45 protein-coding genes (2 of these 45 cut by a window edge) are annotated in these 57,671 nt (G+C 67.7%); 17 read left to right on the top strand and 28 right to left on the bottom strand.

What is annotated here, in order from left to right:
* Positions 1–1,945: the 5' portion of a bifunctional lysylphosphatidylglycerol synthetase/lysine--tRNA ligase LysX gene (gene lysX / locus ACWDUA_RS14385; protein ID WP_449751679.1), read on the bottom strand. The gene continues 1,412 nt to the left of window position 1, outside the view; 1,945 of the gene's 3,357 nt are visible here — the first part of the coding sequence; it begins with the start codon at positions 1,943–1,945; the stop codon falls past the left edge of the window.
* Between the two features lie 63 nt (positions 1,946–2,008).
* Here lysX and ACWDUA_RS14380 point away from each other — a divergent pair, with 63 nt between their 5' ends.
* Positions 2,009–2,221, top strand: a complete 213-nt coding sequence (locus tag ACWDUA_RS14380; RefSeq protein WP_449751678.1) for an RNA-binding S4 domain-containing protein — start codon at positions 2,009–2,011, stop codon at positions 2,219–2,221.
* Positions 2,222–2,314: 93 nt separating this feature from the next.
* On the opposite strand, the gene ACWDUA_RS14375 is transcribed toward ACWDUA_RS14380, so the two are convergent.
* The 4 genes from ACWDUA_RS14375 to gltB form a co-directional block, all read right to left on the bottom strand.
* The gene (locus tag ACWDUA_RS14375) at positions 2,315–2,479 is read right to left on the bottom strand and encodes a hypothetical protein (RefSeq protein ID WP_449751677.1); all 165 of its coding nucleotides are present in this window, start codon (positions 2,477–2,479) and stop codon (positions 2,315–2,317) included.
* 196 nt (positions 2,480–2,675) lie between these two features.
* Positions 2,676–3,527, bottom strand: coding sequence for a cutinase family protein (locus tag ACWDUA_RS14370; RefSeq protein ID WP_449751736.1), 852 nt, complete (start codon positions 3,525–3,527; stop codon positions 2,676–2,678).
* A gap of 242 nt (positions 3,528–3,769) precedes the next feature.
* Positions 3,770–5,221 (bottom strand): glutamate synthase subunit beta, encoded by a 1,452-nt coding sequence (locus ACWDUA_RS14365; protein ID WP_449751676.1) that lies wholly within the window; start codon positions 5,219–5,221, stop codon positions 3,770–3,772.
* Complete coding sequence (gltB, locus tag ACWDUA_RS14360; protein WP_449751675.1) at positions 5,214–9,815, bottom strand: glutamate synthase large subunit; 4,602 nt, start codon at positions 9,813–9,815, stop codon at positions 5,214–5,216. The genes ACWDUA_RS14365 and gltB overlap by 8 nt, the downstream gene beginning before the upstream one ends.
* Before the next feature lie 419 nt (positions 9,816–10,234).
* Between gltB and ACWDUA_RS14355 the strand changes: the two genes are divergently transcribed.
* Positions 10,235–11,317, top strand: coding sequence for an alpha/beta hydrolase (locus tag ACWDUA_RS14355; protein ID WP_449751674.1), 1,083 nt, complete (start codon positions 10,235–10,237; stop codon positions 11,315–11,317).
* A 30-nt stretch (positions 11,318–11,347) separates the two neighbouring features.
* Here ACWDUA_RS14355 and ACWDUA_RS14350 read toward each other — a convergent pair whose 3' ends face one another.
* Positions 11,348–11,905: a MarR family winged helix-turn-helix transcriptional regulator gene (locus tag ACWDUA_RS14350; RefSeq protein WP_449751673.1), complete on the bottom strand. Its 558-nt coding sequence runs from the start codon at positions 11,903–11,905 to the stop codon at positions 11,348–11,350.
* 145 nt (positions 11,906–12,050) lie between these two features.
* Between ACWDUA_RS14350 and ACWDUA_RS14345 the strand changes: the two genes are divergently transcribed.
* Both ACWDUA_RS14345 and ACWDUA_RS14340 read left to right on the top strand, forming a co-directional pair.
* Complete coding sequence (locus ACWDUA_RS14345) at positions 12,051–12,425, top strand: DoxX family protein (protein WP_449751672.1); 375 nt, start codon at positions 12,051–12,053, stop codon at positions 12,423–12,425.
* 14 nt (positions 12,426–12,439) lie between these two features.
* Positions 12,440–13,306, top strand: coding sequence for a DODA-type extradiol aromatic ring-opening family dioxygenase (locus ACWDUA_RS14340; protein ID WP_449751671.1), 867 nt, complete (start codon positions 12,440–12,442; stop codon positions 13,304–13,306).
* Between the two features lie 293 nt (positions 13,307–13,599).
* Here ACWDUA_RS14340 and ACWDUA_RS14335 read toward each other — a convergent pair whose 3' ends face one another.
* The 3 genes from ACWDUA_RS14335 to ACWDUA_RS14325 all read right to left on the bottom strand — a co-directional run bounded on the left by ACWDUA_RS14335 (position 13,600) and on the right by ACWDUA_RS14325 (position 19,830).
* A complete protein-coding gene (locus tag ACWDUA_RS14335; RefSeq protein ID WP_449751670.1) occupies positions 13,600–16,017 on the bottom strand; it encodes a VWA domain-containing protein in 2,418 nt (805 codons plus the stop codon).
* Between the two features lie 54 nt (positions 16,018–16,071).
* Positions 16,072–17,229, bottom strand: coding sequence for a PASTA domain-containing protein (locus tag ACWDUA_RS14330; RefSeq protein WP_449751669.1), 1,158 nt, complete (start codon positions 17,227–17,229; stop codon positions 16,072–16,074).
* A gap of 447 nt (positions 17,230–17,676) precedes the next feature.
* The gene (locus ACWDUA_RS14325) at positions 17,677–19,830 is read right to left on the bottom strand and encodes a DUF2254 family protein (RefSeq protein WP_449751668.1); all 2,154 of its coding nucleotides are present in this window, start codon (positions 19,828–19,830) and stop codon (positions 17,677–17,679) included.
* Between the two features lie 952 nt (positions 19,831–20,782).
* Between ACWDUA_RS14325 and ACWDUA_RS14320 the strand changes: the two genes are divergently transcribed.
* Positions 20,783–22,507, top strand: coding sequence for a DUF222 domain-containing protein (locus ACWDUA_RS14320; RefSeq protein ID WP_449751667.1), 1,725 nt, complete (start codon positions 20,783–20,785; stop codon positions 22,505–22,507).
* Between the two features lie 132 nt (positions 22,508–22,639).
* Here ACWDUA_RS14320 and ACWDUA_RS14315 read toward each other — a convergent pair whose 3' ends face one another.
* The 6 genes from ACWDUA_RS14315 to ACWDUA_RS14290 all read right to left on the bottom strand — a co-directional run bounded on the left by ACWDUA_RS14315 (position 22,640) and on the right by ACWDUA_RS14290 (position 29,333).
* Positions 22,640–23,062, bottom strand: a complete 423-nt coding sequence (locus tag ACWDUA_RS14315) for a DUF779 domain-containing protein (protein ID WP_020792178.1) — start codon at positions 23,060–23,062, stop codon at positions 22,640–22,642.
* 52 nt (positions 23,063–23,114) lie between these two features.
* Positions 23,115–24,638, bottom strand: a complete 1,524-nt coding sequence (gene adh, locus ACWDUA_RS14310; RefSeq protein WP_053776971.1) for an aldehyde dehydrogenase — start codon at positions 24,636–24,638, stop codon at positions 23,115–23,117.
* Between the two features lie 148 nt (positions 24,639–24,786).
* Positions 24,787–25,641: a hypothetical protein gene (locus ACWDUA_RS14305; protein ID WP_449751666.1), complete on the bottom strand. Its 855-nt coding sequence runs from the start codon at positions 25,639–25,641 to the stop codon at positions 24,787–24,789.
* 169 nt (positions 25,642–25,810) lie between these two features.
* Entirely contained in the window at positions 25,811–27,091 is a 1,281-nt protein-coding gene (locus ACWDUA_RS14300; RefSeq protein ID WP_449751665.1) for an alpha/beta hydrolase family protein, read from the bottom strand.
* A 33-nt stretch (positions 27,092–27,124) separates the two neighbouring features.
* Positions 27,125–27,751 carry a hypothetical protein gene (locus ACWDUA_RS14295; RefSeq protein WP_449751664.1) on the bottom strand — a complete coding sequence of 209 codons (627 nt, stop codon included), beginning with the start codon at positions 27,749–27,751 and terminating at the stop codon, positions 27,125–27,127.
* Positions 27,752–28,049: 298 nt separating this feature from the next.
* Positions 28,050–29,333 (bottom strand): transcriptional regulator, encoded by a 1,284-nt coding sequence (locus tag ACWDUA_RS14290; protein ID WP_449751663.1) that lies wholly within the window; start codon positions 29,331–29,333, stop codon positions 28,050–28,052.
* Positions 29,334–29,526: 193 nt separating this feature from the next.
* On the opposite strand from ACWDUA_RS14290, the gene ACWDUA_RS14285 reads away from it, so the two are divergent.
* Together ACWDUA_RS14285 and ACWDUA_RS14280 are read left to right on the top strand one after the other, a co-directional pair.
* The gene (locus tag ACWDUA_RS14285; protein ID WP_449751662.1) at positions 29,527–31,317 is read left to right on the top strand and encodes a DUF2207 domain-containing protein; all 1,791 of its coding nucleotides are present in this window, start codon (positions 29,527–29,529) and stop codon (positions 31,315–31,317) included.
* A 65-nt stretch (positions 31,318–31,382) separates the two neighbouring features.
* Positions 31,383–31,946, top strand: a complete 564-nt coding sequence (locus ACWDUA_RS14280) for a LemA family protein (protein WP_449751661.1) — start codon at positions 31,383–31,385, stop codon at positions 31,944–31,946.
* 3 nt (positions 31,947–31,949) lie between these two features.
* Here ACWDUA_RS14280 and ACWDUA_RS14275 read toward each other — a convergent pair whose 3' ends face one another.
* A complete protein-coding gene (locus ACWDUA_RS14275) occupies positions 31,950–32,204 on the bottom strand; it encodes a hypothetical protein (protein WP_449751660.1) in 255 nt (84 codons plus the stop codon).
* Between the two features lie 68 nt (positions 32,205–32,272).
* On the opposite strand from ACWDUA_RS14275, the gene ACWDUA_RS14270 reads away from it, so the two are divergent.
* From ACWDUA_RS14270 to ACWDUA_RS14240, 7 genes are all read left to right on the top strand, one after another.
* A complete protein-coding gene (locus ACWDUA_RS14270; RefSeq protein ID WP_449751659.1) occupies positions 32,273–32,680 on the top strand; it encodes a YccF domain-containing protein in 408 nt (135 codons plus the stop codon).
* A gap of 87 nt (positions 32,681–32,767) precedes the next feature.
* Positions 32,768–34,159, top strand: a complete 1,392-nt coding sequence (locus tag ACWDUA_RS14265; RefSeq protein ID WP_449751658.1) for an NAD(P)/FAD-dependent oxidoreductase — start codon at positions 32,768–32,770, stop codon at positions 34,157–34,159.
* Positions 34,156–34,998, top strand: coding sequence for a DUF1365 domain-containing protein (locus ACWDUA_RS14260; protein WP_449751657.1), 843 nt, complete (start codon positions 34,156–34,158; stop codon positions 34,996–34,998). The genes ACWDUA_RS14265 and ACWDUA_RS14260 overlap by 4 nt, the downstream gene beginning before the upstream one ends.
* Positions 34,995–36,365, top strand: coding sequence for a class I SAM-dependent methyltransferase (locus ACWDUA_RS14255; protein WP_449751656.1), 1,371 nt, complete (start codon positions 34,995–34,997; stop codon positions 36,363–36,365). The genes ACWDUA_RS14260 and ACWDUA_RS14255 overlap by 4 nt, the downstream gene beginning before the upstream one ends.
* Positions 36,362–37,216, top strand: coding sequence for a DUF1295 domain-containing protein (locus ACWDUA_RS14250; RefSeq protein ID WP_449751655.1), 855 nt, complete (start codon positions 36,362–36,364; stop codon positions 37,214–37,216). Before ACWDUA_RS14255 ends, ACWDUA_RS14250 begins: the two co-directional genes overlap by 4 nt.
* A 78-nt stretch (positions 37,217–37,294) precedes the next feature.
* A complete protein-coding gene (locus ACWDUA_RS14245; protein WP_059036674.1) occupies positions 37,295–37,879 on the top strand; it encodes a sigma-70 family RNA polymerase sigma factor in 585 nt (194 codons plus the stop codon).
* Positions 37,872–38,645 (top strand): anti-sigma factor, encoded by a 774-nt coding sequence (locus tag ACWDUA_RS14240; RefSeq protein ID WP_449751654.1) that lies wholly within the window; start codon positions 37,872–37,874, stop codon positions 38,643–38,645. The genes ACWDUA_RS14245 and ACWDUA_RS14240 overlap by 8 nt, the downstream gene beginning before the upstream one ends.
* A 14-nt stretch (positions 38,646–38,659) precedes the next feature.
* On the opposite strand, the gene ACWDUA_RS14235 is transcribed toward ACWDUA_RS14240, so the two are convergent.
* The 10 genes from ACWDUA_RS14235 to ACWDUA_RS14190 all read right to left on the bottom strand — a co-directional run bounded on the left by ACWDUA_RS14235 (position 38,660) and on the right by ACWDUA_RS14190 (position 51,627).
* Positions 38,660–40,186 carry an ATP-dependent DNA ligase gene (locus tag ACWDUA_RS14235; RefSeq protein WP_449751653.1) on the bottom strand — a complete coding sequence of 509 codons (1,527 nt, stop codon included), beginning with the start codon at positions 40,184–40,186 and terminating at the stop codon, positions 38,660–38,662.
* Positions 40,183–41,898, bottom strand: a complete 1,716-nt coding sequence (locus ACWDUA_RS14230) for a SulP family inorganic anion transporter (RefSeq protein WP_449751735.1) — start codon at positions 41,896–41,898, stop codon at positions 40,183–40,185. Before ACWDUA_RS14230 ends, ACWDUA_RS14235 begins: the two co-directional genes overlap by 4 nt.
* Before the next feature lie 110 nt (positions 41,899–42,008).
* Positions 42,009–43,298, bottom strand: a complete 1,290-nt coding sequence (locus ACWDUA_RS14225) for an MFS transporter (RefSeq protein ID WP_449751734.1) — start codon at positions 43,296–43,298, stop codon at positions 42,009–42,011.
* 129 nt (positions 43,299–43,427) lie between these two features.
* On the bottom strand, positions 43,428–43,898 hold the full coding sequence (locus ACWDUA_RS14220; RefSeq protein WP_449751652.1) for a DoxX family protein: 471 nt from the start codon (positions 43,896–43,898) through the stop codon (positions 43,428–43,430).
* A 178-nt stretch (positions 43,899–44,076) separates the two neighbouring features.
* On the bottom strand, positions 44,077–44,706 hold the full coding sequence (locus tag ACWDUA_RS14215) for an MBL fold metallo-hydrolase (RefSeq protein WP_449751651.1): 630 nt from the start codon (positions 44,704–44,706) through the stop codon (positions 44,077–44,079).
* A complete protein-coding gene (locus ACWDUA_RS14210; protein ID WP_449751650.1) occupies positions 44,703–45,800 on the bottom strand; it encodes an S-(hydroxymethyl)mycothiol dehydrogenase in 1,098 nt (365 codons plus the stop codon). Before ACWDUA_RS14210 ends, ACWDUA_RS14215 begins: the two co-directional genes overlap by 4 nt.
* Positions 45,801–45,952: 152 nt before the next feature.
* The gene (locus ACWDUA_RS14205) at positions 45,953–47,200 is read right to left on the bottom strand and encodes a LuxR C-terminal-related transcriptional regulator (RefSeq protein WP_449751649.1); all 1,248 of its coding nucleotides are present in this window, start codon (positions 47,198–47,200) and stop codon (positions 45,953–45,955) included.
* 456 nt (positions 47,201–47,656) lie between these two features.
* Complete coding sequence (locus ACWDUA_RS14200; protein WP_020792973.1) at positions 47,657–48,721, bottom strand: NAD(P)-dependent alcohol dehydrogenase; 1,065 nt, start codon at positions 48,719–48,721, stop codon at positions 47,657–47,659.
* Between the two features lie 56 nt (positions 48,722–48,777).
* Positions 48,778–49,983: a serine hydrolase domain-containing protein gene (locus tag ACWDUA_RS14195; RefSeq protein WP_449751648.1), complete on the bottom strand. Its 1,206-nt coding sequence runs from the start codon at positions 49,981–49,983 to the stop codon at positions 48,778–48,780.
* A 42-nt stretch (positions 49,984–50,025) separates the two neighbouring features.
* The gene (locus ACWDUA_RS14190; protein ID WP_449751647.1) at positions 50,026–51,627 is read right to left on the bottom strand and encodes a flavin-containing monooxygenase; all 1,602 of its coding nucleotides are present in this window, start codon (positions 51,625–51,627) and stop codon (positions 50,026–50,028) included.
* Between the two features lie 243 nt (positions 51,628–51,870).
* On the opposite strand from ACWDUA_RS14190, the gene ACWDUA_RS14185 reads away from it, so the two are divergent.
* Complete coding sequence (locus tag ACWDUA_RS14185) at positions 51,871–53,697, top strand: sigma-54-dependent Fis family transcriptional regulator (RefSeq protein ID WP_449751646.1); 1,827 nt, start codon at positions 51,871–51,873, stop codon at positions 53,695–53,697.
* Positions 53,698–53,732: 35 nt separating this feature from the next.
* On the opposite strand, the gene ACWDUA_RS14180 is transcribed toward ACWDUA_RS14185, so the two are convergent.
* Together ACWDUA_RS14180 and ACWDUA_RS14175 are read right to left on the bottom strand one after the other, a co-directional pair.
* Entirely contained in the window at positions 53,733–54,758 is a 1,026-nt protein-coding gene (locus tag ACWDUA_RS14180; protein ID WP_449751645.1) for a hypothetical protein, read from the bottom strand.
* A gap of 442 nt (positions 54,759–55,200) precedes the next feature.
* Entirely contained in the window at positions 55,201–55,827 is a 627-nt protein-coding gene (locus ACWDUA_RS14175) for a TetR family transcriptional regulator (protein WP_449751644.1), read from the bottom strand.
* A 231-nt stretch (positions 55,828–56,058) separates the two neighbouring features.
* On the opposite strand from ACWDUA_RS14175, the gene ACWDUA_RS14170 reads away from it, so the two are divergent.
* Both ACWDUA_RS14170 and ACWDUA_RS14165 read left to right on the top strand, forming a co-directional pair.
* On the top strand, positions 56,059–57,105 hold the full coding sequence (locus ACWDUA_RS14170; RefSeq protein ID WP_449751643.1) for a 2,3-butanediol dehydrogenase: 1,047 nt from the start codon (positions 56,059–56,061) through the stop codon (positions 57,103–57,105).
* Positions 57,106–57,154: 49 nt separating this feature from the next.
* Positions 57,155–57,671, top strand: the 5' portion of a protein-coding gene (locus ACWDUA_RS14165; protein ID WP_449751642.1) for a 2,4'-dihydroxyacetophenone dioxygenase family protein. The gene runs 20 nt beyond the window's last position; 517 of the gene's 537 nt are visible here — the first part of the coding sequence; the start codon lies at positions 57,155–57,157; the stop codon falls past the right edge of the window.

The raw sequence follows: 57,671 nt of genomic DNA, 5'->3' as shown, positions 1-57,671 counted from the left end.
TCAGCCGCTCCAGCTTGGCCATACGGACCCGGACCTGCTCGGGGCGACGCACCCCGACCACCTCGGCGTCGGCCTCGTCCTGCAGTGTGGCGACCAGGGCGTCGACGTCGACACCGGCCGGGATCGACGCCGTCCCGTCGCTGCGCTGCCGGTGACGGCCGAACGAGGGCAGCCGGATGAACCCCTCGGTGACCACCGAGGCGATCCCGGCGCGGGGCAGTATCCGGGCGTCCTCGAAGCACAGGAACCGGGGCTGCCAGTCCGGCAGGTACTTGGCGTTGGACTTGTAGAGCGACTCCATCTGGAAGAAGCGGGACCCGAACATGAGCGCCGAGTAGGTCGCACGCATCACCGGTCCGGCACCGATCTGCCCGCCCTGCTCGAAGAACGCGCGGAAGGTGGCGAAGTTCAGCGAGACGTCGGCGATGCCGAATCGGTCCGCGTCCCGGCACAGTTCGCTGACCATCGTCTCGACCACACCGTTGGGGCCGGTGCGATCGCGCCGCATCAGATCCAGTGAGACGCCGCGACGACCCCACGGCACGAACGACAGCATGCCGATCACCCGCTCGTCGCCGTCGGGTCCCGGTTCGATCGCCTCGACCAGCAGGCAGTCGCCGTCGGCGGGATCACCGAGCCGGGAGAGCGCCATGGCGAAGCCGCGTTCCTCGTCGGTGTCGCGCCAGGCCTCGGCCCGCTCGACGGCCTGCGCCATCTCCTCCGCCGACAACTCGCCGTGCCTGCGGATGCGCACGGTGACCCCGGCGCGTCGGGTGCGGGTGACGGCCTGGCGGACACCCTTCATCGCGGCGCCGCGCAGGCTGTACTCGGCGGTGTGCAGGATCGCCTCGTCACCGATGGTCAGGGTGCCGAACCCGGCCGCGTCATAGGCCTCGGCGCCCCGTTCGCTCGCGCCCATCGCCGCCGGGTGCCAGCCGTAGCGTTCGCAGAGGGTGAGGAACTCCGCGATCGCGCCCGGCCACGACTCCCGGTCGCCGATCGGGTCGCCACCGGCCAGGCACACGCCGAGCTCGACGCGGTAGGTGATGGCCGCCCGGCCGTCGGGCGCGAACACCACGGCCTTGTCGCGGCGGGTGGAGAAGTAGGCCAGCGAATCGAGTTCGCCGAAGCGGGTGATCAGCGCCCGGATCAGCCGCTCGTCGGCGTCGGTCATCAGGGATTGGAGCCGCTGCGATCGGAACAGCACCATCGCCGCGGCGATCAGGGCGACCGCACCGAACAAGCCCAGCAGCCCGTTGATCGGGGGCGGCGCGTGGTGGCCGTCGAAGGTGCGCTGGTCGATGGTCGCAAAGGCCACCACCCGGTTGAACGCGTAGGTGAGTTTCTCACCGGGGACCAGTGAGCCGGGGACGGCCCAGACCAGCGCCCAGCCGACCAGGGTGGCCACGCCCAGCCCGGCGATCAGCACCACCACGGCGCGCAGCAGCGCCCCGCGTCGTACCCGGGTGTAGAACTGCCGGTAGGTGGCGATCAGGAACACCAGGACCACCACGTCGACGCCGAGGCCGATCCAGATGTTAACGCGCTCGCTGTCGGAGATCGCGAAGTCCTGGCTCACCGGCGGGAGCAGCAGCAGCGCGTTGCCGATCATGAACAGCGCCAGGTAGATCACGCAGATCCACCACGCGATGCGTTTCCGGGAGGCGAGCGCGATCGCGACCAGGGCCAGCACGTACGCCCACGCGAAGCTGGTGTCGGGCATGGAGATCAGGTAGCTGTCGACGTAATCGCGGGGGTGGTGGATCCAGTGTCGGAAGAACGGGAAGATGCTCGACAGCAGCGCGATGGTCGCGAGTACACCGAGAACGGTGCCGGCGACGCGGGGCGCGCGGTGCCCGAAACCCCGTGGATGCCGGATGCTCTCGAGGAGATCCGCGGACCGACGATCTGCCGGGGTACGCGTGGGTGGGGTGATGACCGCCATGACCGACAACCGTAGTCGGCGCCCGGGCTCGCGGCAGCCATCTGCGTTCGGCAGGATGGCGGTGTGTTCGACGTGGAGATCAGAGATCAGGGCATCCGGCTGGGCCAGTTCTTGAAGCTGTCCAACCTCATCGAGTCCGGCGCGGAGGCCAAGGAGGTCATCGCCGACGGCCTGGTGTCGGTGAACGGTGAGGTGGAGACGCGCCGTGGGCGGCAACTCGAGGTCGGCGACGTGGTGGAGCTCGGCGGCGAGTCGGCCCGGGTCACCGGCGGCTGATCGCCGACCACCCGGTGCCGATCAGCGCAGGCCGGTGGTCACCGGTCCGGTCGTCCCGGCCGCCTCGTCATCGCTCCGGGGTCAGGCCGGGGTTCAGCGCGGAAGGCGTTCGATCTCGGCAGCGGTCACCAGTCGTTCGGCCTCGGCCGGGAACATCCGCGACAGGGTGCGGCGCCGACCCATGATCGAGGTCAGCATGGATGGCCGCCGTAGGCCGTATGTGGTCTTCGGATGGGGGAAAGTCGTGGTCAACTTCATGACTGAACATCCCTGAATTCGAGATAACGGATCTATTGTTTCAATTACTGTAGCGGACCTTCTCGGCTCCGCCCACTTACCCGTTCCATCGATCATCGCACCACGTTCGTTACCCTTCCGGTAGCGACGCGCGTCACACTTCATCCCCTCGGAGGACGCCCCGATTCCGAATCCGCAGCGTCCGAGACCTCCGACGTCAGGCCAGACCGGCCAGATAAGTGTGCGCCCACTGCACCGCGGTCACCCCCGGCGTCACCTCGAAGCGGGTGTAGTCACCGTGCGAACCGGACTGGATGAAGCGGTTGAACGCGATGATCTGCTGACGGGCCCGCGCGTTGGAGAGCTCCCCGACGATCCGCCCCGGACCGCCACCGGTGAGCATCTCGGCCAGGATCGCGCCCGCTTCGGCCTGATACTGGCCCACCTGGCTCGGCGTCGGATCACTGGTCTCGGCGAGGTAGCCGACGATGCGCGTCAGGTAGTAGTCGCGCGGGGTGTTGCAGTACAGATCCGTCGGGATGCAGATCGTGCGGGTCGTGGCGGTCAGCCAGCCCATACCGTTCACCCGGGGACCACCGCTGCCCTGCCCGGTCAGCGGCGGACCGACCAGCGGGTCCTTCGACGACCGGCGCGGATCGGCGAGCAGCACCACACCGGCGACCTGTCCGGGCCTGATCCGTTCCCGGCCGGTGCCGATCTCACTGGCCACGTCACCGGCGGCGTCGGCGCCCTGGCTGTACCCGGTCAGCGCGATCTTGGTGCCCGGGCATCGTCGGAGCATGGTGACGGCCAGCCCCTTGATGTTGTCGACCGCCTGCGCCTTGGACTTGCCGTAGATCGCCGACTCCCACGGGAAGGCGGTGGCGTCGTAGCCGACGTAGGTGACCTTGGTCTCCGGACCGAGACCGGACGTGACCGGACCGAGCAATCCGGGCCCGTCGTGCGACCACGTGCCCGGCACGGCCAGCACATACAGCTTCGGGCAGTCTGCCGCGGCAGCGTGACCTGCGGAGATCACCGCCCCGACGAACCCGATGACGAGGGCCATCGAGGCCACGAAAATCCTGCGCACAGCTTCCTCCATCACAATCCCCCGGCGTGATACCCAGCAGAGTCTAAGGCGGCGGCGGCCGTTCGCAACCGAGCGGGAGATGAACGTTCTGCGGATGCCCGGATCGCCGGAATTCCCGCTGCGCGAACGCAAATCGGAGAATTCGGACCCACCGGGAGCAGGGAGCCACCCACCCGCGAACGGGTGGGTGGCTCCCTGCTCGGATATCTCCGGTGAGATCAGCGCTGGGCGACCTGCGTGGGCCCGATCGGGGCGGGCAGATCGGTCGCGCCCGCCAGGAACGCATCGGCGGCCGCGGCGGCCGAGCGGCCCTCGGCGATGGCCCACACGATCAGCGACTGGCCGCGGCCGGCGTCACCGGCGACGAACACACCCGGCACCGATGACGCGAAGTCGTCGCCGCGCTTGATGTTGCCGCGGGCGTCGTACTCCACGCCCAGCTTGTCGAGGAGGTCGCCGCGCTCCGGGCCGACGAATCCCATCGCGAGCAACACCAGATCGGCCTCGAGCTCGAAGTCGGTGCCCTCCACCTTCTCGAAGCGGCCGTCACGCATGACCACCTCGTGGGCCTTCAGCCCGGTGACCCTGCCGTCGGTGCCGACGAACTCGTCGGTGTTGACCGAGAAGACGCGGTCGCCGCCCTCCTCGTGGGCCGAGGACACCCGGTACATCAGCGGGTAGGTCGGCCACGGGGTGGAGTCCGCGCGATGGTTCGGCGGCTTCGGCATGATCTCGAACTGGTGGACGATCTCGGCGCCCTGACGCAGCGAGGTGCCCAGGCAGTCGGCGCCGGTGTCGCCGCCACCGATGATCACGACCTTCTTGCCCGTGGCGGTGATCTGGCCCTCGACGGCATCGCCGAGCTGCACCTTGTTGGCCTGCGGCAGGAACTCCATGGCCTGGTGGATGCCGTCGAGCTCGCGGCCCTGGATCGGCAGGTCACGACCGATGGTCGACCCCACCGCCAGGACGACGGCATCGAAGTCGCTCCGCAGCTGCTCGACGGTGACGTCGACACCCACGTTCACACCGGCGCGGAAGACGGTGCCCTCGGCCTCCATCTGTTCCAGACGGCGGTCGATGTGGCGCTTCTCCATCTTGAACTCGGGGATGCCGTAGCGGAGCAGTCCACCGATGCGGTCGGCCCGCTCGAAGACGGTCACCGCGTGTCCGGCGCGGGTGAGCTGCTGGGCGGCGGCCAGACCGGCCGGGCCGGAACCGACCACGGCGACGCTCTTGCCGGTGCTGCGGCTCGGCAGCACGGGCTGCACCAGGCCGGTGTCCCACGCGTTGTCGATGAGTTCCACCTCGACCTGCTTGATGGTCACCGCGGGCTGGTTGATGCCCAGCACGCACGACGCCTCACACGGGGCCGGGCAGAGCCGGCCGGTGAACTCGGGGAAGTTGTTGGTCGCATGCAGACGGTCGATGCCGTCGTCCCACCGCCCCTTGTACACCAGGTCGTTCCACTCGGGGATCAGATTACCCAGCGGGCATCCGTTGTGGCAGAACGGGATACCGCAGTCCATGCAACGGCTGGCCTGGGTTGCCAACTCGCCCTTGTCGAAGTCGGTGTAGACCTCTTTCCAGTCGAGCAGACGGAGGTCCACCGGACGGCGGTCGGGCAGCTCCCGCTCCGGGTGCTTCAGGAATCCTCTGGGGTCAGCCACGTGCGGCCTCCATGATCGCTTCGTTCACGTCTCGTCCCTCACGCTCGGCCGCTGCGGCCGCCGCGAGAACCCGCTTGTAGTCGCGGGGCATCACCTTGGCGAACTGATTCTGCGCAGTGGCCCAATCGGCAAGCAGCGCAACGGCGACCGGGGACTTGGTCTCCGCGTGATGCGTGCTGATGGCACTGTGCAGGAACTCGATGTCGTCGGCGTCGAGTTCCTCGAGATCCACCAGTTCGGTGTTCAGGTTGTCGGCGAAGTTCTGTGCCGGGTCGTGGATGAAGGCGATACCGCCCGACATCCCGGCCGCGAAGTTGCGTCCGGTGGCACCGAGCACCACCACGCGACCACCGGTCATGTACTCGCACGCATGATCACCCACGCCCTCGACGACGGCGGTGGCACCCGAGTTACGGACGCAGAAGCGCTCGCCGACCACACCGCGCAGGTAGATCTCGCCGGCGGTGGCACCGAACCCGATCACGTTGCCCGCGATGATGTTGTCCTCGGCCACAAAGTCTTCCGGTGCGTTGTCGGCGGGCCGGACCACGATCCGGCCACCCGACAGCCCCTTGCCGACGAAGTCGTTGGCGTCACCGGCCAGACGCAGGGTGATGCCCGTGGGGACGAACGCACCGAAGCTGTTTCCGGCCGAGCCGGTGAAGTCGATGTTGATCGTTCCCGCGGGAAGCCCGTGTGCGCCATAGGCCTTCGTCACCTCGTGGCCGAGCATGGTGCCCACCGTGCGGTTGACGTTGGTGATCTTCGACGTGAACGACACCGCGGTGCCGTGGTCGATCGCCTCGCGGCTCTGCGCGATGAGCTGCTGGTCGAGCGCCTTCTCCAGGGCATGGTCCTGGGTGCCGGAGCAGTACAGGTCCTGGTTCATGAACGGCGACTCGGCGACGGCGAGCACCGACGACAGGTCGAGCTTGCCGGCCTTGGCCGAACCCCAGTGTGCGAGCGCCTTGGCGGTGTCGAGTGCCTCGACGTGGCCGACGGCCTCCTGCAGGGTGCGGAATCCGAGGCGGGCCAGCAGTTCCCGGACTTCTTCGGCGATGAACAGGAAGAAGTTCTCGACGAATTCCGGCTTGCCGGTGAACCGCTCACGCAGCAGCGGGTTCTGGGTGGCCACACCCACCGGGCAGGTGTCGAGGTGGCAGACACGCATCATGATGCAGCCCGACACCACGAGCGGCGCGGTGGCGAAGCCGAATTCCTCGGCGCCGAGCAGTGCGGCGACGACGACGTCGCGGCCGGTCTTCAGCTGACCGTCGACCTGCACCGAGATCCGGTCGCGAAGACCGTTGAGCAGCAACGTCTGCTGGGTTTCGGCCAGACCGATCTCCCACGGCGCACCCGCATGCTTGAGCGAGGTGAGCGGGGAGGCGCCGGTGCCACCGTCGTGCCCGGAGATCAGGACCACGTCGGCGTGTGCCTTGGAGACACCCGCGGCGACGGTCCCGACGCCGACCTCGCTGACCAGCTTCACGTGGATCCGCGCCTGCGGGTTCGCGTTCTTCAGGTCGTGGATCAGCTGGGCGAGATCCTCGATCGAGTAGATGTCGTGGTGCGGCGGCGGCGAGATCAGTCCGACGCCCGGCGTCGATCCGCGGACCTCGGCGACCCACGGGTACACCTTGTGCGGCGGCAGCTGGCCACCCTCGCCGGGCTTGGCACCCTGCGCCATCTTGATCTGGATGTCGGTGCAGTTGGTCAGGTAGTGCGAGGTCACGCCGAAGCGGCCGGACGCGACCTGCTTGACCGCACTGCGGCGCCAGTCACCGTTCTCGTCGTGGTGGAAACGACGCGGATCCTCGCCGCCCTCACCGGAGTTCGACCGGCCACCGAGACGGTTCATGGCGATCGCCAGGGTCTCGTGGGCCTCGGCCGAGATGGAGCCGTAGCTCATCGCACCGGTGGAGAAGCGCTTGACGATCTCCCGCGCGGACTCCACCTTGTCGATCGGGATCGGGTCGCGGTCACCGAAGTTGAAGTCGAACAGACCACGCAGCGTCGCGAGCGTGCGCGACTGGTCGTCGACCATCTTGGTGTATTCCTTGAACACCTTGTACTGGCCGGTGCGGGTCGAGTGCTGCAGCTTGAACACCGTGTCCGGGTTGAACAGGTGGTACTCGCCCTCACGGCGCCACTGGTACTCGCCGCCGACCGGCAGTTCGCGGTGGGCCCGCTCGCTGGGTCGGTCGGTGAACGCCAGGGAGTGGCGGGCGGCGACGTCCGCGGCGATCTCGTCGAGCCCGATACCGCCGAGCTGGCTGCGCAGACCGGTGAAGAACTCGTCGACGGTGTCCTGGCCGATACCGATCACCTGGAACAGCTGGGCGCCGGTGTAGGAGGCGAGGGTGGAGATGCCCATCTTGCTCATCACCTTGAGCACACCCTTGCCCGCGGCCTTGATGTAGTTCTTGCGCGCGGTCTCGAAGTCGATGTCGCCGAGTACACCGCGCTCCACCATGTCCTCGATGGACTCGAAGGCCATGTACGGATTCACCGCTGCCGCACCGAAGCCGACCAGCGTGGCGACGTGGTGCACCTCGCGACAGTCACCGGACTCGACGATCAGGCCGACGCGGGTGCGCTGACGCTCGCGCACCAGGTGATGGTGCACGGCCGCGGTCAGCAGCAGCGACGGGATCGGGGCCAGGGTCTCGTCGGACTCACGGTCGCTGAGCACGATCAGGTTGACGCCGTCGGCGATCGCCGCGGACACCTTGGCGCGCACCGCATCCAGCGCGGCGCGCAGGCCCGCGCCGCCCTCGGCCACCGGGTAGAGACCGTGGATGTGGACGCTGCGGAAGTCCGGCAGGTTCGCGTCTTCCTCGATCCGCACCAGCTTGGCGAGCATGTCGTTGTCGAGAACCGGTGAGGGCAGCGCGATCTGGCGGCAGGAGCCGGCAGTCGGGTGCAGCAGGTCGGCCTCGGCGCCGATGGTGCCGCCGATACTGGTGACCACCTCTTCCCGGATGGCGTCCAGCGGCGGGTTGGTGACCTGGGCGAACAGCTGCTGGAAGTAGTCGAACAGCATCCGCGGGCGCGCCGAGAGCACGGCGATCGGGGTGTCGGTGCCCATCGAACCGATGGCCTCCGCACCGGTCTTCGCCATCGGCGCGACCAGCAGGTTCAGCTCCTCGTTGGTGTAACCGAACACCAACTGGCGCAAGGTGACCCGATCATGGGCCATATGCATGTGGGGCAGCGCCTTGACCTCGTCGATGTGCACCAGCCCGGCCTCGAGCCACTCCTGGTAGGGGTGTGCGGCGGCCAGCTCGTCCTTGATCTCCTCGTCGTCGACGATGCGACCGGCGGCGGTGTCGACCAGGAACATGCGGCCCGGCTGCAGGCGCATCTTCTGCACCACGTCGGCGTGGTCGATGTCGAGGACGCCGACCTCCGAGGCCATCACGACCAGTCCGTCCTTGGTGACCCAGACGCGGCTGGGACGCAGGCCGTTGCGGTCGAGCACGGCACCGACGACGGTGCCGTCGGTGAAGCACACCGACGCCGGGCCGTCCCACGGCTCCATCAGCGTCGAGTGGTACTCGTAGAACGCCTTGTGAGACGGCTTCATCGCCTCGTGCCGCTCCCAGGCTTCCGGGATCATCATCAGCACCGCGTGCGGCAGGCTGCGACCACCGAGGTGCAGCATCTCGAGCACCTCGTCGAACCGCGCGGTGTCGGAGGCACCCGGGGTGCAGGTCGGGAAGATCTTCTCCGCGGCGTCGGTGCCGAACACCGAGGTGTCGATCAGCGCCTCGCGGGCCCGCATCCAGTTCTCGTTGCCGGTCACGGTGTTGATCTCACCGTTGTGGGCCACCCGGCGGAACGGGTGTGCCAGCGGCCACGACGGGAAGGTGTTGGTGGAGAAACGCGAGTGCACCAGGCCCAGCGAGCTCTCGACCCGCGAATCCTGCAGGTCGAGGTAGAACTCGCGCAGCTGCGGGGTGGTCAGCATGCCCTTGTAGACGAAGGTCTTGCCGGACAGGCTCGGGAAGTACACGGTCTCGCGACCCGGGCCGTCGGCGCCGGCGCCCTTGAGGCCGAGCTCGTGCTGGACGCGCTTGCGGACCACGAATGCCTTGCGTTCGAGCTCCATGCCGTCCGGGTCGACGACGTCGTCGCCGATCGCCAGGAACAGCTGGCGGAAGGTCGGCATGGCGTCGCGGGCGAGCGCACCGAGTCCGTTCTCGTTGACCGGCACCTCACGCCAGCCGAGCATCGTCAGGCCCTCGGACTCGACGATCTTCTCGACGCCGGCGGCCGCATCGGCGGCGTCGGCGGAGCCCTGCGGGAGGAAGGCGATGCCGGTGGCGTAGCGGCCCTCGGCGGGCAGCTCGAAGTCGACGACCTCACGCAGGAAGCGGTCGGGGACCTGGATCATGATCCCGGCACCGTCACCCGTGTTCGGCTCGGCTCCGGCAGCACCGCGGTGCTCCAGGTTCACCAGTGCGGTGATGGCCTTGTCGACGATGTCGCGGCTGCGTCGACCATGCATGTCGACGACGAATGCCACACCACACGAGTCGTGCTCGTTGATGGGGTCGTAGAGACCCACTGGCCCGGGGGCATACTTCATGTTCGCCTCACTTCGTGCGCGACACTGCGCACTGATTCACCCGATATGCGTCTTCTCGGTACGCGGCACCGGCGACCGGCGGTTCGGAGTCCCCGATATGGGCTGACCTGGTCCTCCGACGGTCACACGATGGCGTCCGGATGGTCAGCGCCGTTGCTGACTGGTGGGCCCGACGTCATCGGCCGGGCATGACACCACCCTGCTTGCTAAGCATTGTCGGCTATTTTCTCACGGGGGGTACCCACTATCGAAATCCGGCTACCACATCGGCCCCGATCCCGCAGATCAGGCGATCGCGGGAGCCGGTCATCGCGCCCGTTCGCACCCGCCGCGACGAGACCGGGTGAGTCACGACGCCGCACGCGCCGGCGTCGGGCGAAACGCCTCCGGTGTGACCTTGCACGACCTAGGGTCGGGGGGTGAGCACGCCGGCGTGGGGCATCTCCGACCTGTCGGACAGGGCGGCGACGGCCCCGGCCCGGGGTCCGCATCCGGCCGGGGCCCGCGGGTCCCGTCGGGCGCGCGCCCTGAACGGATATCTCGTCCGGGTCAGCCGCCCGATGATGGTGGTGACTCGGTTCAATCCGCCACCGGTCGCCGAACGCATGCTGCGGGCCACCCGCCCCGGCGTCAACCGCACGCTGGCTGCGCTCAGCCCGGTGCCGGCCGGGACCACCGTGCGCCCCGTGGTGGCCCGCCATCGGCGGGGACCGGTCCGCGGTGAGTGGGTCGGTGCCACCGGTCACCACGGCCACCGTCTGTCCTTGCGAGAGGCCGGCACCGTCCTCTACTACCTACACGGCAGTGGCTACGTGATCTGCTCACCGCGGACCCACCGCGGACTGGTTGCACGGCTGGCGCACCGTTCGGGCGCGCTCGCGTTCAGTCTGGAGTACCGACTGGGCCCGCAACACCGATGGCCGGCCGCCGGTGACGATGCGATCCGCGGCTACCACTGGCTGCTGTCGCAGGGCATCGACGCCGAGCGGATCGTCGTCGCCGGCGATTCGGCCGGCGGCCACCTCGCACTCGACCTGCTCGCCGACAACCAGCGGACCGGCACCCCGCAGCCCGGCGGGATGGTGCTGTTCTCCCCGCTCTACGACCCGACCTTCGCGCTCGCCGTGACACACCAGCGCTCAGGCATTCGCGACCCGCTGATCGATGCGGTTGCCGCACAACGCATTCTGCGGTTCTACACCGGCGACGCCGAGCCGGACGAGCCGCGCATGCGGATCGCCCTCGAATCGTCGGGCGACCTGCCCCGCACCCTGATCCAGTACGGCGGCCTCGAGGTCATGGGTCTCGACGCGATCACCTACCATCGCGCGCTGCTCGACGCGGGCGCCGACGCCACCCTGCAGCGGTGGCCCGATCAAGGCCACGTGTTCCAGATGTTCCCGCGGCTGACCCCCGAGTCGGGCCACGCCGTCACCGCCGCAGCGCATTTCATCGCCGACCTACCCGGCACCCGGACCTCGTCGGCCGTGGCCGGCGGGTGACCTGGGTCCGACCGGACCGCGCCGGCCGCGTCACACACCCGCGGCCCCGGCATCGTCACCGCAGGCCCCGGCCGGGGGTCGGGCGGGTCGCCGGCCCCGCGGCGGTCCGGCCGGATCACGCTCCGGGGGCGCGACGGCGGTGACGATCCGGTCGCAGATGGTCCGGAGTAGCGTCGCCTCGGTCGGCGACAACCGGTCGATGACGAACTCTCGGGCCGCGGCGACGTGCCCGGGGGCGGAGTCCACCACCTTGGCCCATCCCGCGTCGGTCAGGGTGGCCAGGGTGAACCGACCGTCGACGGGGTCCGGCGCCCGGGTGACCCACCCCTTCTTCTCCAACCGGGTGAAGGTGTGCGACAGCCTCGACAACGACGCATCGGTCATCCCGGCGAGGTCACTCATCCGCATCGCATGCCCCGGGGACATCGACAGTGCCGACATGGCGACGTAGTCGAAGTGCCCGATACCCGCATCCCTGCGCAACTGCGCATCGAGCGCGGCCGGTAGGTACATCACCACACTGGTCAGTGCCAACCACGTGCACTGTTCGTCGTCGGACAGCCACCGAGGCCCATCGCTGGTCGCCATACCCCTCCCGTCACAGCACGGTTGACGATTCAAGTCGACGATACTAGCCTCATCGATGAGTTGAACGTTCAAGTCAATGGCGGTCGAGCCCGGTCGCGAGTCGACGTTCGAACCACGGAGTTCCCGTGCAGGTCTAGGAGTCGCCATGAACATCGCCCTGTGGATCATCGCCATCGTGTTGGCCGTCGCCTTCGGCCTGGCCGGGCTGATGAAGCTGGCCCAACCCCGCGAGAAGCTCGCCGAGTCGGGGATGGGTTGGGTCGACGACTTCAGCCCCACCGCGGTCAAGACGATCGGCGGTCTCGAGGTACTCGGCGCGATCGGGCTGTTCCTGCCCGCAGCGGTGAACATCGCCCCGATCCTCGTACCCATCGCGGCCACCGGTCTGGCGTTGGTCATGGTCGGCGCGATCGTCGTGCACGCCCGACGCGGTGAGGCCCAGGTGATCCCGGTCAACGTGGTGCTGCTGGTGCTCGCCGCGATCGTGATGTGGGGCCGATTCGGCCCCTACGCATTCTGAGTCGGGTTGCGGCCATGCGTGATCCGTTTGATCCCGAAACACCTGCCGGCGCCTATGACGACCTGGTCGCGCGGGTCCTGCCCCGGGCGCGGGCGCAACGGACATGGGAGCCGGCCGACGGTCCGCTACCCGCACTGTTCGTGAGCCACGGCGCCCCGCCGACCCTCGACGATCCGGACTGGCTCGACGATCTGTTCACCTGGGCACAGACCATGCCCAAACCCCGGGCGATCGTGGTGGTGTCCGCACACTGGGAGAACGCTCCCCTGGCGGTCTCCGCCACGGGGGCGGGCACACCCCTCTACTACGACTTCGGCGGCTTCGCCCCTCGCTACTACACACTGCAGTACCGCACGCCGGACGCCACATCACTGGCCCAACGCGTGGCCGGCGCGCTGCTCCCGACCACGCCCCTGCACCGGCATCAGACGCGCGGCCTCGATCACGGTGCGTTCATCCCGTTGATGGCGATGTACCCGACCGCCGACATCCCGGTCATCCAGTTGAGCATGCCGAGCCTCGACCCCGAGGCGCTCCTCGATCTCGGTCGGCGGCTGCGCCCGCTGCGTGCCGAGGGCGTCCTGGTGATCGGCTCGGGTTTCATGACCCACAGCTTCGAGGTGTTCCGGCGACCGGGCCTCCTTCCCCACATCCAGGACTTCGACGACTGGGCGGCCGACGCGCTCGCCCGCGGCGACGTCGACGCACTCGTCGACTACCGCAGGAAGGCGCCCGCCGCACGGATCAGCCACCCGACGGCCGACCACTTCGTGCCCCTGTTGCTGACGCTCGGCGCGTCGACCGATCCGGGTGCCCGCACCCACACGGCGTTCAGCCGGATCGTGTTCGGAAACTCGATCCGGTCGATCCAGGTCGACTGAGGCGACGACCGCCCCGGTAGCACACGCCGACAACCACTCCCGACGATGGAGCCGGGACCGAGCCGCCCAAAGTGCACCGCGACAACCACTCCCGACGGTAGAGCCGGGACCGAGCCGCCAGGCGAGGACCCGAGTCGAAACCCAGTGAGCCGACACTGTCAGCAACCACCACCGACAACCACCTACGAAGATCTCGACACGGCGCCTCGCTACGCTCGATACCGGCTCAATCACCAACCACAACAACCACTCCCGACGGTTGAGCCGAGACCGAACCGCACCGATCGACGTCATCAGCTGGTTCGTCGCGCTCGCCAGAGCGCAACCACGGCGACGATCAACGACACCACCGCTACGCCCGCAACACCCCAGAACCACCAGGGCAGCGGGATCGTCACCCGAAGTTCCATCGCCACATCATGGGCGCGCCCATCGGCGTCGATCGATTTCAGGATCAGCTGGTGCCGTCCCTGCGGGACGTCGTCCGGTATCGCGACCAACAGGTCCACCGGCTTACCGGACTCGATCAGTATCCTGCCGAGCACCCTGGGTTCGGAGTGCATCCACAGTGCAGCCGCGCAGGTCGCCAACGGACAGAAGGACTGAACCGAACCACTGATCACCGGTTCGGCCACCGGCACGACGACCCGCGCGATTCCGCCGGCGACACCGCTGTATGGCCGAGTCGCATCGGTGAAGTCGACAGTGGTCGACGGTTCAAATGACGTGAACCGGGACAGCTGGAAGGTCGCGGGTAGGTCCCCAACCGACTTTCGATCCTTCACCGCCGACGACCAGGCGACCAGACCGGCGGCAATCGCCCCGTGCCCGGCGATATTCGGATGCAGGAGCTCGGCTTTCGTCGCACTGGCCGCGCCATCGTCCCCGGCAGCGACACCACCGAGGGTCGATGACGCCCAGTCCAGGACCAAGGCCCCGGCCCCGCTGTTCTTGCTCGCCGGGACGATGTAGGGCTCGCTGTCACAGGCGGTGTGGTTGGGCTGCGCCGCGCGGATCACCTCCGAGGCGTAGTAGATCTCGGCACCCGCACCCGAAGCCACCGCGACGTTCCTCGCGATCGCGTCGTTCAGCGCCCGCTGGACGTCGTCTACGAACCGGATCTCGTTGCGGCTCAGCGATTCACATATGGTTCCGCGATCTGCGGGGGGCAATGCCTGCAGGTACGGCAGGACGATCACCGGGGCGGCGGCCCCGCCCCGGGCCGCCCGCTTGTCCGCTGTGTTGATCACCCGCGAGATCTCGGTGTAGTAGCGCGGCAACTGATCGAGACTCGCCAAACCCCGCTCCACTTCTTGGCGCACAGAGTCGATCGTCGAACAGTCCTCGGCGGTGAGGCATGCGGTCGCGATATCGCCGAATCCGATGTCGTTGCCGCCAATGGTGAGGAACACCGCCGAGGGAGCATCTGCGCCCGCGAGCATCTGCAGCTGTCCGGTCGAGGTCTTGAACCCCTTGTCGTCACCGATCTGCGGTGAGATCAGGTCCACCATCACCGCCCCACTGCACGCGATGTTGCGGACGTCGCGATTCTTCGCGGTGGCGAGTAGTTGGCTTGCGTACTGGGTGTCGCTCCGGTGGCACAGCGCGCCGTGCGAACTGTCCGACGGCAGGTAGTTCCCCGTCCCCTCACCCGACGAATAGGAGTCGCCCATGACGATCGCCGACGCCGGCGAGGCCAGGATGTCTTTGAGGACTTGACCTCCTCTGGATGGGTCGATGTCCTTGCTGACCACTATCGAGCCGCGTTCGACCTCGGGGAAGGTCGTTTCCCCCCACGCACTCACCGACCAGTTCAACGCACCGGAATTGCCGGCCGGACCGGTGGAGACCAACCAGGATCTCTTTTGGTGTTCCCCGGATCCCAGGGCCCCCAAGGCGAATCGGGGCGGGATCACCGCGGGGAGGATTCCGCTGCCGTCCTCGCCGCGGTTGAACTGCAGCCCGACCCACGCGTTCGGGATGCGGGTGGACCCACTGTTGCGGACCTCCACGCTGATCTCGGTCTGCCCACCCGACGGCGCGACACTGCCGGCGGTTACGTCGACGCCGAGCGATGGGACGGTCAGCGCCGAGAGCCGCTCCCCCAGTGCCGCACTGTCATCGGCGGTGTAGTACTGCCCCTGGGTGGCAGCGGCGATGCACTGCAGCTCTTCGGCGCCGCCGTCGGAGATCTGGAAGCCGACACCACTGATGGTGATGTCGAATCCGCTGCCGGCGAGTTCCTTTGCGGTGTCACACGGATCATCACCGCAGTTGCTCTCGCCGTCGGACACGAGCACCATCGTCGCCCCGGTCCGACCGCGATCCCGCATGTCCTTCGCGACGTTCTTCAGCGCGTCTGCTGTCGGAGTTCCGCCATCGGCCGACAGATCACGGATGGTGGCCGACAGGGCGGCCGGGTCGTCGACGCGTCTGACGTCGGCGCCCGGGACGAATCCACCTGCGTCGCAGGATCCGTCACCAGGGTAGGTCCACAGCCCGATCTCGGCGCCGCGGGGCTGGCCGTTCACGAGGTCGATCATCGCGTCCTTGGCGCCGTCGAGTTTGACCACCCCGGCGCCGTCCGTCTCGTTCATCGATCCGGACAGGTCGAAGACGATCACCAACGGTTTGACGGCGTTGCTCGAGGGTGCGGCTGCCGCGGGTGGCGCCGGGACGCCTGCGAGCAAACCCGTGAGAAGTGCGGCCAAGACGACGCACACAGATCTCGGAGCCCACCAGGACCCGGTTCGGGGAGCACTCACTCACGACCCCAGTCGTTTGATCGCGTCGGCGCTGCCGATCAGACGTGCGTCGCCGAGAACCGCTGAGAGCGAGTCGGTTCCGGGGCTGACCCTGGTCACCACGATCGACAGTCGGAGAGCTCCGGTGATGGTGGCGTCGAGTTCGACCGTCGTGCCGTATCCGGCGGTCACCGATGCCACCCTTCGGCCGTCCGCGAAGACGTCCACCCGCGCCGCGGCGGCACGGTCGTCGTCGGTGTCGGAGATCCCGACCGTGGCGGTCAGCTGATCTGCCGCGCGTTTGGTCACCCACTCGTAGTTCGACGACTGCCGGGACCCCGCCGAACAGGCCAACGAGTTCTGGTAGTCCTTGCCATTCAGTGAGTACGTGCCCGACGAACAGCCGCTGCCGGCGGAGCTGATCTTGCGCAGGTACACCGACGTCCCGGCCTCGGCGACGACGAGTTCGACGTTCGTCGGCAGGGATTGTCCCTGTACCGGTGTGGACGCGACCACCGATCCGGGTGCCGCGCCGGGCTGATATCGCTTGACGATCGCGACCTCGGCACCGAGTTTCTGCAGTGCCACCGAGAGTTCCTGCCCGCTCTGGCCGGTGAGCTGGGGCATGGTGGCCTCGGTGGACAGCACCAGCGACGCCTCCGAGACGCCCTCGGTACCCGACGCCGGTTTCTGGCCGATCACCGTTCCCACCGCACCGGCCGCCGGTTCTGTGGTCGTTGTGATCCTGGCCGGGTCGACGCCGATATCGGCGAGCACCTGCCGTGCAACATCCTGGTCGAGGCCGCGGAGATCCGGCATGGCCGATCCGGTTCCGCCCACGGCCGGGAGCGCAGCTGCCGTGACCACGGACGGCACCGGCGAGGTTCCTCGGTTCGCCCATTCATTCTGCGCGAGGTAGCCGCCGACGGCGCCGCCCGCGATCAGGGCGATCACCGAGGCGATCACCCCGACGATCAACGGCTTCCGCCGGCGGCCGGGCGCCGGTGCATTCAGTCCGTGTCCCGCGGGCGCACGTCGGTCTGGCAAGCCGTCGCCGGCGGCGCGTTTCGCCGCCTTCTCGGCCCTACGACGTTCTCGCCGTGATTGTTCGGGTCGGCCTGCCACCGGTCGGGCGATGAACTCGGTCGCCATCTCTGCGGGGCCGGCGGCCGAGGACACCGGCGGTGGAGGTGCGGCCCCCGCAACCGGGATCGGCGCCGGCGGAGGAGTTCCCGGCACGTGGTGCGGCGTCGTCTGCTGAGTGGGCTTCGGGTGGGTCGGCAGCGGTTGCGACCGAGGTGCCTGCTGCACCGGTCCCTGTTGCGCGGGTCCCCGTTGTGCCGGTCCCTGTTGCGTGGGTCGCGGCTGCGTGCCACGTCCACCCGTGTTGTTCGGATCCACTCCCGGGGCCGAGGGCGGGATCTGCGAGTGAGGTGGTCGTCGCGGGGGCTGGAATCCGGAGCCGCCGGGCCCGCTTGGTCCGTTCGTCATACGCCGCAATTCTCAACCGTGGCAGTTCCCTTGCGGCACCGCGCAGAGTTGCGAGGTTAACACCAAGGCAACCTGGCCACTGTCCTCTGTACGGGTGAACACTGCATCGCGCGTGGGGATTCGGCGGTTTCATCGTCAGGCAAGAGTCGACCCCCGCTCCGATCCGTATCCCTGCCGGTCAGGCGCCGACGCGAGCCGACGGTCCAGGGGCACAGCCCATTCGAGCACGATCTGCTCATCGAGTGCCTGGAGGCGTTCGACGATCGGCGGCCGCTGATCCTCCGAGCACTGCTCGAGCAGCGTCCCGTAGAGCGCACGCAGGCGCCGTTGCACCTGCGCCTGATTCCGGCTGTGACGACGGATCTCGTCGGTACCGATTGCCACATAATCGCCCCAGCTGCGCCGATATCCGTCGACCAGGGTTGCCTGCCGGGCCACCACGTCCACACGTACCCGCGGGGCAAGCATCAGCAACAGGTCCTCGGTGTGGTCGAGGGCCACGACCACGCTGCTCGGATCGTTGCCCGCGCTCGAGATCGCCTTGAGCGCGATGTCGGAGATCGACTGCAATGCCGCCGATGGGCTCACCGACGGCTGGTGGGTGTCACCGAAGAACAGGCAGCGCAACACCTTGGGGGTGGCCACGCGATCCTGTCCGGGCCCGGTCACCGCGATCACCCCGACATCGTGCGGGACGTAGTCGCCGACGGCGACAAGCAGATCGAAACGCACCTCCCACCGAACGGCCAGCGCCTGCAGTCGCGGGATGTTCACCGCGAGCAACACACGGCCCCGACTCGCGGTCTCCCGCAGAGGGATCACGGTGCGCGGCTGTTCGTCGTGCTCGTCGCGCGATCCCGCGGCAGGCTCCGCTCCTGGCGATTCGGCACCGCCGTCGTGGACGTCCGGGTACTGACGACGCACCGCTCCACGACCGTCGGCGGCGATCCACCGCAACAGTTGCGCCGAGTTGAGGACCGTCCCCACCTTGGTGACGAGTGCGACGAACAAGAAGGCGGAGACGACGGTCAGCACGGCAGCGATCGCGGTCGAGATACCAGGTGTGGTGTCATCCGGCTCCGACAACGCGAGATCCATCGCGACCATGACGCTGAACACGAAGGTGGCCAGGAAGAATCCGATCGACCAGCGCATCGTCGGTTCCCGTTGCAGGCGGGGGATCACCCGCACCGAGATCTGCGACGCACCGAACTGCATGGCAAGGGTGACCGCGGTGAACACCAGACCGGTGAGGGTGGCCATCGCGCCGGCGATCACACCGAGAACCGTGGCGAGCGTTCCGGAATCGACGTCCAAACCGACGGATTCGTCGAGGGTGATGCACAGGATCGCGGTGACGATCGCGAGGACGATCAGGACCGCGGGCAGCCGCCAGGTGGGCGCCACACGTAGCGCCCGCCGGGTACGGTGCCACCGGATCGCGGTGGCGATCGCGTTGGGTGCCACGGCCTTCGGCACCGCGTTGTCGGCGACCGGCAGCTGTGGAGTGAGGGCGGGCGGCTTGTCGGGGACACCGAACCGTCCGGCAAGGGCCTCCTGCACGACGATCTTCCAGCGGATCAGGGGTTCGCGATACCGGACCTCACGGGCGACGGCCTTCTCGTACTTGGCCTCTCGCGATCCGTAGAACCACCGCGACCATGGTGATGCCGGACGGGCCACCCGAATCGCGCCGAACAGCAGCAGGAACGGCAGGAACATCCCTACCAGCCCGGTCCAGAGCTTGCCCTTCGCGAGGGTGATCACCGCGAGCAGCACGTTGATCGCCACCCCGATCACCACGCCGATTCGCTCGGACGGATCCGCAGTGTGTTGCCAGTCCCCCACCGCAGCCGAGATGTCCAGCGGCCGCAGCCCCACCAGGAAGAGCCCGCCGATCGCAACGGCGACGAACACCGCGTCCACCGACGAGCGGCCCTCCTCCTCCCAGTACACGTCGCGCAGGTGCAGGATGAGGGCGAACTCGTCGAGCACCAGGGCACAGCCGATCCCGAAGATCGACGCGAGGACCGCATCGGCGATCGGGGCGTCGTAGCGGGCGACGGCGATCAGCCCGAACCCCGACAACGCCATCATGATCACGCCGAAGAACTCGTGATGCAGGTGCAGTCCGCCAGGCGCCACGTTTCCCGGCCACCAGCTGACCTCGGCGCGGATCATCCGCACGCTGAACCGGATGAACAGGAAGGTCAGGATGAACGCGATCAGGAACAGGAACAACGGCAGCCGTCCGGGATCGATGACGGTGCGGTGGAACCAATCGGTCATCTCTGAAGTCCTCGATCCCTGCACGGTCCGGTCCGTATTGCACTGCCGATGAGCCTAGGGGATCAGGGGCCCGTCTACGAGTGATGTGGATGCCGCTGCATGGCTCGCCCGAGGCCGAACCATGCCATCCACGGCTTCGATCCCGGGGTCGACGCATGCCACGCACGCCATCGATGATCGTTCCGGGACACCGATTGATGATTGTGCGAGAATTCCCGGCGATGATCGAGCCGGGACGCCCATTGCTGATTGAGCCGGGACGCACATTGATGATTGAGCCGGGACCGAGCGTAGCGAGGACCCGAGTCGAAATCCCCGCAGCACACGCTGGGAGGCGACCACCTCCGAAGTGGTCAAGTCGACGACGTCGGCCGTCTGAGGTTTCGACACGCCTCGTCGCTACGCTCCTCATCGGCTCAACCATGTACGGCCAAAAGGTGATTGAGCCGGGACCGAGCGTAGCGAGGACCCGTGTCGAAATCTCCGCAACATACGCTGGGAGGCGACCACTTCCAAAGTGGGGACGCCGACGACTCGGCCGTCTGAGTTTTCGACACGCCTCGTCGCTTCGCTCCTCATCGGCTCGACCACCAACCGCTGCTTGCTGATTGAGCCGGGACCCCGTTTGTTGATTGAGCCGGGACCCCGTTTGTTGATTGAGCCGGGACCACCGTTGCTGATTGAGCCGGGACCGAGCGTAGCGAGGACCCGTGTCGAAATCCCCGCAACATACGCTGGGAGGTGACCACCTCCGAGGTGGTCACGTCGACGACGTCGGCCGTCTGAGGTTTCGACACGCCTCGTCGCTCCGCTCCCCTTCAGCTCAACCACCAACCGCCACTTGTCGATCACGCCGAACCAGAGCCGAAAACCAACCACCCCAAACCCCTTGCACACACCATCGAACACCTGTACCATAAAAGAATCTTCACGCGACAGGGGGTGAGCGTCGATGGCCAACGAGACCGATACCGGTACAACCGAACCCAGGACCGACGCGGCCCGTGCACTCGCCCTGATCACGCAAGGGTTGGACCTACTCGCCGCCGCCGACCTCACCGCCAGGAACGCCGACACCCTGATCACCATCGCGAAAACCGCCGAAAAATCGTTGAACCGGTTGACCTTCCAAAGCGACCGGGTGATCACCGAAATCAACCACCGAGACATCCACCGCGACCGCGGCTACCGCACCATCTTCGCGTTCATGGACACCGAACTCCACGCCTCCACCTGCAAAGCCCGACTCGAACGGATGGACCGCGTCCAACCCGAACGCTCCCTGACCGGCGAACCCACCCAGGCCGAATACCCCGAACTCGCGAAAGTGTTCGCCTCCGGCGACGCCGGCCCCACCCACATCGACATCGCCCTGTCCTGGCTCAAGAAAATCCCCCTCGCCGCCGCCTACGACGAAAAAATCGCCGCCGAACGCACCCTCGCCGGACACGCCACCGAATTCGGGGCCTCTGCACTCGGCACCTGCGGCTCCCGCATCATCGCCCACATCGACCCCGACGGCGAGCTGATCGAGAAGAAAGACCGCGACCGTCGACGCGGAATCACCCTCGGCAAACAAGGCGCCGACGGCATGTCCAAACTGTCCGGCTACGTCGACCCCATCCTGCGAGCCCGACTCGAAACACTCTTCGCCGCCTGGGCCAAATACGGGGTCAACAACCCCGACCAGCAGAACAGCATCATCGGCGACAGCCGCACCGCCGAGATGGTCGACCCCGACGCCCTGGAGGCCGCCGCCGTCAAAGACATGCGCACCCAAGCCCAACGCAACCACGATGCAGTGAACGCCCTACTGACCGCCGTGTTCGCCGACGGAATGCTCGGCACAACCAACATGGGTGTCCCGATCCAACTGATCGTCAAAACCGATGTCAACGACCTGATCCGCGAAGCCGGCTACGCCATCACCGCGACCGGAACCCTGATCCCCATCCCGGACCTGATCGACCTCGCCGCCGACGCCCAAATGTATCTATCAGTGTTCAAAGACCACACCGCCATCCCCCTGTACTTCGGGCAAGCCAAACGGATAGCCACGAAACATCAACGATTGATGTTGTTCTCCGCACCCGACGGACATCACTGCTCGGCACCCGGATGCGACCGAGCAGCAGCACACGTCGAAATCCATCACGCAGTCAAAGACTTCGCCGACGGCGGCCGGACCGACATCATCGAGTTGGCACCGGCCTGCCCCACCCACCACCGCATGGTCGGTGACCAACCCGGCCAATACACCACCGGGAAAGTCAGGTCGGGTCCGGACGAGGGCCGCACCTGGTGGCAACGCAACACCAAACCCGGCCAACCCCACAACGAGAAACACGTCAACCGGCTCCCCGACGTCGGACAACAGTATGTGGCACACCTGGCACAAGTACGCGCCGAAATCCACGGCACCGAAACCAACACCAGCAGCACCGAGACCGGTCAACCCGCCAAGGTCACTCTCGACAGCACCACCGACGACGGATTCGTCATGATCGACGACGATGCTCTGGTGATCACGGTGTTCGACCCACCCCTCGACCTCGACACCGGTCTGGACCAGAACCCCGACGACACCGGGATGAGACTCCCCATCCGGGAAGTCATCACCCCCGTCGGACCGATCGAGACCCGCCTGGTCGAGATCCTCGAAATCCTCGGACTCTGACCGCCCACTGGTGCCCGGGACCATGGTCTCGGGCACCACGAACCCGGGGACCCCCACTGACGAACGCAACGAGACCACCTGCATGACAGGTGGTCTCGTCGTGACTGTCTTCAGTTGTCTGCGACAGGTCCCTCAGACGCCGGCGGTCGCCCCGGTCAGGGGCGGGTGAGCGGCGAGTACTGCGTTCTCGTCGTCGCTGAAAGCCCGTGAGCGGGAGAGGAACCGCACCCCCTCGGGCGCCTCGAGGCTGAATCCGGCACCCCGGCCCTTGACGACGTCGAGGACCAGCTGGGTGTGTTTCCACAGTTCGAACTGGTCACCGTTGATCCAGACCCGCACGGCGGGAAGCGGTTCCGGGAGGACGATCTCGCCCACCAGCACATCGCGCTGGCCCACCCGGTACTCGCCGACGGGATAACACATCGGGGCGGAACCGTCACAGCATCCACCGCTCTGGTGGATCATGAGGCCGCCGTGCAACTCCGACAACTTGGTCAGGAGCTGCACGGCGGTGTCTGTGGCGACCACCCGATCAGGAACGTTCTGTTCTGACACGGGGTTCACCTGCTTTCGGTCGAGCTGGCTCAGAAGCGGCGGGATCTCCCGATCAGAAGAAGCCCTTCGCGTTCTGAGCGTAACCGACCAGCAGGTTCTTGGTCTGCTGGTAGTGCTCGAGCATCATCAGGTGGGTCTCGCGACCGATGCCCGACTGCTTGTAACCACCGAAGGCGGCGTGGGCCGGGTAGTCGTGGTAGGTGTTGGTCCACACACGACCGGCCTGGATCTCGCGGCCGGCGCGGTAGGCGGTGGCACCGTCGCGGCTCCAGACGCCGGCACCGAGACCGTAGAGGGTGTCGTTGGCGATGTGGATGGCGTCCGCGTAGTCCTTGAAGGTGGTCACGGCCAGCACCGGGCCGAAGATCTCCTCCTGGAAGATGCGCATCTTGTTGTGGCCGTCGAAGACGGTCGGCTTGATGTAGTAGCCGTCGGACAGGTCGCCTCCGAGGTCGGCGGCCTCGCCACCGATGAGGACCTTGGCGCCCTCTTCCTTACCGATCGCCAGGTACGACTGGATCTTCTCGTACTGGTCGTTGGACGCCTGGGCACCCATCATGGTGTCGGTGTCGAGTGGGTTGCCCTGCTTGATCTTCGAGACACGGTCGACGGCCTTCTCGAGGAAGCTGTCGTAGATGCTCTCCTGGACCAGAGCGCGGCTCGGGCACGTGCAGACCTCACCCTGATTGAGGGCGAACATGCTGAAGCCCTCCAGCGCACGGTCGAGGAATCCGTCGTCGGCCGACATGACGTCGGAGAAGAAGATGTTGGGGCTCTTGCCGCCCAGCTCGAGGGTGACCGGTATCAGGTTCTCCGAGGCGTACTGCATGATCAGGCGGCCGGTGGTGGTCTCACCGGTGAACGCGATCTTGCGGATGCGGTTGCTCGAGGCGAGCGGCTTGCCGGCCTCGACGCCGAAGCCGTTGACCACGTTGATCACACCGGCCGGGAGCAGGTCGGCGATCAGGCTCATGACGTACAGGATCGACGCCGGGGTCTGCTCGGCCGGCTTGAGGACCACTGCGTTGCCTGCGGCGAGCGCGGGGGCGAGCTTCCACACGGCCATCAGGATCGGGAAGTTCCACGGGATGATCTGTCCGACGACGCCCAGCGGCTCATGGAAGTGGTAGGCGACGGTGTCCTCGTCGATCTCGGAGATCGACCCTTCCTGGGCGCGCAGGGCACCGGCGAAGTAACGGAAGTGATCGATCGCGAGCGGGATGTCGGCGGCCAGGGTCTCGCGGACGGCCTTGCCGTTGTCCCAGGTCTCGGCGACGGCGATCTTCTCGAGGTTCTCCTCGAGGCGGTCGGCGATGCGCAGCAGCACCAGCGAACGCTCGGCGACCGAGGTCTTGCCCCACACCGGGGCGGCCTTGTGGGCGGCGTCGAGCGCGAGGTCGATGTCCTCGGCGGTCGAGCGGGCGACCTCACAGAAGGTCTTGCCGTCCACCGGGGACGGGTTCTCGAAGTACTGGCCCTTCACCGGAGGGGTCCACTGGCCGCCGATCCAGTTGTCGTAACGCGACTCGAAGCTCATCACCGAGCCCGCAGTGCCCGGCTTTGCGTAGACAGTCATCTCTTCTCCAGCTCCTCAGTGCATTCATCTGGGTGTCACCGGCGGTTCAACGCCCCACCAATGTGATCTGTTGCACAGCCTAGGAGTGGTGTGGTTGCAGCCACGTTGCAGATGCGTTTGCAACGTTGGGTGCCCTCAAAACCGCAGGTCAGCCCCGCGCCTGAACCCGAGCTCCCGGGCAGCGGAGCGGAAGTTGCCGATCGATCAGACCGAGGATCTCGGCGCGCACGTCCCCGGCGACGATCCCGGTGGCCGGCGGTGCCGCCGGCGTACTGAACACGGTGAAGACCTGTGCCGACGACGAGGGCGGCTGGATCGAGCCGGTCGGCCCCGGCGGTGGTGGCGTCGTGGCCGCAATCCGGAACTCGAGGACGAACAGCGGCGGCCGGTCGGCGGCACCGAATGCCAGTCGGGCCAGCCCCGGCCGGTTCTCCAACAGGTATCCGGTCGGGCGCGGCCCGGGTGCCGACGGCGCGAGGATCGCCAGCAGCGCATCATGCAGTGCACTCGGCGGAACCGGAGCGGTGACGGTCTGATCCGGACGCGATCCCTGCATACCCCGCTGCGCAGCGGTGATCGCCGACTGCGTGGAGCGCGCCAGACCCGCACCGGCCTGCCGCGCCGCGCTCCCCACCCCAGCCAGAGCGGGTCCGAGGTCACTCGGCCACCGCACACGCCGTTTGCTCAGGACCGATCCGACGATCACCAGGATCACCCCGATCACGGCGATGGCGATCGCGCCGCCGTTCACCTGGAAGTCCGACGAGCTCGAACTGCTCCCGGTGCCGAAGTCGTACTCGTAGGTGTTTTCCACCGCGACCGCATACGACATACCGGTCACGAATGCGGTCAGGCCGAGTACGCCCACCAGGCGGCCCGGGGTACGCCCCGCGAGGACGAGGATGCCGATGACTGTGATGACCATTCCGGTGATGACCACACCGATTCCGGTCGTCACGATCCCGAGGGCCACCAGCACCAGCCCCGCCACGACGACGCCCATCGCGACCTTGCGGATCGGGACCGACCGGTGTCGAGGCCCGGGCCCCGGTGGCACGCCGCCAGGGGTCGGACCAGGCGGGATCGGGGGAAAGTCGGATCGAGTCATGCCGGGAACGGTAGGCGCCGACGGCGTCGTCGGGTATCGCCCGAAGATACGAAATCCAGGCAATTCAGGCGTGCATCCGGCCCGCCCCGGCATCGGCCCCGGAGCCCGACGCGAGGGCCAGCATCTCGTCGAGCCGATCGAACATCCGTTGCTCGGTCAGCGCCCGCGCCATCGGCTCGCAGTGCCCGCTCGCCCCCTCTGCCGCGGTGAAGGCGATCAGCGTCGCCCGGTCACCGAGCATGGCGGCCAGTCTCTCGGACTGTCCGGGCCAGAACTGTTCGTCCTCGGGGGCGGTGATGAGCACGGGGGTGCCGATGCGTGCGGCGACGTCGTCGGTGAGGGTGTATTCGGCGACGGCCCGCATGGTGTCGGAGTAGCTGCCGGGGCCGTACGGGCGGGCACGCCAGTCCCACATCCGCTTGGTGGCCTTGCTCGCCTTCATCCCGATCGACATCATCGAGTCGAAGTCGGCGTACTTGCCCTGGGCGAGCTTCTTGCCCACCGTGCCGCCGATGTTGTCCAGCCACGACGTCTGCACCTCGACGACGCCCGGGTCGACGACGGCCGCGGCGTACCGGTGCTCGAACGCCAACGCCCGCGGCACCCAGTAGCCGGCCTGGCTGATGCCGTAGACCGCGAGTCGTCGCGGGTCGACGCCGGTCAGCCCGAGCACCGTGTCGGTGACCGGGGTCAGCACCGCCTCCCAGTCGGGCCGGAAGGTCATGCCGTGGTCGAAGAGCATCGACTGCTGACCGGGTCCGTCGAACATCACCACCCGGTAGCCGCGACGCAACGCCCCGTGTGCGGCCGACGACCACTGACCCGAGACCGACCCGTCGCTGCCGTTGACCACCACCAGGGTGGGCCGCGGCTCGTCGCCGGCGTCGCCGGGTGAGAGGAACCAGCCCGGCAGCGTGGTGTCCTCGTACGGGATCGTCAGCCGTCGGCCCACGAAGGGCCCGTCGTCGACGAACTTCTCCCAGGCGGCCCGGTGCTCGGCGAAGATCGGCATCCGCTCGGCGTCGTCGGCGATCCCGTCGAGCGCGTCGAAGGCCTCGGACAGATAGGTGGCCGCCCGCAGGTGGGCGAATGCCGCGCTGATGCGATGTCCGCGTGCCGCGCTGGCATCGGCCTCGGCGACCAGTCGCCGCCCGACGCGATGCCATGCCTCGTACCAGTCGCGCTGGTGACCGGCGCCGACGGTGTCGATGGTGCGCAGGACCTCGCCGGCGTCGGCCGCCCCGGAACCGCAGTAGCCGAGCAGCAGTCGTACCGAATAGTCGCGACCGGAGTCCGAGTAGAAACCCGTGGAGTAGGCGGTGTGGGTCGGATGCAGGATGTTCATGATCGATCGCTTTCGGTTTCGGTGGTGGCCAGGTCAGAGACGCGGTCCGGCGTGACCGGCGGGCACCGGTGCGGGTGGGGTGTCGGCGTCGGCGATGCGCCGGGTCCGCTTGACCGCGAAGACGATCAGGACGATCGGGATGACCCAGTTCAGCAGGACGTTGCCCGGATGTCCCCCCGACACCACATCGGCATCGGCGAGTACGCCCGCGATCAGGTGGCTGAGCGCCATCGCGAAGATCGTCCCGGCCCACAGCAGGCTGATCGCCTTGTTCTTCGCCCGGAAGATCGGGCTGGACCAGTACCGGCGGTCGACGGTCTCCCGCGCGTACTGCTCGGTGAACGGCACGGTGTAGGCCGAGATCAGCATGACCAGACCGAGGACCACCGTGGTGGCGCCACGACCGTAGTCGGTGAGCCAGACACCCACCTCGTGCCCACCGACGAAGCCGATCCCGGAGATGATCCCGAAGGTGACGGCACCGGCCGCGTCCAGGATCTTGATCGAACGCCGCTCGATCACGGTGACGAGGATCAGTGCCATCGATGCGGCGAAGGCGGCCAGCCCCGCCCAGCCGGCCGCGTCGGGCCCGAGGTGGGAGGCGACCAGCGAGAAGAGGATCCACGGCGCGAGGCCGATGATCATGTCCTTGGCGTTCATGGTGGGGTCCTTCGGTTCTGCAGAGATCCTCTGCGTGAGTGGTTCCGATCCGGCGTCCTGCTCGAATCGCGCCATCTCACTGTGCTCCGCACCCCACCCGCGGAACATCCGCCGCACGGCGGTGATTTCGGTGCCACTCGGCACTCGGCACCCGGCACCCGGCACCCGGCAGCAACCGACACCCCATCACGGGCAGTCGATGGCTGCGCAGACGAGGCGGCCCCGATTCGGCCCAGACCCGCTTCGATCCGCCACAGGCGACGGGCGTCGGCGTCTCGGCACCGTCCGCGAGAAGCGGTCAGACGCCGTAGCGGCGGTCCAGCAACCGGATCCGACCGCCCACCACGGCGCGGTCGGGGTGCCCGACGGGAAGTCGGTGCTCCAATCGACGCCACGCCTGCAGGTCGTCACGGCCGTGGATCGACGACGTCCAGGTGCGCAACGCACCGACGTCGCCCTCGGCGATCACGCGGGAGCGGATGTCCTCGCGCACCACCTCGAAGATCTCGACGATGCCCGGCGCGCTGGATTCGACGAGCAGCCCGCCACGGCCGAGGTCGTCGATGATCGCGCGGGTGTCGGCACCGTCGGCCACGCGGCGCCGCAGGTCACCGAGGTCCGAGACCAGATCGGCGGTGAGCCGGTACGGCCGCGACCGCACCACATCGGGACCGAGATCGCGACGCAGCCGGGAGATCTCGGCGCGCACCGTCACCGGGTCGATCTCATCGCCGGCGAGTTGCATCGCCAGTTGCTCGGTGTTGAGTCCCTCGGGATACTCCTGCAGCAACACCAGGATCTCCGCATGCCGCCGGGACAGCTGTCGGGCGGTCCCGCTCCCGGTCTCCCAGCGATAGCCGTTGTCGCCCAACACGACCAGTCGTGCACCTGCCGGTTCCGGCGACTCCGCGGCGAAGGTCGCGGGATCGGCGAGATCGACCGCCTGCGAACGCAGTTCACGCTCGACGGCGGCGACCACCGAGCGGACCGCAGCGAGGGCGAACGGTGCCGCCACCTCACGACCACCGGTCACGTCGATGACACCGATGACATGTCCGGTGATCGGATCGTGCACTGGGGCCGCGGCGCAGCTGAAGTCCTGGACCGGTCCGGCGAAGTGCTCGGGGCCGATCACCTGCACGCCCTTGTCCATGGTCAGCGCCAGACCGGGTGCGTTGGTGCCGACGATGTCCTCGCTCCACACCGAACCCTCGACGAAGTTGATCCGCCCGGCCCGATCCAGGGCCTCGGAATCACCTTCCACCCACAGCAGCCGGCCGACCTGGTCGGTCAGGGCGACGACGACGCCGGTGTCGGCGATGTCGTCGAGCATCAGTGATCGCACGAGCGGGCGGATCGAGGTGATCGGATGGGCGTCGCGGTAGCGGGCGAACTCGGCCATCGTCATGGTCGCGCTGACGTCGTCCTCCGGAACGGCCTCTCCCGGGTCGATCCCACGTTTGAGTGAGCGAGCCCAGGAATCACGCACCACCGACCGCACCGCGTCGGTGGGCGGGGTGACCCCGACAAGGAATTCCTCGTAGGCACGACGAATCCGCGACGAGGGTCCAGCTTCGGCCATACATCCTCTCTCCGTCACCGGTGTGGTCAATTGTGCCGTGAAATGTGTGATTGCGGCAACAAACCCCCGCTACGGCCGCACGGCACCGGACTCATGACCATCACCCCGACCGCCGGATCGGAGTGCATCGTTCGATCGACCTCACGGCGGCCGCACCATGTACAGCCAGGCGATTCGCACATACGCTTCCCGGGTGAAACGCGTCGTGTTCTCACTCTTCCTGGCGATCTTCGCCCTCGTCGGACTGATCGCCCCGCTGTTCCGGGCGATCCCCGAGTCGGCGTCGGAGTCCTCGGCCGACCCGGTGACCATCACCGACTACGCGGCCACCTACGACGTGTCCGCAGACGGTCTGCTGACTGCACGCGAGACGGTGACCACCGCATTCCCGTCGGGCCGGCACGGGATCTTCCGGTTCTGGGACATCACCGACCCGGCCGATGCGAGCGTCCGCTATGAGCCGGAGAACATCGAGGTCACCTACGACGGTGGGCCCGTCCCGGTGGAGATCAGCGAGAAACAGGGCGACCGGTTCGTGGTGGCGAAGGTCGGCGATCCCGACCGGTACGTCCCGCAGGGCGTCCACACCTACGTGATCACCTACACCGTGCGCGGGGTCCTCGCCCCCGGCACCGCCGAACAGTCGTCGTCGGGAAGTTGGACCGGGGAAGGCGGCTCACACTTCCTGTGGCGGATCGTCGCCGACGGATGGCAGATGCCCATCCAACGATCGACCACCACCATCACGCTGCCCTCCGCGCCGGTGTCGTCGGCCTGCAGCATCGGTACCCGCGAAGAATGCGTGGTGACCGAACAGGGTCCGACGACCCGTGTCGTGACCACCGGCCCGCTGCCACCGATGATCGGCGTGTCCTTCCGGGCCGATCTCGAGACCGCCGCTCCCCCGCAGGTCACCGCACCGTGGCCGCAGCCGCTGGACCTGGTGCTGGGTCGCTCACCGGCATGGGTGATCGTGCTCCTGGCCGTGTCGGTGCTGACCTTTGCGCTCGGCGTCTACTGGGTGCTGCGCAGCCGCGAGGCGACGCCACTGCTGCCGGTGATGTTCGAGCCGCCACGAGATCCCGGGCAGACCTCCGGTTTCCTCGGACCGGTGCAGACGTACTACGTGACCCGCGAATCCGCCCCGTCTCGCGGCCTGGTCGCGACGTTGCTGCACATGGCCGATCGCGATCTGGTCCGGCTCCAACGGTCCGGCGACGACTGGACCATCACCTCCCAGGTCGACGCCGCCGCCTGGGGCACCACCGACCCGGTCACCCAGTCGGTCGCACGGGCGTTGGGCCTGAGCGGCACGGGATCGGATTTCCGTGCCGACGGCTCGGTGTCGGCGGGCAAACAGCTCAACTCCGCCAAGGGTGCGGCGGCCACCGCCGCATCGAGTTGGGCCATCGGCAGCGGGGTCCTGACGCACAGCCGGATCGAGAAGGCCGGCCGGTGGCTGGTGGTACTCGCCGTCCTGGCCGCGATCGCCGCGGTGTTCCTGGCGCCGTTCTCGTTGTGGCTGTTGCCCTTCGCGGCCTTCGCGGTCGGCGGCGCGGGACTGTTCGTGTCCGGGGTCGGTACCCGCCGGACCCCACTCGGCCGCGATGTGTGGTCGCGTGCAGGCGGATTCGAGCGGCTGCTGTCGACGCCGTCGAATGTGGAGCGGCTCGACTTCAGCGCCCGGCGTGAGCTCTACACCGACTACATCCCGTACGCGGTGGCCTTCGACTGTGCCGACGCCTGGGCACGGAAGTACCGGATCGCCACGGGTACCGAACCGCCGCAACCGGTCTGGCTCGTGTCCTCCGGGTCGGGCTCGTCGTCCGGTCTGTTCGGCGGTGGCGGCGGGGTCGACAGCTTCGAATCGAGTCTGTCGTCGGCGTTGTCGGCGTACTCGGCCAGCCAGTCCTCCTCCTCGTCGAGCAGCAGCGGTGGCGGAGGAGGCGGCGGCGGTGGCGGAGGAGGCGGCGGCTCCTGGTGAGCCACCCTCGACCCGTCGACACCTGATCGGCACCTCCCGGATCCCCCCTCACAGAAAGTCTTCCGATGCTCCTGACCGTCATCATCGTCATCGTCGTGGTCGTCGTGCTGCTCGCCCTCGTCGCCGTCGGGTTCAACAAACTGCGCCGCGCCGACATCACCGCGCAGGAGGCGCTCGGCGGCATCGACGTCCAGCTGACCCGACGCGCCGACCTCATCCCCAACCTGGTCAACACGGTCAAGGGCTACGCCACCCACGAACGCGCCGTGTTCGAGGAGGTCACTGCCGCACGCGCCGGGGTCGCCCGGGCCGCACAGGGCGGCAGCGTCGACGAGAAGGCCGCCGCCGAGGGCCGCCTCGACGGTGCGCTCGGCCGGTTGTTCGCGGTCGCCGAGAACTACCCGGACCTCAAGGCGTCGTCGAACTTCATCGCCCTGCAGACCGAGCTGTCCGACACCGAGAACAAGCTGTCGTTTGCCCGACAGTTCTACAACGACGCGGTGTCGCGCCTCAATCAGCTGGTCCAGACCATTCCGTGGATGTTCTTCGCCGGGATGGCCAAGGTCGGCAACCGTGAGTTCTACCGCGCACCCGAGGGGCAACAGCAGCCTCCGGAGGTGCGGTTCTGACGGTCAGGGAATCCAGCCGTTGCGGCGCGGATAGCGTGCCCGCAGATGGCTGTAGAGATAGGTGCTGATCAGCAGCGCGACGGCGCTGCCGGCCGCCGGCCACAAGAAGACGTTGCCGAACGACTCGCGGACGGCGGCGATCACCCAGAAGATGGTCAGCAGGACGGTCGCGATGGTGGCCAGCAGCCGGACGACGAGCACGAATGTGGTGACGAGCCACCACAGGGTCGTGCGGACGTGGTCGGCATCGGGGGCCATGGCTCGTAAGGTTAACCCGCCGCGTCGTAACGCACACCTGACGCCCGAAAGAGCGGACAATCACGAGCATGCGCACAATTCTCAACGTCATCTGGCTGCTGCTCTGCGGAGTGTGGATGGCGATCGGATACGCCGTCGCCGGAATCATCTGCTGCATCCTCATCATCACGATCCCGTTCGGCATCGCATCCTTCCGGATGGCGAACTACGCGCTCTGGCCGTTCGGGCGATCGGTGGTGAGAAAGCCCGAGGCCGGCGCGATGTCATTGGTCGGCAACCTCATCTGGCTGCTCGTGGCCGGCATCTGGCTGGCCATCGGACACATCACCGCCGGGATCGCGATGTGCATCACGATCATCGGCATCCCGCTCGGGATCGCCAGTTTCAAGATGGTGCCGATCTCGCTGCTACCACTCGGCGCACAGATCGTGCCGAGCGACCAGGTCGGCCCGGGTGGTGCCGCGGTGTCGGTGTGAACGCATCTCACCGCACGCCCCGGCCGTAGGACGCGCCGCGATCGGGACCTCACCCATCCGGATCCGTGACCGTTCCGAATAGCGGGCATGACGACATCGTTCAACGCGCTCCGCCCGCCGTCGATCGCCGTCGTGGGCAGTGGGGTCGCCGGACTCACCGCAGCCCACGACCTCTGCGAACACGCGCGGGTGACGCTGTTCGAGGCCGACAGCCGACTCGGCGGTCACGCCCACACCCACCGGATCGCGACGCCGGACGGCCGCGAGGTCTCGGTGGATTCCGGGTTCATCGTGCACAACGACCGGACCTACCCGACCCTCCTCCGTCTGTTCGACGATCTGACGATCCCCACCAGGGAAACCGACATGTCGATGTCGGTGCACTCGGAGATCTCCGGTCTCGAGTACGCGGGCGCCCTCGGTGCCCGTGGCCTGTTCCCCACCCCGAGGAATCTGGTTCGCGGCCGCTACCTGCTGATGCTCGGCGAGATCGTGCGCTTCCACCGGGCCGCACGACGGGTACTCGACTCCACCGGGTCCGACGAACCGCTCGACGCGTTCGTCGCCCGCCACCGCTTCTCGACGTACTTCCTCGACAACTTCCTGCTACCGCTGGTGGCCGCGGTGTGGTCGTGCGATTCCGATACCGCCGCGGGCTATCCAGCGCGATATCTCTTCACCTTCCTCGAGCATCACGGGATGCTGTCGGTCTTCGGGTCGCCCACGTGGCGGACCGTCGAGGGCGGATCGATCACCTACGTGGAGGCGGTCGCCGATCGTGTCCGTGACCACGGCGGTCGAGTCGTCCTCTCCGCCCCCGTCCGCCGCATCGTCGATCAGGGGTCCGGCGTCGAGATCACCGCCGGAGGCTTCGGCACCGGGCATTTCGACGCCGTCGTCGTCGCCACCCACCCCCATCAGGCGCTCGACATACTCGCCGCACCCACCGACGCGCAGCGACGGGTACTCGGCGCGATCAACTACAGCGCCAAATCAGCTGTGCTGCACAGTGACACGTCGCTGTTGCCGCACTCCGCCCGGGCGCGGGCGGCATGGAACTACCAGATCCGCACCGACGCCCCCGCCCGCACGCAGGCCGGGTCCGGGGTGCTCGACGGGTCCGGCGTCGCGGTCACCTACGATCTGACGCGCCTCATGCGCCTGGAGGTCCGCAGCCCCCGGATGCTGGTGACACTCGGCCGGACCGATCTGGTCGATCCCGCCACGGTGCACGCGGAGATGACCTACGAGCACCCGGTCTACACCACCAGATCGGTTGCCGCACAAGCATGTCTACCGACGATCGACTCGCCCGCCGTCCGCTTCGCGGGCGCCTACCACGGGTGGGGTTTCCACGAGGACGGCGCCGCCTCCGGAGCGGCTGCAGCGCACCGGATCCTGACCGACACGATCCTGCCGGCCGGCTCCGCGAGGACCGTCCTTCCGGCCGAACCCGTGAGCTCCCTGGAGATGTCGTGACCACCACGCACGCCCCGGCCCCGCCCACCACCGCGCTGGTGGTACGCACACGGATCACCCATGAACGGCGATCGCCCATCCGACACGCGTTCAGCTACTCCGGTACCTCGTGGCTGATCGACGTCGACGCACCCCCGGCGATGCCGCGAGGACTGGGGTTGCTCGCCGACTTCCGTGCCGGCGACCATTTCCCGCAACCCGCCAGACCCTCCGACACACTGCGCAGCCGTATCGACGAGTTCGTCCGCGACACAGGGATCGAACCCGCCGACGGCCGGATCGTCGCGCTGCTGTCGCCCCGGGTGGGCGGCTACGTCTTCAATCCGCTGAGTGTGTTCTGGTGTCATCGCCGCGACGGCACCCTGGCCCACGTCGTCGCCGAGGTCCACAACACCTACGGCGGCAGGCACTGCTACGTGGTGCACCCCGATGCCGACGGACGTGCGATGGTCGACAAGGAGTTCTACGTCTCCCCCTTCAACGACGTCTCGGGCCGGTACCGGCTGCGGGTGCCGGAACCGAGGGGCGGCCGGGTCGCGGTGTCGATCATCCTCGATCGGATCGGGCAGTCACCGTTCGTGGCCACCCTCACCGGGCAGGGACGACCGGTCGGAATCCGCACCGTCCTCGCCGCGCAGGTGCGCACCCCGATGGCCCCTCTGGTGGTGGCCGCACGGATCCGTCTGCACGGCATCCGCTTGTGGGCACGGCGCCTTCCCCTCCATCCACGTCCGCCCCGGCACTCGACGACGGGGCACTCCGCCACCACCGACGGCCCGGCAACCGACCGCACCATCACCGACCGGACAGCTGCCGACATCGCAAAGGGACAGTCATGAGTTCATCACGTCACCACCGGCTCGGCGTCGGGCATGCACAGCCCGACCCACCGGGCGTTCCCGGTGCCGAGACAGCTCCGATCGACGCCGACCGCTGGCCCGACGTCGCCGCGGTCCCCGACAGGTGGTCGGCCCGGACCCGAGAAGCCGTGGCCGCCTGGCTGTTCGCCCGGGCGAGCGCCGGGGTCGACGTGCGGATCGAGTACCCGGACGGAACCCGCAGCGGACGGTTCTCCCACGGCGTGCAGCCACGGATGATCATCCGACGTCCGGCCGATCTGTTCCGGCGGATCGGATCGCTGGGGTTGATCGGTGTCGGCGAGGCCTACATGGCCGGGGACTGGACCACCGACGACCTGGTCGGCGTGCTCACCCCGTTCGCCGAGCACATCGCGCACGTGGTCCCACGCCCCCTGCAGATCCTGCGTCGTGCGGTACTGCCGCGACACCCCGCCGACGAGGAGAACACGACCGCCAACACCCGCTCCAACATCTCTCGCCACTACGACCTGTCCAACGACCTGTTCGAGCTGTTCCTCGACGAGACGATGACCTACTCGGCAGCCCTGTTCACCCCCGAACCCACCGCCGAACCCGGCCGTCCGGTGTGGAACGACCTCGCCGATGCCCAACACCGGAAGATCGATCGTCTCCTCGACCTCGCCGGGGTCGGCCCCGGCACCCGGCTGCTCGAGATCGGCACCGGGTGGGGCGAGCTGTGCCTGCGCGCAGCGCAGCGTGGTGCCACGGTCCGCTCGGTCACATTGTCGGTGGAGCAGCGCGACCTCGCGCGGGAACGCGTCGCGCGGGCGGGCCTCGCCGACCGTGTGCGCATCGATCTGCTCGACTATCGCCACGTCGACGGCACCTATGATGCGGTGGTCTCGGTGGAGATGATCGAGGCAGTGGGCCAGAAGTACTGGCCCACCTATTTCTCCACCATCGACCGGGTGTTGGCACCGGGTGGCCGGGTGGCGCTCCAGGCCATCACCATGCCGCACGACCGCATGCTCGCCTCGCGGAGCACCTACACGTGGGTGCACAAGTACGTGTTCCCGGGTGGCCAGATCCCGTCGCTACGGGCGCTCCGGACGGCGGCTGCCGAGCACACCTCCCTTCGCCTGGCCGACTCCTCGGCATTCGGCATGCACTACGCGGAGACCCTGCGGCTGTGGCGGGAACGGTTCCTCGCCCGGCGTACCCACCTGGCGCCGCTGGGATTCGATGCGACGTTCGCACGCATGTGGGACTTCTACCTGGCCTACTCCGAGGCGGGATTCCGGGCCGGATACCTCGATGTGCAGCACGTGGTCTTCCATCGTCCCTCCGACGGTCCCGACGACGCGCGGTTCGGGGGTGTCCGGTGACCGGGTGGGCCGGATTCGCTGCGCTGGCCGGGTGGTCGCTGCTCTTCGTCGCGGTGCTGCAGGCGATCACGTGCGCGGTCGGGCGGCGCCTCGGCCGCGTCAACGTCGTCGACGTCGCATGGGGTCTCGGCTTCGTCGGGATCGCGTGGTTGTCACTGATCCTCGGGGGCGGCGACCCGATTCGACGCTGGGTCCTCGCCGTCGGGGTGAGCGTGTGGGGTCTGCGCCTGGCATGGCATATGACGGTCAAGTCCGCCGGTAATGGCGAGGATCCGCGATACGCCGAACTGCTGACACGCACCGGCGGGTACGGCCCCGACGGACCCCGACTGACGGTGGTCATCCGCCGGGTGTTCGCCATCCAGGGTGTTGCACAGTGGTTCGTCTCGATCCCCCTCATGGTGTCGGCGGTCGCCGGGCCCACCCCCGGGTTCGCATGGATCGTCGCCGCGATCGGTATCGCGTTGTACGTGCTCGGCCTGTTGTTCGAGGCGATCGGCGATGCCCAGCTGCGTGCGTTCAAGGCGGATCCGGCCAATCGTGGACGCATCATGGATCGTGGCCTGTGGGCGTGGACACGGCACCCGAACTACTTCGGGGACGCGTCGGTGTGGTGGGGCATCTGGTTGTTCACCGCGAGCGCCGGCGCCATGACCACGGGGACGTCGGTGATCGGCGCCCCCGGGATCCTGTCCGTACTGTCACCGGTCGCGATGACGTATTTCCTGGTCTACGCCACCGGGGCGCGGCTGCTCGAGGAGTCGATGGGCAGCCGGCCGGGTTATCGCGAGTACCAGGAATGCACGTCGTACTTCCTGCCGCGTCCACCCCGGACGCCGGAGGTCCGGTGATGGACCGTGCAGAAACCGGGACGGGCTCCCGACACCGGCCGTTGATGGGGGTCGCGGCGCCGGTTAGGGTGATCGGCAATGAGCTCACAGACCCGCCCCGCGCCGGCACCGGGTACCGATGGTCTCGCCGAACTCCTCGGGCGGGTCGCCGGCGGCGACCGCGCGGCCTTCGCCGAGGTGTACGACCAGACCAGCCACCGTGTCTACGGGATGGTCTTGCGGGTTCTGCGCGATCCCGGATACAGCGAGGAGACCACCCAGGAGGTCTACCTGCAGGTGTGGCGCTCGGCCGACACCTACGATCCCCGCTTGGGTTCGGCACTGTCCTGGATCATCACTCTCGCTCACCGACGCGCCGTCGACCGGGTCCGCTCGGAGACGGCCGCCACCCGACGCGACCTGGGATTCGCCGCCGATGAACACATGCCCGACTTCGACGTGGTGACCGCGGCCGCCGAGAGCAGAGAGACGCGCGAGGAAGTCCGCGGTTGCCTCGAGAGTCTCACCGAGGTCCAACGTGAATCGATCGGCCTGGCCTACTACCGGGGCCTGACGTATCGCGAGGTCTCCGAACATCTGTCCGTGGCCTTGCCCACGGTGAAGAGCCGGATCCGCGACGGCCTCAACCGCCTCCGTAACTGCTTGGGGGACAACCATGTCTGACGATGAACTGCTCGATCTCGCCCCGATCCTCGGCCTGCACGGACTGTCGCCGGCCGAGCTCGACTCGGTCCGCCGCAGGCGTGCCCGCGCCGATGCGCAGACCCGTCTCGAGTTCGACGACCTGGTTCGCCACACCCGCGAGGCGATGGCCACGGTGAGCACCACCACGGTCACCGAACCTCCTGCGACGCTGCGTGTTCGGCTCCTCGAGGCCATCGGCACCGATTCCGCCGACGATTCCCCCGCCGTCGACACCGAGCCCGCACCTCCCGAGCCGATCCCGCTGGTCCCACGGCAGGATCACCGTCGCCGGAACCCGCGCCGCCTCGCCTATGCGGTCGCCGCCGCGGCGGTGGCGATCGCCGTCGGTGGTCTCGGATGGGCCATCGGCAGCGGCCTGTCGACACAGCAGGCCCCGACCGAACCGGCCACCGCGCAACAGGTGTTCACCGCGGGCGACGTGCGGTCGGCCTCCGGGGCGGTCGCCGGCGGGCAGGCGACGTTGACCTACTCCGACACCGCCGATGCCGGAGTCCTGGTGATGAACGATGTGCCGCCCCCTCGGCCGGGGTCGGTGTATCAGATGTGGCTCCTCGGCCCGAACGGTGCCACCTCGGCGGGCACCATGACCGACAAGGACGTGGCCCCGTCGACCACGGCGGTGATCCCCCATCTCGGTGACGCGACGGCGCTGGCGTTCACGGTCGAACCGCCGGGTGGGTCCGCCTCGCCCGGTGCCATCGTGGCCGAGCTGCCCCTGCGCTGATCCGGGCGGTTCGGTCACCGCAGCAGGGCGCGGACCGCGTCGATCGTGTCGGCCTCGGCGGGGGTCTTGTCCGGCCGGTACCGCACCACCCGCGCGAACCGCAGGGCCACCCCACCCGGATACCGTGAACTCCGTTGCGCACCATCGAGTTCGATCTCGACGACGATCTCGGGCCGCAGATACACCGCGTGCGCGTCACGGTGATCCTCGTGTCGGGGGAACTCGGCGGTCTGCCATGCCAGCAGTGCGTCGGTCATCCCCTTGAAGGTCTTGCCGACCATCACCGGCGGCCCCCCGTCGGGATCGCGGGCGCCCAGGTGCAGATTCGACAGCAACCCGGTCCGCCGGCCCGATCCCCACTCGCACGCCAGCACCACCAGGTCCAGCGTGTGCACAGGTTTGACCTTCTGCCAGGCCTTGCCCCGACGACCCGCGGCGTAGGGGCCGGTCAGCGACTTGACCATCACGCCCTCGTGGCCGGCGGCGACGGTGGCCTCGAGGTAGGCCTGCGCGGTGTCCGGGTCGGGATTGCGAATCGAGGAGATACGTAATTGCGGCGCAATCGAATCCAACGCGTCGAGCCGGTCCGCGAGGGAGTGGTCGATGAGGTCGTCGCCGTCGAGGTGCAGACAGTCGAAGAAGAACGGCCGGAGTACCCGGGGCGTGTCGCCGGCGTCCTGCATCGACCCGAATCTGCTCATCGTGTCCTGGAAGGGTCGCGGCCGTCCGTCGTCGGTCAGGGTGAGTGTCTCCCCGTCCAGGATCACCGACCGCACCGGCAGATCCCGTACCGCCGCAACCAGATCCGGAACACGCTCAGTGACGTCGTTCAGGGTCCGGGTGAAGACCGCGACGTCATCGCCGTCACGATGTACCTGGATGCGCGCCCCGTCGAGTTTCTGGTCGACGACGAGTTCGGGCCCCAATGCGGTGAGTGCATCGGCGAGACCCTCGGCCGGGGTGGCCAGCATCGGCGAGATCGCCCGCCCGACCTGTAATCCGACGGTCTCCAGCGCAGTCCGGCCGGCCACCGCGAGACGGGCGGTCGCCGACAGCGACCCGGTCAGCATGTGTGCGCGCCGCACCAGCGTGGCGGGCTGCCCCGACACCGCGATGATCGCCTCCGACATCACCCCGGCCGAGGCACCCTGCCGCAGCTCCCCCGACATCAGCCGGAAAAGGAAGTGCTGTTCGGATTCGGTTGCACGCGAGAACAATCGTTGCAGGAGGCCCGAGCGCACCGCAGTCGATCCGGCGCCGCTCGCCGCGGCGAGCCCGGTGAATGCGACGTCGACGCCGGCGACGGTCAGGGCATCGGGTGCGTCCGGGCCGCCGCCGGAGGGCGTGGCCGCGAGCGATTGCAGTGTGCGCCAACCGACTCCGAGCCGGCCCTGCGGTATCTCCCCCGACAACCAGGCCACCACCACACCGATCTCGTCGCCGGACTCCGCGAGCAGCCGACCGAGCAGTTCGGCCTTGGCATTTCGTGATCGTGTCGCGCCGACCGCCCTCGACACCTCCACCACCCGTCCGAATCTCATGATGTGCGGCCCGGCCCCGGGTCCATGGGTTCCCAGCCGGGGGGCGTGGCCTCCGGGTGCGCGACGAGGTAGGCACGCAATGCCGCACCCACGGTGACGAAGACGTGGTCGGGGTCGAGGTCGGCCAGCAGCCCCTCCACCTCGAGGGTGCGCTGCAGTTCCGGGTCGACACCGGCCAACACGAAATGTGCTCCGTAGGAGTGGATGTAGTCGATCAGGTCCTTGAGGACCGTCGACGCCGAGTAGTCGACGTCGCTCATCGCCGAGGTGTCGAGGACCAGCCACTTCACCCGATCCGGGGCGGTGCGGACCAGGTCCATCACGTCGTCGGCGAAGCGACCGGCGTTGGCGTAGAACAGGTCGGCGTCGTAGCGGAACACGATGAGTCCGGGCAGGGACTGTTGTCCGGGGACAGCGGTCTCGTATCGCCGGGTTCCGCCGGAGCCGACGCCGAGGACGAATCGTTCCGGACGGTACTGACGCCGGACCAGTTCGAGCAGCGAGACCGCCATGGCCGCGACGATACCGATCTGCACACCGAAGATCACCACGATCACCGCGGTCACGGCGGCGATGCCGAATTCGATGCGGCGCATCCGCCACAGGCGGCGTGCGCCGTCCAGGTCGATGAGACGTACCGCGATCAGTGCGACGATCGCCGACAGCACCGCGTGGGGCAGATTCTGGAGCACACTCCCGGCGAACACCACCACCATCAGGGTGATCGCCGCCATCACCAGGTTGGCCACCTGCGTGCGTCCGCGCTCGGAGTCGAGCAGCTCGGTCTTGGTGGGGCTGCCGTTGACCACGAACGTCCCACCGAAGCCGGCGATCAGGTTGGCCCCCGACAACCCGAGGATGTCGCGGTTGATGTCGGCGCTGCGACCGTGGCGCTGTGCGAAACTGCGTGCGGTTGCCGCGCTCTGGGTGATGATCACCAGAGCACAGCCGAGCGCGACGGTCGCCGCCTTGCCGACGTCGGTGACGGCCAGGCCCTCCGGCCACCCGAAGGCGGGCAGTCCACCGGACACCTCCCCGACCACGGGCACCACATCCGACCAGCCGAACGCCGACACCATCGCGATCGAGGCGACCACCACGATCACCGCGACCGGGACGCGCGGCGCGAATCGCGCACCAACGATCAGCACGGCCAGCGAGATGGCACCGAAAGCGACTGCACTCCAATGGATGTCGCGGATCTGGGTGAACACGTTCCACCAGCGCGTCCACACCTGCCCGTCCACGCCGTGGATTCCGAGGAGCCCGGGAAGCTGGCCGGTCAAGACGGTCACCCCGGTGCCCGCGAGAAAGCCGATGAGGACCGCCGTGGAGAGGAAGTCACCGAGGAACCCGAGGCGGAGCACCCGCGCGATCGCCAGCATCCCGCCGGTGACGATCGCGATCAGACATGCCCACTGCAGCCACTGCGTCGAATCCGGTTGCAACCCGACCACGCCGAGCCCGGCGATACCCGACGCCAGCAGCGCCGCGGTCGCCGAGTCGGCGCCCACCACCATCAGGCGCGACGAGCCGACGAGGGCGAACACCACCGCAGGCAGGATGATCGTGTAGAGCCCCGCCGACACCGGGACGTGTGCGATGGAGCTGTACCCCATGCACTCCGGGATCGCGACGGCGGCGAGAGTCGCCCCCGCCAGCAGGTCGGCGCGCAGCCACGACCGCTGATAACCCACGAGTGCAGGCGGCATCAGGTGTCGCAGCGGCGAGATCGTCACCGGGCAAGCCTAGTGCCGACCCGGCCCATCCGGTGCCGGTCACACCACCTGCACGGGTGGGTCGGCCGGGTCGGACCGGGTGGTCAGACCTCGGTGAGGTCGAGGGTCCGGGTCTCGGTGACCGACCAGAGGGCGATCAGCGTCAGCACGCCGGCGATCGCGAGGTACACACCGACCCAGAGGACGCCGTAGTCGGCCACCAGCCAGGTCGCGATGAACGGCGCCACCGCCGCACCCAGGATCGACGACACGTTGTAGGCGATACCCGATCCGGTGTAGCGGACGTTGGTCGGGAACAGTTCGGGCAGGATCGCGCTCATCGGGCCGAAGGTCAGCCCCATCAACGACATGCCCACGATCAGGAAGAACAGCATCGAGCCCTGGGTCACCGACGACGGGTTGAGCAGCCGGCCGAAGCACAACCCGAAGATCACGATCACCGCGGTGACGAGCAGGAGCACCGGTCGGCGGCCGTATCGGTCGGCGAGCCACCCGGCGAGGGGAACGCACGCCGCGAAGAAGAGCACGGCGATCAGCTGCAGCGTGAGGAAGTCGACGTAGCCGATCGACAGCGTGGGACCGGTTGCGTCGGCCACCTTGCCGGTGCCGTAGGACACGGTCCAGGTGGTGACGATGTAGAACAGCGTGTAGGTGGCCAGCATGATGAAGGTGCCCGCGATGAGCGGTCGCCAGCTGGTCCTGAGCACCTCGGCGAACGGCGCCTTCACCTTCTTGCCCTCGTGCACCGCGCGGGCGAAGACCGGGGTCTCGGTGAGCTTGAGTCGCACGTAGAGGCCGACGATCACCATGATCGCGGAGGCCAGGAACGGGACGCGCCAGCCCCAGGTCAGGAAGGCGTGGTTGGTCGCCGCGTTCTTGGCGTCGAAGTCCAGGCCGACCATCAGCAGCAGGAAGGTGCCGTTGGCGAAGAAGAAGCCGATGGGCGCGCCGAGCTGCGGCCACATCGCCGCCCACGCACGCTTGCCCTTCTCGGCGGTCTCGGTGGCGAGCAACGCGGCACCCGACCATTCGCCACCGAGTCCGAGGCCCTGGCAGAACCGCATCAGCGCCAGCAGCACGGGAGCGAGATAGCCGACCGAGTCGAAGGTCGGAAGCAGGCCGATGACGAAGGTCGCGATACCCATCGTGAGCAGGGAGCCGACCAGTGTCGCCTTCCGGCCGACACGATCGCCGAAGTGGCCGAACAGGATCGATCCGATGGGTCGCGCCACGAAGGCGAGCCCGAAGGTCGCGAACGACGACAGCAGTGCGGCGGTGTCGTCGCCGGCCGGGAAGAAGAGGGTGGGGAACACCAGCACCGCGGCAGTTGCATAGATGTAGAAGTCGAAGAACTCGATGCTGGTGCCGACCATCGAGGCGACGACGATGCGGCTTCGCGGCACAGCCTGAGGCTCCGTGTCCGCGGTACTGATGTGCTTCACTGTGAAAATATTATCCCCACGACCCTGCCGGGAAGACGCCGCCCACCGCGAAACGTGCGGTCAGACGGGTTCCGGAGTGGGTGCGTCGGCCCGGGGACCGGCCGAGATCTGCTCCGATGCAGCCGATTCGGACCGACGGTTCCACAGCGATCCGAGCGCGAGACGGCCGGAGCCGATGAACACGAGCAGCAGCAGCGCCCAGCAGAAGAGTGCCGCCGAGTCGCCGTCGTTCTGGATCGGCAGCAACCCGTCACCTTGGTGCTTCCAGAAGTAGGCCACGGCCATCGATCCCGAGCCGATCAATGCCGCGACGCGGGTACCGATGCCGAGCATGATGAGCAGGCCGCCCACCAGCTGGATGGCCCCGGCCCACCATGAGGGCCAGGCACCGATGTCGGCGGTCTGCCCGCTGTAGGGCGCGACGGGCCAGGCCATCAGGGTGGACGTGCCGTGGCAGAAGAACAGGAATCCGACAACGATGCGGAAGATGCCGACCGCCCACGGGGCGACCTTCTCAAGTGAGGTAAGCATTGCCTAACTATTACAGAGCGTCCCGGGGCGACCAAGAGCTGCGAACCAACTGTGAGTCATCCCACCCGGCCCTCCCCAGGCCACCTCGAGAACCCACCGGTCTACCGGCCCGGTCAGCACACCGACGCCCCGGCCGGGGCCGGGGCGTCGGTGTGCGTGGTGGGATCGGACGAGCGGCTCAGTGGCCGCGCTTGATCCATTCCTCGAGATGCGGGGCCTCACCGGCAATGGTGGTGCCCTCACCGTGCCCGGTGTAGACCTTGGTCTCCGGGTCGAGGGCGAAGATCTTGTCGCGGATCGACTCGATGATCGTCGGGAAGCTCGAGAACGAGCGCCCGGTGGCACCCGGTCCACCCTGGAACAGGGTGTCGCCACTGAACAGCACACCGGCCTCCGGCACGTAGATCACCGACGATCCCGGCGAGTGGCCGGGGGTGTTGATCACCGTCAGCGTCGTGCCGGCCACCTCGATCTCCTGGCCGTCGGCCAGATCGCCGTGCTCGACACCGGGATGCGTCTCCTGCCACAGCATGTCGTCGCCCGGATGCAGCAGCACCGGCGCGCCGGTCGCCGTCGACAGTTCGGGTGCCACGGTGATGTGGTCGTTGTGTCCGTGGGTCAGCACGATCGCGGTGACGGTGCGATCGCCGACACCGGCGAGGATCGGCGCGGCCGAGTGGGCGGCGTCGATGATCACCACCTCGTCGTCGTTGCCGACCAGCCAGACGTTGTTGTCGACGTCCCAGGTGCCACCGTCGAGCGAGAACGTGCCGGAGGTGACGACGTTCTCGATACGCAGGTCGCTCACGCCTTCACCTCGACGACCGAGCGGAGCACCTTACCGGCCTCCATCGCCTCGAAGGCGGCCTCGACGTCGGTGAGGCCGACACGCTCGGTGACGAACTTGTCCAGCGGCAGACGGCCCTGCTCGTACAGATCGATCAGCATCGGGAAGTCACGCTCGGGCAGGCAGTCGCCGTACCACGACGACTTCAGCGCCCCGCCGCGGGAGAAGAAGTCGACGAGCGGCATCTCCAGGGTCATCTGCGGGGTGGGCACACCCACCAGGACGACGACACCGGCGAGGTCGCGGGCGTAGAAGGCCTGCTTGTAGGTTTCCGGACGGCCCACCGCGTCGACGACGACGTCGGCGCCGTTGCCGTCGGTGAGGTCCTGAACCGCGGTGATCACATCGTCCACCTCGGCACCGTTGATGGTGTGGGTGGCGCCGAGATCCTTGGCCCACTCCAGCTTTGCCGGGTCGCGATCGATCGCGATGATCGTGGTGGCACCGGCCAGCTTGGCGCCGGCGATCGCGGCGTCACCGACACCGCCACAACCGATCACGGCCACCGAGTCACCGCGGCCGACGTTGCCGGTGTTCATCGCGGCACCCAGGCCGGCCATCACGCCACAGCCGAGCAGACCGGCGACGGCCGGGTCGGTCTCGGGATTGACCTTGGTGCACTGCAATTCGTGGATCAGGGTCTTCTCGGCGAAGGCGCCGATGCCCAGCGCCGGGGTGAGCTCGGTGCCGTCGGTGAGCGTCATCGGCTTGCTGGCGTTGAAGGTGTCGAAGCAGTACCACGGGCGGCCCCGCTTGCAGGCACGGCACTCGCCGCACACCGCACGCCAGTTGAGGACGACGAAGTCACCGGCCTCGACGTGGGTGACGTCGGAGCCGACGGTCTCGACGATGCCCGACGCCTCGTGTCCGAGGAGGAACGGGTACTCGTCGTTGATGCCGCCCTGCTTGTAGGCGAGGTCGGTGTGGCACACGCCGCACGCCTGGATCTTCACGATCACATCGCGAGGACCGGGTTCGGGGATGACGACGTCGACGACTTCGGTCGGCGCACCCTTGCTCCGCGAGATGACTCCCTTGACCGTCTGCTGCGACATATCCGCTTCTCAATCCTCTCGATGACAACTCTGGACTGCCGCACGACAGTCCGGTATGCGTCCCAGTCTCGTGGGCCCGCCGAATTCATGCATCCACCCGAATGGATGGTTCTGCCTAGCCGAAAGTACAGGCGTTCATTTCGGACCGCTCGTCAGGCGGCGGTGATCCCGGCCTTCGCCGCGAGCAGTCCGGCCTCACCGCGGTTGGACACCCGCAGTTTCTGCAGGATCGCCGTCACATGGAACTTGATGGTGCTCTCGCTCACGCCGAGGTCCCCGGCGATCTGCTTGTTGCGCCGCCCGAGCGCGAGGTGTCCGAGGACTTCGAGCTCGCGGGGGTTGAGGGTCGACAGCAGATCCTCGTCGGGCCGTTCGTCGGGGGCCTCGAGGGGTAGCCGCGCGCACACCCGGCTACCCCAGCCGGGCAGGGTCTCCACCTCGAGCCGGCCGTCGAGGGTCCGCAGCCGGCCGGCCAACTGCCTGGTCAGCGCATCGCCGTCGAGAACTCCGGCCCCGTGATCGCGGATGTCGACGACGAGGTCGGTGCCGTCGAATCCCCACGCGATCCGCAGCCGTGCCACCGCGGGCTGGGCGGCGAAGGCCACCGCCACGGCGCGCACGATCGCCCGGGCGCCGTGCGCGATCTCGCCGGGCAGCGCCCGCCCATCGGGTTCGGGCCGCACATAGTCCACCTCGCCCGGCAGGTGCCGCAGCACCGGTTCGAGTTCGGCCTGCAGCCGTGCGAAGGCCGCGGTCGGCACCTCGGTGGCCAGTTCCCGGTCGGAGGCGCCCACCGAGCGCAGCGCGATCAACGCCGACGACGCGGTCTCGGCGGCCGCGGCCCGAGCTGTCCGATCGTCGAGGTCGCGCGAGCGCAGGGTGCCGAGGATCGACGCGAGCGTGTCCTCATGGGTCTCGGTGAGCTGCGCGATGGTGCGGGCGCGTTCACTCGACGCCGCCCGCGACTCGGCGAGGTAGTCCGGGCTGGCCTGCGCCACCTGCTGGCGGATGGAGGTGGCCACGATCGCGAACCACGCACGCAGCACCTCGTCGGACGGCGGGGTGGTCGCGCGTGAGGGTTTCGCGACGACGACGAGCAGGGTGTCGGTCTCGTCGCGGACGGCCCGCACGGTGTGGGTGGCACCGCCGATCGCGACGGTCGCGGTCACCACCTCGCCGCTGCCGACGGTCTCCCTGACGGCGTCGAGTTCGGCAATGGTCACCCGGTCGACGATCTCCCTGTCGCCGGCCACCTTGCGGGGTCGGCCGGTGCACTCGCGGGTGAAGATCACCAGCGCGCGATGGGGCCAGTCCGGGGCGAGGAAGCGGGAGAAGCGGACCGCGATCTCCGGCAGCGGCCCGTCGATCACCTGCCGCAACTGCTCCAACCGAACGTCCACCGCCCCACCCTAGCGTCGAGGGGCAGGCGAGCCGCGCCGTCGGGCCGTGCCGTCGCCCCGGCTCCCGGTCCCGGTCCCCAGCTCCCGGCCCGCGTCCCCAGCTCCCGCTCCCGGTCCCGGTCCCGAAACTAGGGGAAAGTGGTCCTTCCCCTGGTTTCACAACCTTCCCCTGGCCACAACACGGGGAAGGCCCCGAACCTCGGGGAAACTCGCCTTCCCCTAGTTTCGGGAAAACGCACCTTCCCCTGGTTTCGGGGAAACGCACCTTCCCCTAGTTTCGGGGAAGCGCACCTTCCCCTGGTTTCGGGGAAGCGCACCTTCCCCCAGTTTCCGGGAAGCACACAACCCCGGCTTCCGAATGAGCCTCGACGACGCAAACCACTGCGCTCCAACACAATTCGTACCAACACAACTCGCCCACCGCACGGGAGTGCGGTGGGCGGGTCGCGTGACGGATCAGAACGTGATCAGCGGTTTGATGATGTCGTCCTGCTTGTCGGCCATCATCGTGAACGCGTGCTCGACGTCGTCGAATCCGAAGCGATGCGTGGTCATCGCAGCCGGATCGACCTTGCCGGTGGTCATCAGCGTGAACAGCCGCCGCATCCGATCGCTGCCGCCGGTACACAGACCGGTGCGGATGGTCTTGTCTCCCATGCCGAGTCCGAAGGCCATCAGATCCAGCTGCAACGGTGCCGGATTCTCCCCGTGATACCCGATGTTGGACAGCGTCCCACCGGCCTTCAGACACGCCAGCGCGGCCTCGAAGGTCTGCGGGAATCCCAGCGCCTCGATCGCCGCATCGGCGCCGACACCTCCGGTCAGATCCATGATCTGCTCCACCGGATCACCCTCGGTGAAGTCGACGACGTCGTCGGCGCCGTACTGCCGCGACAGGGCTTGCCGCTCCGGCCGGGATTCGACGGTGATGATCCGGCCTGCGCCGAGCAATCGCGCGCCGATGGTGGCACACAGCCCCACCGCTCCCTGCGCGAAGACGACGACGGTGTCGCCGATCTCTATCTGCGCATGCTCGGCGCCCATGATCCCGGTGCTGAGCATGTCGCATGCATAGACCGCCGCCTCGTCGGCCAGGTCGTCGGGGATCGGCGCGAGATTGCCCGTCGCCGCAGGCACCAGGAAATACTCGGCCATGTTCCCGTCCACCTGGGCGGTGTACTTGTAGCCACCGAGCAGTCCACCACACTGGCTGGTGAATCCTCGCTGACAGTAAGAACATTCGAAGCACGGGGTGACCGCGTTGACGGCCACCCGCTGCCCCTCGGTGAATCCGGTGACCGCGGATCCGAGCGCGGCGATCACCCCCACCGACTCGTGTCCCAGGGTGCGGCCGTTCTCCACCGGCAACGCACCCTTGACGGTGTGGACGTCGGAGGTGCAGATCAGCGAGGCGGTCGTCTTGACCAGTGCCTCGGTGGGCCCGGGGGTGGGTATGGGCTTCTCGATCACCGCGGTCTTGCCGATGTCGAGCATGGTGAAGGTCTTCATCGATCCGGACATGTCAGAATCCGGCTCCTTTCGAGATCCATCGGATCACTGTCTGTTCCACCGGACGATCAGCCATTCAGATTCTGGTAGAACGCCGTTTCGAACTCCATGTACTTGGTGAACGACGTCGGGTCACCGAAGGGCAGGATCTGGGTGGCCCAGTACCCGCCGTAACCGTTCGCCCGGTCGATCCAGTAGAAGAGATTGGCGAGGCCGGCCCAGCCCAGTGCGCCGGCGGGACGCCCGGTGGGCGCCTGCTCGTTGTTGATCATGAACGGCAGAGACCACGACTTCGACTGCCCGGGGAAGAATTCCGCATCATTCGACAACGACGGGATCACTCCGGGCAGCATGGTCACCGGCAGATCGCCGAGATGGTTCTGCACCGCCATCTCGACGGTGTCGGCGCGCAACACGCGACCATGTTCTCCCGCACCGTCGTTCAGCCACATGCGGATGAACTTCAGGTAGTCGCCCACGGTTCCGTACAGACCGTGACCACCGAAGTCCACCTCGGGCGGCGACGGCAGTTCGAGGTCCATCGGCGTCAGCGATCCGTCGGCATTGCGCGCATGGATCTCCGCGAGTCGTGTCCGGAAGTCCTCGCGCAGGATGAAACTCATGTTCTCGATGCCGAGGGGCGCGAAGATGCGTTCGGCGAACACCTCGCCGAGTCGCTTGCCGCGCACCGCCTCCACCACCTGGCCGGCCCAGTCGATGTTGGTTCCGTACTGCCACTTCTCGCCCGGGTCGAACAGCAGCGGGGTCATCAACGCGGCCTTGGTGGCGCTGATGACGCTCGGCTGCCCCTTCTCCTCCGCCAGCCGCGCATAGACCGCGTCGAAGAAGTCGTAGCCGAATCCACCCGTGTGGGTGAGGAGTTGACGCGTCGTCGGCACCGACCGCGGCGCCCGCAGGATCGGTTCGCCCGCGTCGTCGAAACCCTCGATCACCTTGAGGGTGCCGATCTCCGGTGCGTAGTCACCGGCCGGGCGGTCGAGGTCGAGCAACCCCTCTTCGACGAGCTGCAGGACGGCGGTCGCCGTGATCGCCTTGGTGGTGGAGAAGATCGCGAACACGTCGTCGACGGTCAGCGCGGCCGCACCGCCGAGCCGGCGGACACCGGCCGCATGGGCGTAGATCGTCTCGTGGCGGTCGGTGATCGCGGCGACCACACCGGGCACCGGGGCGTCGCCGCCGACCGCGGATTCGAGGATCTGATCGGCCGCGGCACCGAAGGCGGACGTGTCGAGACGAGAGAAAGTGCTGGTCATCGGTTTCATCCTTTCGAGAATGTGATGTGGATCATAGTCCGATCAGGTCAGCGAGAACCCCTTGTAGCCGGCCGCCGCCGCCTCGAGCGTGGCCTCGCGGTAGGCGCCCACGCCGCCGACGTAGGACAGCACCCGGCGCGGCTTGCCGGGCACATTCGACCCCACATACCAGGAGTTGGTGCGCGAGATGAGGTTGGCATCGGCGAGCTCGTCGTGGTGTGCCACCCAGGCGTCCTCACCCGCGGCGGTCGGCTCGATGACGGTCTTGCCGTGTTCGCCCATGTACCGGATGGCCTCGTTGATCCACTCGGTCTGCTGCTGCAGGCAGGTGGTCATGTTGCACAGCGCCGCCGACGGTGCGAGCGGCACCGCTGTGGTCAGCATGTTGGGATAACCGTGCACCATCAGACCCATGGTGGTGCGGATGTCACGCGACCAGTCCTCCTTGAGCGAGCGGCCACCTCGACCGCGGATGTCGATCCGGGTGAGCGCACCCGTGCCGGCGTCGAATCCGGTGGCCATGATGATCACGTCGAGCTCGTGCAGGGTGCCGTCGGCGAGGATGATGCCGTTCTCGACGATGCGGGCGATCGGGTTGTCGCGCACCGGAACCGCGGTCACGTTGTCGCGGTGGTACACCTCGAGGTAGTTGGTCTCCAGCGGCACACGGTGGGTACCGAAGCCGTAGTCGGTGGGGATCAGCAGCTCGCACAGGTCGGGGTCCTGCAGCCGCGCCCGCATCTTCTCGCGGACGAACTCCGACACCTCTTCGCTGATCTCCTCGTCGGCGAAGATCTCCGCGAACGACGCCAACCACAGCTTCAGCGAGCCGTTGTCGTAGTCGGCCTCGAGCTTCGCCCGACGCTGCTCGGGTGTCAGGTCGGCCCAGGCGTCGGTGAAGTCGTACTCGAACCCGGTGAACGTGGTCGGCAGGGTCTCCTTGAGTTCGCCGAACCTGGACTTGTACCAATCGACCTCCGCCTGACCGTAACTCGGGTTCTTCATCGGCAGCGCGTACTGCGGGGTGCGGATGAACACGGTGAGCTCGTCGACCTCCGCGGCGATCGACTGGATCACCTGGATACCGGTGGCGCCGTTGCCGATCACGCCGACCCTCTTGCCGGCGAAGTCGATACCCTCTTTGGGCCACCGCGCGGTGTGCACCAGCTGACCGTCGAAGTCACCCTGGCCGGGGAACAGGTCGTGCATCGGTGCCGACAGCATGCCGCAGCACGTGATCAGGAACTGCGCGTCGATCGTGTCGCCGTCGGCGGTGGTCAGCGTCCAGCGGTTGGCGTCTTCGTCGAAGACGGCGCTGACGATCTCGGTCTCCAGCGAGATGTCACGGCGCAGGTCGAGCGAGTCGGCGACGTAGTTGAGCCACTGTTCGATCTCCGGCTGGCCGGGGAATCGCTGACTCCAGCTCCACCCCTTGTAGAGTTCCTCGTTGAACAGGTACTGGTAGATGTACGCCTCGGAATCGAAGCGTGCGCCCGGATAGCGGTTCCAGTACCAGGTGCCGCCGACGCCCGACGCCTTGTCGTAGGCGCGGACGTCGAGTCCCTGTTCGCGCAGCATGTGGAGCTGGTACAGGCCGGCGACGCCCGTTCCGATGACCGCGGCGTCGAGTGTGGTGGTTGCCATGATGACCTCCTGGGTTGTGGTGACGCTGTGTTGGTGATGGCGCCGGGGTGTGACGGCGCTCACTGCGGAGAATTCTCGGCGCTGTCCCAGGAGGTCCCGGTGTCCCATATTGGGACACCGCACCTGACCCTCCGCACAGTGTCGTTTCCGCCGAAATCGCTGCATAATCGGCTATGTGTCCCATGTCACACCTCTGCCGTATGTCACATATCCACCGGCGCCCGAGAACGGAGGCACGCGACGATGACCGACCTGCGCGAGCGCCAGCTCCGCATCGCCGCAGCCCGCGCGGACTTCCTGGAGTACGGCCCGGCCGGTGCCGCCGGGGTCGACGATGTGGTGGCCGCATCGTGGGAACGCAGCCACGATGCCGGGGTCAACGCCGACCGCTACCACGTCGACTTCCACGACGACATCGACTTCGACTCCCGCCTGGCGCGCTGTGCGCAACCGGTGATCGAGCGGCTCACCGAGGACATGAGCGATGTCCCGGTGACGATCGCCCTCACCGACGCCAAGGCCCGGATCGTCGACCGCCGGGACTGTTCGGCCGCAGTGGGACGGGTCCTCGACCGTGTCGACTTCCAGCGCGGGTTCTGCTTCGTGGAGAGCGGTGTGGGCACCAACGGGGTCGGCACGGTCTTCGAGGTCGGCGCCCCGGTCCGGGTGATCGGCTGTGAACACTTCAACCAGAAGCTCATCCAGTTCGCCTGCACGGGTGCCCCGGTCTTCGATCCGGTGAGCGGACGTGTCGTGGGCGTCTTGGACGCGAGCATGCTCGCCGACACGTGGAATCCGTTGATGGATGCCCTGATCCGCTCGGCCGCCGGGGAGATCGGGCGCAATCTCCTGCTCGACCGCAGCCAGGCCACCCGAGCACTGTTCGAGACCTATCTGCGCGCCGACGCCCGGCCCCACCAGCCGGTGATGGCGGTCGGCAGTGGGACGCACGGTATGCGCGGCGCCGACACCACGATGGTCAACGAGGCTGCACGCGAGCTTCTCTCGCCTGACCAGCAGAACACCGTTGCCGAGTTCGCGCAGTTCCTGATGACCCGTTCCGAGCGTGCCGCACGCCATCTGACGCTCGATGACGGACGCCGAATCCGGCTGCGTTCCACCGGGATCACCTGTAACGGCGATACCGTGGGGATGGTGCTCCTGCTCGACGAGGACGAGATCGTGATCCCGGGTTCGACTGCACCACTGTCGATTCCGGACATCTCAGCACCCGAGTCTAAGCGAGAGCGCGCCACCCGGTCGGCGGCCACGACACGCAGCCCGGCGTGGCGAACCGCCCGAGCCGAGGCCGTCGAGGCCTTCGAATCCGGTGACGGACTGCTCGCCCTCGGTGAACCGGGATCTGGCCGGCTGTCGCTGATCGCCGAGGCGTTCCGTGAGGTCCACGGCGACGCGCCGGTGGTCGTCGTCGACGCCCCACGATTGGGGCGCGGTGAGCAGGTGGTGTCGCCGGACCCCACCGTCGACGGTCCGGCGCTGCTGGTGGTCCGGCGACCGGATCAGGTCGGAACCGACACCGCGGCCACCCTGTGCGGCATGGTCGACGACGCCCTCACCACCGGATACCGGGTGGCGGTGACGATGGGATCGGGTGACACCGCGGCCGACTCTCCAGCAGCCGTCCTGCTCGATCGGCTCGACCGCTCGGTGACGGTGCCACCGTTGCGTCTGCGCAGCGCGGATCTGGAGTCGATCGTCGCGCAGATCGTGAAAGATGTTTCACCACAGAGAATCACGCGCCTGAGCCCCAAGGCGATGCGGGTGATCGCGAGCTACGGCTGGCCCGGCAACATCACTCAGTTGCGGCAGGCGTTGAGCGAGGCGTTACGCCGGCGCCCCGTCGGCGAGATCCAGCCCGAGGACCTTCCGGGTTTCTGCCGGTCCAACACCACCCGCACGCTCACCACGCTGGAGTCCGCCGAGCGCGACGCGATCGTCGCCGCACTCACCGAATACGACGGCAACCGTGTCCGCGCGGCAGCGGCGCTGGGTTTGTCACGCAGTTCGCTGTACCGAAAGATGCACAGCTACAGCATCTCCGGAGTCTGACACCAGATCGGTCCACCCGCGGGTTCAGGCGGCGCTCAGGCCAGGGCGGCGAGCAGTTGCGCCTTGGTCATCGACGAATAGCCCCTGATGCCCTTGCCCTTTGCCTCGGCGCGCAGCTGCGCGACCGTCGGTCCGCCACGCGCCGGCGCGGGTGCGACCCTGTGTGCCGGAGCGGTTTTCGACGCCGCCGGGGTGCTCTTGTCCACCGGGGCGGACTTCTTTGCCGGTGCGCTCTTCTTCACCGGCGCCGACTTCTCCACCGGCCCGGGCTTCTTTGCCGGCCCGGACTTCTCCACCGACGCCGACTTCTCCACCGGCACAGGGCTCTTCATCGGTGCGGAGTTCTTCGTGGGGACAGTCGCAGGCGGCGCGCTCGTGGGCCACGACGCGGTGGCCTTGCGCGCCGGCGATTCCTCCGGAGTGGTCTCGGTGGGAATCTCCACGGGATCGAATACGGCAACGGGTTTCGCGGGCTTGGTCGGTCTCGGCTGCGCAGCAGATCGATCGGACACGGCCGACTTCGCGACGGTTGACTCCGGAACGGTATTCGCCGCGACTGTATCGGTTGCGTTCTCCGCGCCATCGGCAGGCGGACCGACGGCGGGCGGCTCATCAGTCCTGTCTCCCGACCCGGGGTCGCCCAGCCCGGGGATCCGGCTGAACAGTTTCAGCACTTCGCCCCGCAGCGCGGAGAGGTCGGTCTCGGCCTGTTTGATCCGGTTGCGGGCGGCCCGCTCGACCTGGGCCAGCTCGTCGGTGAGCCTTCCGATCTCGGACTCGAGCCGCTTGATCGCGGCATCCTTCTTACCGCGCCTGGGGGTGGATTCGACGGTCGGCGCCGCTTTGCCAGGCGAATTCTTGACAGCAGCGCGTTTCCCGCTGCCGGGCTTGGCACCGCCCTTCTTCCCTGCGGCCTTCTTCGACCCGGACTCTTTCACGCCCGTCTCTCTCACATCGGCCTTCTCGGCCCCAGCGTCCTTCGACCCGGCATCTCTCGAGCCGGCCGCTTTCACCGACGCCTTCTTGTCACCGGCCTTCTTACCGCCGTCTTTCTTCGCCATGCCGCCGAGTCCTCCCGCCCTGCCTGCTGTGTGGCCCCAGCCTAAATGATCGATTGCTGGTGGTCAGCGCTCACAGGCGGTCGACGAGCGAGTGGTTTCGGCACCGATGCGGTCGTGTACCGGATGTCGGCGGTCAGGGCGGCGTAGTGGGGGTCGGTTGTCGGCTGTGGTACCGCTCGACGCCGGCCGCCGGGTATGCCGCGATGGTGCGCAACAGATGTCGGAGCAGTCCTCCGATGAACGGAAAAGCTTAGCGCAGCAACCTCACTCAGCCCAACTGTCCATCGACGGAGCAGCACGCGGTGTTCCGCGGCCGCACCCCCATGCGATCACGTTGTTCGGCGAGACGATTCCGGCACACGGCGAGCAGGACCCACTGGGTCGCCGGATCACGCGCGACGGAGACGTCGGCGCAGTCGCTCACGCCCACAGCGGGCGCGGCTCATCGAGCCGGCGACGATTCCTCATCTGGCCGGTCACGCTCGCGGACCGTTCCGAGCACCAGATCGGAATAGCGCTCGGCCAGTTCCTCCGGGGTGAGTTTGCTGTCCTCCTGGTACCACGATGCGATGTTGGCGCCCATCGCGAGCGCCGCCCTGGCAGCCTCACCCGGGTACTTCGTGGTGAAGTCACCCGTTCGCACGCCGCGCTCGATCACCCCCCGGAAGATCGTTTCCTGCTCATGGCGCAGCGCGGTGACGAGGGCCAGTCCCTCGGGGTCGAGACTGCGGAGTTCGGATGCACCGATCAGCGCCTCGGGTTGCCGGGTGGTGTGGAAGATGACCCAGGCCCGCATGGCCGCGTCGAGTTGCCGTGCAGGGGAATTGTCAGCGGCGAGCACCGCGTCCCGGGTGCTCTCGATGGTGTCCCGCATCGTCGCGGCCATGATCTCCCGCAGGATCTCCTGCTTGGACGGGTAGTAGTGGTAGATCGATGCCACCGTGACCCCCGCGCTCGAAGCGATGTCACGCATCGATGTGCCGTGATAGCCCCGCTCGGTGAAGTTGCGGATCGCGCACTCGAGCAGCGCAGGCCCCTTGTTCTGGCTCCGCGTTCGGGTGCGCTGCATTTTCATGTCCTTTCGTAGGCCCACTCAGCCGTACGATCGTTTAGCCAATCGCGTGTGACGTGGGCGGCCACAAGGCCGCGATGGATCGACCGTATCAAATTTCATCACTTCTTCCTGGGAAGACTCGTGTGTTCCAGTCAGATTCCCCCGTTGACGTGAGTCGTAAGTCACAGTAGTGTTCAGCTCGACAAAACGAACGATCGTTTATCTAACGGGATCGGAGTGAGGGAAGTGACCGGTATCGACCGCGCGGCGCGGTACTACGGCGTCGGCGATGTCCGAGTCGAGGAGATCGACCTCGCGGCCGTCGGCGTCGACGAGGTCCGCATCGACGTCGCGTACTGCGGGGTGTGCGGATCCGATCTGCACGAGTACTTCGCACACCAGACCGTCACTCCGGTCGACGCGCACCCCCTGACCGGCCAGCGGCTGCCGATCGTTCTCGGGCACGAGTTCTCCGGCACCATCAGCGCGGTCGGAACGGACGTCCACGATCTGACGGTCGGCGATCGCGTGGCAGTGCGCCCGACCTACAGCTGCGGACGGTGCGCCGGCTGCGACCGCGGACACCCCAACACCTGCGAGATGATGGCCTTCCACGGTCTCAGCGGCCCCGGCGGCGGCCTCGCGACCAGGACGATCGTCCCCGCATCCATGGCCTTCCGGCTCCCGGACGCGGTGAGCCTGCTCTCCGGAGCATTGGTCGAACCCATGGCCGTCGCCCATCACGGTGTGAACCTCGCACTCGTCGACGACGCCGACGTTGCGTTCGTCGGTGGTGCGGGTCCCATCGGCCTGGGAGCGCTGTTCGCGCTGCGTGAGGCCGGTGTCGCCGACATCGTCGTCTCCGATCCGTCGGCGGCCCGCCGCGCGATCGCACAGCGCCAGGGTGCGCAGACGTTCGATCCCCGCGAGCAGTCGCTCGCCGACGTTCTTGCCGGCCGAACACTCGACGTCGCCGTCGAAGCCGCAGGCGTGGGGGCCGTTCTGACCGACGCGATCGGCGCCCTCGGTCCGCGTGGGCGGGTGGTCCTGCTCGGACTGCACGAGAAGCCGATGGAGTTCGATCCGACCAGCCTGCTGTACCGCGAGGTGAGCGTGATCGGCTCGTCCACCTACACCGATGAGGATTTCCGGGCCGTGATCGCGGCGATGGAAACGGGCGCCTACGACCCGGAGGGCTGGGTCTGCACGCGCCCCCTCGACGAACTCTGTGACGTCTTCGCCGAACTCCGGACCGGCGGGCCGACCAAGGTCCTCATCACCCCCAACCACTGACCGTATTCATCCCGACAGCCCAGTCATGTCTTCACGGAAAGGAACCCACATGACAGATCTCCATATCGACGCCGACGCCATCACCCTCAACGAGAAGGACGCGCTCAACGACGTGGCGCTGCGATACCAGCTCAACGACATCTACGCGCCCGCCGACGAGGAGTACTCGCCGTGGATGTTCGTCGAAGGTTCGGAAGGGATGTGGGCCCGCTACCTCTGGTTCGACATCCGACTCGGACAGTGGGGCGCAATGGTTCGCTCCGACGGCCCGGGCGTACTCGGCCGGCACAAGCATCGCTCGGGAGTCCTCGGCTACACCGTCCGCGGAAGCTGGGGCTACGAGGAATACGACTGGGAGGCGAGCGCCGGCGACGTCGTCGTCGAAAGCCCCGGCGTGATCCACACCCTGCGCTCGGTCAACCCGGAGGGCTTCGAGACCTTCTTCGTGCTGAACGGCTCGATCGACTGGTACGACGCCGACGACAACGTCGTCCTCACCGAAGACACCTTCTACAACATCCATCGCTACGAGCAGTACTGCAAGGACCACGGCCTCAAGATCAACG

The organism is Gordonia sp. NPDC003376 (assembly GCF_053589235.1).
The sequence above is the reverse complement of the archived record's forward strand: the minus strand, read 5'-3'. Positions and strand labels throughout refer to the sequence as shown.

Coding starts and splice junctions, on each gene's coding strand:
- ACWDUA_RS14255 (WP_449751656.1), top strand. CDS start 34,995: ATGAGTTCATCACGTCACCACCGGCTCGGCGTCGGGCATGCACAGCCC.
- ACWDUA_RS14195 (WP_449751648.1), bottom strand. CDS start 49,983: ATGACCAGCACTTTCTCTCGTCTCGACACGTCCGCCTTCGGTGCCGCG.
- ACWDUA_RS14210 (WP_449751650.1), bottom strand. CDS start 45,800: ATGTCGCAGCAGACGGTCAAGGGAGTCATCTCGCGGAGCAAGGGTGCG.
- ACWDUA_RS14305 (WP_449751666.1), bottom strand. CDS start 25,641: ATGGGCGTCGTCGTGGCGGGGCTGGTGCTGGTGGCCCTCGGGATCGTG.
- ACWDUA_RS14180 (WP_449751645.1), bottom strand. CDS start 54,758: ATGGCGAAGAAAGACGGCGGTAAGAAGGCCGGTGACAAGAAGGCGTCG.
- ACWDUA_RS14280 (WP_449751661.1), top strand. CDS start 31,383: ATGCTCCTGACCGTCATCATCGTCATCGTCGTGGTCGTCGTGCTGCTC.
- ACWDUA_RS14325 (WP_449751668.1), bottom strand. CDS start 19,830: ATGACCGATTGGTTCCACCGCACCGTCATCGATCCCGGACGGCTGCCG.
- ACWDUA_RS14300 (WP_449751665.1), bottom strand. CDS start 27,091: ATGAACATCCTGCATCCGACCCACACCGCCTACTCCACGGGTTTCTAC.
- ACWDUA_RS14245 (WP_059036674.1), top strand. CDS start 37,295: ATGAGCTCACAGACCCGCCCCGCGCCGGCACCGGGTACCGATGGTCTC.
- ACWDUA_RS14240 (WP_449751654.1), top strand. CDS start 37,872: ATGTCTGACGATGAACTGCTCGATCTCGCCCCGATCCTCGGCCTGCAC.
- ACWDUA_RS14270 (WP_449751659.1), top strand. CDS start 32,273: ATGCGCACAATTCTCAACGTCATCTGGCTGCTGCTCTGCGGAGTGTGG.
- ACWDUA_RS14225 (WP_449751734.1), bottom strand. CDS start 43,298: ATGGTCGGCACCAGCATCGAGTTCTTCGACTTCTACATCTATGCAACT.
- ACWDUA_RS14230 (WP_449751735.1), bottom strand. CDS start 41,898: ATGCCGCCTGCACTCGTGGGTTATCAGCGGTCGTGGCTGCGCGCCGAC.
- ACWDUA_RS14265 (WP_449751658.1), top strand. CDS start 32,768: ATGACGACATCGTTCAACGCGCTCCGCCCGCCGTCGATCGCCGTCGTG.
- ACWDUA_RS14275 (WP_449751660.1), bottom strand. CDS start 32,204: ATGGCCCCCGATGCCGACCACGTCCGCACGACCCTGTGGTGGCTCGTC.
- ACWDUA_RS14290 (WP_449751663.1), bottom strand. CDS start 29,333: ATGGCCGAAGCTGGACCCTCGTCGCGGATTCGTCGTGCCTACGAGGAA.
- ACWDUA_RS14350 (WP_449751673.1), bottom strand. CDS start 11,905: ATGGCGACCAGCGATGGGCCTCGGTGGCTGTCCGACGACGAACAGTGC.
- gltB (WP_449751675.1), bottom strand. CDS start 9,815: ATGAAGTATGCCCCCGGGCCAGTGGGTCTCTACGACCCCATCAACGAG.
- ACWDUA_RS14235 (WP_449751653.1), bottom strand. CDS start 40,186: ATGAGATTCGGACGGGTGGTGGAGGTGTCGAGGGCGGTCGGCGCGACA.
- ACWDUA_RS14370 (WP_449751736.1), bottom strand. CDS start 3,527: ATGGCCCTCGTCATCGGGTTCGTCGGGGCGGTGATCTCCGCAGGTCAC.
- ACWDUA_RS14320 (WP_449751667.1), top strand. CDS start 20,783: ATGGCCAACGAGACCGATACCGGTACAACCGAACCCAGGACCGACGCG.
- ACWDUA_RS14175 (WP_449751644.1), bottom strand. CDS start 55,827: ATGCAGCGCACCCGAACGCGGAGCCAGAACAAGGGGCCTGCGCTGCTC.
- ACWDUA_RS14345 (WP_449751672.1), top strand. CDS start 12,051: ATGAACATCGCCCTGTGGATCATCGCCATCGTGTTGGCCGTCGCCTTC.
- ACWDUA_RS14340 (WP_449751671.1), top strand. CDS start 12,440: ATGCGTGATCCGTTTGATCCCGAAACACCTGCCGGCGCCTATGACGAC.
- ACWDUA_RS14375 (WP_449751677.1), bottom strand. CDS start 2,479: ATGAAGTTGACCACGACTTTCCCCCATCCGAAGACCACATACGGCCTA.
- ACWDUA_RS14185 (WP_449751646.1), top strand. CDS start 51,871: ATGACCGACCTGCGCGAGCGCCAGCTCCGCATCGCCGCAGCCCGCGCG.
- ACWDUA_RS14190 (WP_449751647.1), bottom strand. CDS start 51,627: ATGGCAACCACCACACTCGACGCCGCGGTCATCGGAACGGGCGTCGCC.
- adh (WP_053776971.1), bottom strand. CDS start 24,638: ATGACTGTCTACGCAAAGCCGGGCACTGCGGGCTCGGTGATGAGCTTC.
- ACWDUA_RS14295 (WP_449751664.1), bottom strand. CDS start 27,751: ATGAACGCCAAGGACATGATCATCGGCCTCGCGCCGTGGATCCTCTTC.
- ACWDUA_RS14200 (WP_020792973.1), bottom strand. CDS start 48,721: ATGTCCGGATCGATGAAGACCTTCACCATGCTCGACATCGGCAAGACC.
- ACWDUA_RS14220 (WP_449751652.1), bottom strand. CDS start 43,898: ATGCTTACCTCACTTGAGAAGGTCGCCCCGTGGGCGGTCGGCATCTTC.